Annotated in this window: 31 protein-coding genes and 1 pseudogene; 14 read left to right on the top strand and 18 right to left on the bottom strand. The window is 42.8% G+C overall.

Features of this window, described 5'->3' with window-relative positions; genetic code table 11:
* Positions 1-510: 510 nt before the first annotated feature.
* Complete coding sequence (locus F7734_RS27005; protein WP_155747703.1) at positions 511-1,449, bottom strand: Sll0314/Alr1548 family TPR repeat-containing protein; 939 nt, start codon at positions 1,447-1,449, stop codon at positions 511-513.
* Positions 1,450-1,827: 378 nt separating this feature from the next.
* Between F7734_RS27005 and F7734_RS27000 the strand changes: the two genes are divergently transcribed.
* Positions 1,828-2,496: an energy-coupling factor ABC transporter ATP-binding protein gene (locus tag F7734_RS27000; protein ID WP_155747702.1), complete on the top strand. Its 669-nt coding sequence runs from the start codon at positions 1,828-1,830 to the stop codon at positions 2,494-2,496.
* A gap of 266 nt (positions 2,497-2,762) precedes the next feature.
* Here F7734_RS27000 and F7734_RS26995 read toward each other — a convergent pair whose 3' ends face one another.
* A complete protein-coding gene (locus F7734_RS26995; RefSeq protein ID WP_155747701.1) occupies positions 2,763-3,032 on the bottom strand; it encodes a hypothetical protein in 270 nt (89 codons plus the stop codon).
* 407 nt (positions 3,033-3,439) lie between these two features.
* Between F7734_RS26995 and F7734_RS26990 the strand changes: the two genes are divergently transcribed.
* The 4 genes from F7734_RS26990 (at position 3,440) to F7734_RS26975 (ending at position 8,509) form a co-directional block, all read left to right on the top strand.
* Positions 3,440-4,177: a phycocyanobilin:ferredoxin oxidoreductase gene (locus tag F7734_RS26990; RefSeq protein WP_155747700.1), complete on the top strand. Its 738-nt coding sequence runs from the start codon at positions 3,440-3,442 to the stop codon at positions 4,175-4,177.
* Between the two features lie 787 nt (positions 4,178-4,964).
* Positions 4,965-6,389 (top strand): HlyD family efflux transporter periplasmic adaptor subunit, encoded by a 1,425-nt coding sequence (locus F7734_RS26985; RefSeq protein WP_166482174.1) that lies wholly within the window; start codon positions 4,965-4,967, stop codon positions 6,387-6,389.
* Between the two features lie 116 nt (positions 6,390-6,505).
* Positions 6,506-7,660, top strand: a complete 1,155-nt coding sequence (devC, locus tag F7734_RS26980) for an ABC transporter permease DevC (RefSeq protein ID WP_155747708.1) — start codon at positions 6,506-6,508, stop codon at positions 7,658-7,660.
* 138 nt (positions 7,661-7,798) lie between these two features.
* The gene (locus F7734_RS26975; protein ID WP_155747707.1) at positions 7,799-8,509 is read left to right on the top strand and encodes a DevA family ABC transporter ATP-binding protein; all 711 of its coding nucleotides are present in this window, start codon (positions 7,799-7,801) and stop codon (positions 8,507-8,509) included.
* Between the two features lie 81 nt (positions 8,510-8,590).
* Here F7734_RS26975 and F7734_RS26970 read toward each other — a convergent pair whose 3' ends face one another.
* Entirely contained in the window at positions 8,591-9,484 is an 894-nt protein-coding gene (locus F7734_RS26970; RefSeq protein WP_155747698.1) for a hypothetical protein, read from the bottom strand.
* A 104-nt stretch (positions 9,485-9,588) separates the two neighbouring features.
* Here F7734_RS26970 and F7734_RS26965 point away from each other — a divergent pair, with 104 nt between their 5' ends.
* Positions 9,589-10,368 (top strand): HAD family hydrolase, encoded by a 780-nt coding sequence (locus tag F7734_RS26965; RefSeq protein ID WP_155747697.1) that lies wholly within the window; start codon positions 9,589-9,591, stop codon positions 10,366-10,368.
* 236 nt (positions 10,369-10,604) lie between these two features.
* On the opposite strand, the gene F7734_RS26960 is transcribed toward F7734_RS26965, so the two are convergent.
* Positions 10,605-11,933, bottom strand: coding sequence for a hemolysin family protein (locus F7734_RS26960; RefSeq protein WP_155747696.1), 1,329 nt, complete (start codon positions 11,931-11,933; stop codon positions 10,605-10,607).
* Positions 11,934-12,285: 352 nt separating this feature from the next.
* Here F7734_RS26960 and mfd point away from each other — a divergent pair, with 352 nt between their 5' ends.
* From mfd to F7734_RS26940, 4 genes are all read left to right on the top strand, one after another.
* Positions 12,286-15,912 carry a transcription-repair coupling factor gene (mfd, locus tag F7734_RS26955; RefSeq protein WP_155747695.1) on the top strand — a complete coding sequence of 1,209 codons (3,627 nt, stop codon included), beginning with the start codon at positions 12,286-12,288 and terminating at the stop codon, positions 15,910-15,912.
* A 409-nt stretch (positions 15,913-16,321) separates the two neighbouring features.
* On the top strand, positions 16,322-16,555 hold the full coding sequence (locus tag F7734_RS26950; RefSeq protein WP_347566290.1) for an ATP-binding protein: 234 nt from the start codon (positions 16,322-16,324) through the stop codon (positions 16,553-16,555).
* 206 nt (positions 16,556-16,761) lie between these two features.
* On the top strand, positions 16,762-17,871 hold the full coding sequence (locus F7734_RS66280; protein ID WP_166482172.1) for an ATP-binding protein: 1,110 nt from the start codon (positions 16,762-16,764) through the stop codon (positions 17,869-17,871).
* Complete coding sequence (locus F7734_RS26940) at positions 17,862-18,713, top strand: hypothetical protein (RefSeq protein WP_166482171.1); 852 nt, start codon at positions 17,862-17,864, stop codon at positions 18,711-18,713. The genes F7734_RS66280 and F7734_RS26940 overlap by 10 nt, the downstream gene beginning before the upstream one ends.
* A gap of 169 nt (positions 18,714-18,882) precedes the next feature.
* On the opposite strand, the gene F7734_RS26935 is transcribed toward F7734_RS26940, so the two are convergent.
* The 9 genes from F7734_RS26935 to F7734_RS26895 form a co-directional block, all read right to left on the bottom strand.
* On the bottom strand, positions 18,883-19,365 hold the full coding sequence (locus F7734_RS26935) for a DUF2997 domain-containing protein (RefSeq protein WP_155747694.1): 483 nt from the start codon (positions 19,363-19,365) through the stop codon (positions 18,883-18,885).
* A gap of 141 nt (positions 19,366-19,506) precedes the next feature.
* Positions 19,507-20,526, bottom strand: coding sequence for a hypothetical protein (locus F7734_RS26930; protein ID WP_155747693.1), 1,020 nt, complete (start codon positions 20,524-20,526; stop codon positions 19,507-19,509).
* Positions 20,527-20,538: 12 nt separating this feature from the next.
* The gene (locus tag F7734_RS26925; protein ID WP_155747692.1) at positions 20,539-22,467 is read right to left on the bottom strand and encodes a hypothetical protein; all 1,929 of its coding nucleotides are present in this window, start codon (positions 22,465-22,467) and stop codon (positions 20,539-20,541) included.
* Between the two features lie 17 nt (positions 22,468-22,484).
* The gene (locus F7734_RS26920; RefSeq protein WP_155747691.1) at positions 22,485-24,056 is read right to left on the bottom strand and encodes an AAA family ATPase; all 1,572 of its coding nucleotides are present in this window, start codon (positions 24,054-24,056) and stop codon (positions 22,485-22,487) included.
* A gap of 115 nt (positions 24,057-24,171) precedes the next feature.
* Complete coding sequence (locus F7734_RS26915; protein ID WP_155747690.1) at positions 24,172-24,792, bottom strand: 4Fe-4S single cluster domain-containing protein; 621 nt, start codon at positions 24,790-24,792, stop codon at positions 24,172-24,174.
* A gap of 93 nt (positions 24,793-24,885) precedes the next feature.
* Positions 24,886-25,869 (bottom strand): hypothetical protein, encoded by a 984-nt coding sequence (locus tag F7734_RS26910; RefSeq protein WP_155747689.1) that lies wholly within the window; start codon positions 25,867-25,869, stop codon positions 24,886-24,888.
* A gap of 197 nt (positions 25,870-26,066) precedes the next feature.
* Positions 26,067-26,909 (bottom strand): hypothetical protein, encoded by an 843-nt coding sequence (locus F7734_RS26905; RefSeq protein WP_155747688.1) that lies wholly within the window; start codon positions 26,907-26,909, stop codon positions 26,067-26,069.
* 32 nt (positions 26,910-26,941) lie between these two features.
* The gene (locus F7734_RS26900) at positions 26,942-27,616 is read right to left on the bottom strand and encodes a hypothetical protein (protein WP_155747687.1); all 675 of its coding nucleotides are present in this window, start codon (positions 27,614-27,616) and stop codon (positions 26,942-26,944) included.
* 218 nt (positions 27,617-27,834) lie between these two features.
* Complete coding sequence (locus tag F7734_RS26895) at positions 27,835-28,239, bottom strand: hypothetical protein (protein WP_155747686.1); 405 nt, start codon at positions 28,237-28,239, stop codon at positions 27,835-27,837.
* Positions 28,240-28,323: 84 nt separating this feature from the next.
* Here F7734_RS26895 and F7734_RS65510 point away from each other — a divergent pair, with 84 nt between their 5' ends.
* Complete coding sequence (locus F7734_RS65510; RefSeq protein WP_279239766.1) at positions 28,324-28,449, top strand: hypothetical protein; 126 nt, start codon at positions 28,324-28,326, stop codon at positions 28,447-28,449.
* Positions 28,450-28,702: 253 nt separating this feature from the next.
* Here F7734_RS65510 and F7734_RS26890 read toward each other — a convergent pair whose 3' ends face one another.
* From F7734_RS26890 to F7734_RS26880, 3 genes are all read right to left on the bottom strand, one after another.
* A complete protein-coding gene (locus F7734_RS26890) occupies positions 28,703-29,410 on the bottom strand; it encodes a hypothetical protein (protein WP_155747685.1) in 708 nt (235 codons plus the stop codon).
* 29 nt (positions 29,411-29,439) lie between these two features.
* Positions 29,440-29,583 carry a hypothetical protein gene (locus F7734_RS26885; protein WP_155747684.1) on the bottom strand — a complete coding sequence of 48 codons (144 nt, stop codon included), beginning with the start codon at positions 29,581-29,583 and terminating at the stop codon, positions 29,440-29,442.
* Between the two features lie 394 nt (positions 29,584-29,977).
* Entirely contained in the window at positions 29,978-31,639 is a 1,662-nt protein-coding gene (locus tag F7734_RS26880; protein WP_155747683.1) for an FAD-dependent oxidoreductase, read from the bottom strand.
* Positions 31,640-32,423: 784 nt separating this feature from the next.
* On the opposite strand from F7734_RS26880, the gene F7734_RS26875 reads away from it, so the two are divergent.
* Positions 32,424-33,164 carry a Uma2 family endonuclease gene (locus F7734_RS26875; protein WP_155747682.1) on the top strand — a complete coding sequence of 247 codons (741 nt, stop codon included), beginning with the start codon at positions 32,424-32,426 and terminating at the stop codon, positions 33,162-33,164.
* Positions 33,165-33,309: 145 nt separating this feature from the next.
* Here F7734_RS26875 and F7734_RS26870 read toward each other — a convergent pair whose 3' ends face one another.
* Positions 33,310-47,502, bottom strand: coding sequence for a tandem-95 repeat protein (locus F7734_RS26870; RefSeq protein WP_155747681.1), 14,193 nt, complete (start codon positions 47,500-47,502; stop codon positions 33,310-33,312).
* A 381-nt stretch (positions 47,503-47,883) separates the two neighbouring features.
* Here F7734_RS26870 and F7734_RS26865 point away from each other — a divergent pair.
* Together F7734_RS26865 and F7734_RS26860 are read left to right on the top strand one after the other, a co-directional pair.
* Positions 47,884-47,955 (top strand): annotated as a pseudogene (locus tag F7734_RS26865) (hypothetical protein); the annotation flags it as partial.
* Positions 47,956-48,014: 59 nt separating this feature from the next.
* The gene (locus tag F7734_RS26860) at positions 48,015-48,377 is read left to right on the top strand and encodes a hypothetical protein (protein WP_155747680.1); all 363 of its coding nucleotides are present in this window, start codon (positions 48,015-48,017) and stop codon (positions 48,375-48,377) included.
* Between the two features lie 152 nt (positions 48,378-48,529).
* Here F7734_RS26860 and F7734_RS26855 read toward each other — a convergent pair whose 3' ends face one another.
* Complete coding sequence (locus F7734_RS26855; RefSeq protein ID WP_155747679.1) at positions 48,530-57,400, bottom strand: cadherin domain-containing protein; 8,871 nt, start codon at positions 57,398-57,400, stop codon at positions 48,530-48,532.
* Positions 57,401-57,671: the final 271 nt, after the last annotated feature.

The following is a 57,671-nucleotide window of genomic DNA, read 5'->3' as shown; positions in this document are numbered from 1 at the left end:
CTATTTTTGGAAAATTCGTATAATGCTTTTATCGTATTTCAGCCCGGAGCACTGTTGATTAAACTGTTAGCAGCACACCCTTGGTAGAAGTGGTAATTAACAGTCATCGGATTGAAATTGGTCTACAGTACATTAAACCTATTCATCAGTCTGATGGCTACGAATAGAGTTTTACTACGATTCACTCCGATTTACTACAATAATTTAGGGCTATTTGATAATATGACGAGAGGCGGAGCCTCCACTTAGGCATTCCCAGGCGGAGCCACCGGATCGAGGTGGGGTCAGATCCAATACTGCGTAGGTTTTGCATAAAAACACGCAATTACGTAGGTTGGGGAGCCAGCCCTGAACCGTGTGCGTGGCGCGAATGCGCCATAGCCGGGTTTACCGGCGTAGGGGACTGGCGTTTGAGGAACGAAACCCAACATTTATCGGCATTTGTTGGGTAACGCTTGTGCTCAACCCAACCTACAATTTCTCTCAGCCCTTGCAGTATTGGGGTCAGATCTATCTACTGGCTGAAGTTAGTTCTTTTGCAGCTTTACCTCGTTCGCGTTCAATTTGCTTAACCACGCTTGCAGGAAGAAACTCTTTTTTACTCAAGGCTTTGTCAAAGTTATCAACAGCTTCCTGAATCAGTTTTGTATTTTTATCTTTCTTGCCTTGTTCTCTAAGAATTTGAGCTTTAAGATAATACAATTCGGGATTTTCTGAGGTCACTTTTAGAGCACGATTAGTATAATCTAAGGCTTGCGAGTACTGTTTCATATCCCGATAAGCAAGAGCAATTCCGCGATCGACTAAATACTGAGGGGCAGCATTTTTTTCAAATTTTTCGATCGCTTGTTCTGGATTGGAAAAAGGCAAATTAACCGCTAGCATTAAATCCATGTAGCCTTTAACCAAATTCAATTCAGGATCGGTTGCAGAAATAGCTTCAGCTTGATCTAAAAACTTATATACTTCTCGCAATCGGCTTAGGGCTTTGGGCGCACCACTGAGTGTCCCTTCACGCTGCAGAATCACAGCCCCTTCTAAAAAATGTCCGACAGCACTATATAAATTGCCACGTAGCGGGTCGCTAGAAACAAGTTTTTGTGATGTTTCTAAGGTTTTTTTGCTATATGTCTCTAGTGTATTCCAATCTTGATTCGTATATGCTAAGGATGCTTTTATAGCATACGCTAAAGGTTCATCGGACTCTTTGGTGAGTGCTTCTTGCACTTGATTCTCGGCTGCTTGATAATTCCCCTGCTCGAAAATTGCTTTGAAAGCTGCTTCAGTTTTGTCACCAATCTTGCGAGGTTCTTTAGCTCGAAACGGATCTGCGGCTAGAGAGGAATTGACACAGATACTCAATATTAGAGTTGCGGCAAAAGCGACTTTAGCTAGGGTAGAAAGTCTAGCCGTTACAATTTTTGGCAGCATGGGCAATTGTTCAGTCATGGGTAACCTCAGGAAAATTACTGTTGTAAATGTTGTCTATATTACTTATAATTCCAAAGAGAACTTGTTCTAATCCGTGTCTGTTTTTGTCAAAAGTTTCTGTAAAGGTTGACTTGGGTAATTTTTTCGAGTTCCCATAATTGCTGTAACTATTTTTTCAACAAGAATTTGCCAAAATGGAAATAAAAGCGCGAAAACAACGGTCGGCGCAACTCTCTCAGGGAGAGACTTGTAACTTCAATCAGGAAGCAAGATAGCTTTTGCTGCTAGAAGTCACAGTTAGCGAGGCAGATAATGCGCTATAAATTTTCCAGGGAACTAGTGTTCGTTGCCGTGTAATTAATAAGTAAGTTGCTGACTCTTTATTACTCTTAACAAATGCTCTATCTCAGAAGTATAATTTATCATCCGACTGCCTGCCCAACTGCAATCCTCAAATCAATTAATCTAGAATTAGCACCCCAACAACTTGGTCTTATCATTGGACCGAGCGGTTCTGGTAAAACTACTTTACTTGAAATTCTGTCTGGATTAGCCGAACCGACCTCAGGATCTATCTTTTGGCGAGAACAAGAACTGCTTGCGGAACAGATGCAACAATTGGCTGGTTTAGTTTTTCAGTTTCCCGAACGACATTTTTGTGGCGGTACTATTTTAGAGGAATTGCGCTTGGGACATCCAGAGTTAGGAACAGAGCGAGTTAAGCAAGCACTGAGTGAAGTCGGATTGGAGCATTTATCTTTAAGTACACCGCCTCATGCTTTAAGTGGAGGTCAGCAAAGGCGTTTGGCTCTCGCTGTACAGTTGATTCGTCAGCCCCATTTACTACTGCTTGATGAACCAACCGCAGGATTGGATTGGTCAATGCGGCGACAATTGGTTAGTTTGCTGGCAAAGTTGAAAAAGGATTGGACTCTACTGATTGTCACACATGATGCGGGTGATTTGTTAGCGATCGCAGACCATTGTTGGACTCTCAAGCATGGTGAACTGCAAGAAGCTGACCCCATGACACTGGTATCAAAGGAGAGGTTGGTCGTTAGTTAGGGGTTGGTGGTTAGTTGTTAGTTGTTGGTGGTTGGTGGTTAGTAGGGGCGCAAGGCTCTGCGCCTTTTACAGCTATTGGTTTACCACATTAATTTATGACGGTCTGTCACCTCTTTCCCAGTCTCTGGCACAGAATGCCTCACGGGAGGCTCCGCCTCCTGTACTCTACCATAGAGTGCGAGGCGGAGCCTCGCTGTCTGCGTTCCCAGCCTGAGGCTGGGAACGAGAGTGGGGGATCTACCCATCAGAATTAATGTGGTGGACTACTAGTAACAAAATTGCTTGCTATTGAGGACGGCTTCCCCGTGGTCTGGAATCCACGCTGACCACTCATCTTCTGAAATTTGACACAACAGCAAAGCTTCATCACAACTGTAGAGACTAGGCAGTTCTACCAGTTTTACCCAATTATTGGAGTCAATAGAGTATGAAGGATAAAGGATCGAGGATAAAGGTATGAGTTCTTTATCCTTCGTAGCAGGTGTGTTGTCTGGAGAAGCTATAAGCAAGTTTTTACTTGAGAGTTCATATTTCATACTTCATACTTAGCTCGTGTTAGAGCTTCATCTCATGGGCTAATAAAAAATTATTTCTGTAACTAAGACTACAAAATAACTAAGAATTTTGAAAAGAAAATGTTTTATAACTTTACGCTTTTGCAAAGCATCCTTCATAGGTACTTGTAAAGACTTGCTTGCTACCCCCTACCCCTACCCTACCCCCCCCTAAGTGTTGAGTTGTGTTGCGAGTGAGTTCTGTTGGGTCTTGATGGCGCTAGGCTGAAAAATAGATAGGTCAGCACAAACAAAGCAAAAAGCTGTGAAGACCGTTCTTTGCTTTGTCACCAGTCATTAGTTAAGTAATGTGAACAAATGACAAATGACAAAGGACAAATGACAGTTAACATCATTAATCCCTGGTAGGGATGGGTATAAAATTAAACATGACAACCACTTCTTTCCCATCACTGCGCGAGCAACAGCATCCTTTAATTCGTCAATTAGCAGATTGTATAGAACAAACTTGGCACAAATACCTTGATTTGTCGCCTTATCATTTGCCTGCTGAGTTTGGTTATGTAGAAGGTCGGCTCGAAGGAGAAAAACTGACCATTGAAAACCGATGCTATCAAACACCCCAGTTCCGGAAAATGCATTTGGAACTGGCAAAGGTGGGAAATATGCTAGATATTTTGCACTGTGTTATGTTTCCCCGCCCAGAATACAACATACCGATGTTTGGGTGCGATTTAGTTGGAGGAAGAGGTCAAATTAGTGCAGCGATCGCAGACCTTTCTCCAGTTGACGTGGAATATAAATTACCTCAATCCTATACTTCTGCACTTGAGGTACTACCCAACCTGAACTTTTCTCAACCGCGTGAATTACCGGAGTGGGGACATATATTTTCAGAATTTTGTGTCTTTGTTCGTCCCAATTCATCTGAAGAAGAAAGTATGTTTCTCACTCGCGTACAAGAGTTTTTAGACATTCACTGTACGCAAGCTGTTGTATCTAAACCAGTTTCATCGGAACACAGGCTAAACATTCTTGCCGGACAAAGAAATTACTGCACTCAACAACAACAAAATGACAAAACTCGTCGCGTACTGGAAAAAGCTTTTGGTGCAGATTGGGCAGAATGTTATATGACTACAGTTTTATTTGATATGCCTGATTAGTTAGTGGTTAGTGGTTAGTGGTTAGTGGTTAGTGGTTAGTGGTTAGTTGTTAGTTGTTAGTAGCCATTAGCCATTAGCCATTAGCCATCAGCCATTCTGTAGAGTTGGTTACGTTTTCCAGTAACTTCTAAATGTAGAATTCAATTAACAAGAGAAGATGAAGCCATACAACTTATAGCTGTATGGCATTACCTTTATCAATAAATAGTTTGTCTATGAACTTATTGCTTAAGTCAAGATTTGCCAATATTAATATAAAGGCAAAGAATTTATCGTATTGAGCCATATTTATTGCATCTTAGAACCGTAATGATTTCAGTACCATATAGCAATCCTAATTCATTCATGGCAAGTTTTAAGTACTGTAGGTAGGGAAGACAGCCCACTAAAAGCATGATATGCCGAGCATTACCCACCCTACGTGGATGCCACAAATCAAATAGTGGTGAGCTTTAGCCGACCTACGTGGATGCCATAAATCAAATAGGATTGCTATAGATAATACCAATTGGAAAATAAATGAGACATATTGTTGGATAAAATTAAGCGCAAGTAAGGCTTTCTGAATCCAAAATCTAAAATCTAAAATCCAAAATGGTATAAGTTCTTGTTCGCAATAATATGCTTTCTAGAAAAGAGCTTTTTTAAAGCATTTATCGTAGGTTGGGTGGTAACAAAACCCAACATACTCGCATATTTGTTGGGTTGCGCCACGATTAACCCAACCTACGCCTAAGCGTGCTTTTTATCCAAAGAGGGGAAAATGCAATCTAACGAACAACCACCTATATCTAGGTTGAGTGAGAAATCAAATTTAAGGGAGCAGCTCTTTTTTGAGGATGAAAAATCAAAAGTTTGGTGGTTAATTGCTGTCTCCTTACCATTAGTGGTTTCCTTTGGTGCTCTTACTATAGCTAAAGTCGAGCAAATCAAACAAGCAAACACACCTGTACCCAGTGCGCCAGTTCCTACCACTATTAATGCTGTGGGTCGTTTGGAACCACGAGGGGAAGTGATTAAATTGTCTGCACCTGCGGGTTTGCAGGGTTCATCGCGGATTGAACAAGTTTATGTGAAAGAAGGAGAACGGGTTCAAAGAGATCAAGTCATTGCCATTTTGGATAACTTCACTAGTTCTCAAGCAACCGTGGAAGAAGCCAGAGCTAAACTGCAAGAAGCCCGTGCAAATTTAGCAAATGTCAAAGCTGGTTCGCCTAGAGATATTCAAGCGCAAAAGGCGGTTATTGGTCGTTTGCAAGCTCAGTTAGCTGGGGAAAGAGATGCTCAGCAAGCAACAATTGCTCGGATAACAGCACAGTTAAATGGGGAAAAAATTGCCCTGCAAGCAACAATCAATCGTATTCAAGCTGAAATAGAAGGGCAAAAAGATGCTTTGATAGCATCGGTTGCGCGTGTAAGAGCTGAACAACGCAATGCTCAAGTTGATGCCCAACGGTATGAAATGTTGTATAGAGAAGGTGCAATTTCCCAACAAGAACGAGACAGACGACGGTTAAGTTTGGAAACGAGTAATTCTTCACTTGCTGAAATTAAGGCTAACCAAAAGCAAGTTATCGCTACTTTAAGACAGCAACTTGCTGAAGCTAGAGCTAATCAGCTAAAAACTGTAGCAACTTTGCAACAGCAACTCATTGAAGCTAGAGTCACGCGGGACAAAACTGTAGCAACTTTGCAAAGGCAAATTGATGAAGAAAGAGCTAGATTTAATAGAATTCAGGAAGTTCGTCCCATTGATGTACAGATAGCACAGGCGCAAGTTGGTAATGCGATCGCATCTTTGAGGAAAGCAGAAGCACAATTAAGTTTGAGCTACATCAAAGCACCAATTGCTGGAGAAATTTTAAAAATCCATACCAAAGCAGGAGAAAGCATGAGCCAATACGGTATTGCTGAGATGGGACGAACCGATCAAATGGTTGTGGTTGCGGAAGTTCCAGAAGACGGTATTGGCAAAGTGCGTCTCGGACAACAAGTTATAGTCACTAGTGATAATGGAGCTTTTGATGGAGAATTACAAGGAACAGTCTCCGAAATTGGTAGAAAAATTGGCAAAAAAGACGTTTTGAATACCGATCCAGCAGCCGACATTGATGCCAGAGTCGTAGAAGTGAAAATCGCTCTCTCCCCACAAGATACCAAACGAGTTGCTAACCTGACTAATGCAAAAGTGGTTGTAGAAATAAATATATAGCTAATGGCTAATGGCTAATGGCTAATGGCTAATGGCTAATGGCTAATGGCTAATAACAACTAACAACTAACAACTAACAACTAACAACTAACAACTAACAACTAACAATGAACAAATTGTTTGACAAAATACCTTTAGCTTGGTTGCAGCTGAAGCGGGAAAAAACACGTCTTGCTGTGGCGCTTGCAGGAATTGCTTTTGCTGACATTCTTATGTTTATGCAGCTGGGCTTCCGGGATTCTTTGTATTACAGTAACGTTCGTCTCCATATGAGTTTGCAAGGAGATATTGTTTTAATTAACAATCAATCCAATGCTGTACTGTCATTAAAAACTTTTTCTCAACGGCGACTCTATAAAGCTTTAGATTTTCCAGCCGTTGAATCGGTTCATCCTATTTACCTGGATTATGCTCCTTGGAAAAATCCTGTGACGGGTCGATTTCGCAATCTTTTGATTGTTGGCATTAATCCTGAGTTTAACGTGCTGAACTTACCTGGAATTCAGGAAAACTTAGATAAACTTAAATTATCTGATGTTGTTTTATACGATCGCTCCTCCCGTCAAGAATATGGTCCAATTGTTGCTGAATTTGAACAAAATAAAACTGTGACAGCAGAAGTGAGAAATCGGAAGATTAGGGTAGGAGGATTATTTACATTAGGTGCATCTTTTGGAGCAGATGGTAATTTAGTCACAAGCGATCTGAATTTTCTACGCATTTTTCCCCATCGCCGTTCGGGATTGATTGATATAGGTTTGATAAAATTAAAGCCGGGAGCAGATGCAATTGCTGTTGCTCAAAATTTGAAAAATTATTTGCCTAAAGATATTCAGGTTTTCACCAAGCAAGAATTTGTTGACTTTGAGAGAAATTATTGGGCAAGCAGTACAGCAATTGGTTTCATTTTTTCCTTAGGAACAGTTATGGGTTTCATTGTGGGAACTGTGATTGTCTATCAAATTCTTTATACTGAAGTGACAGACCATTTATCTGAATATGCCACTCTGAAAGCAATAGGTTATACACAAAATTATTTATTATCTGTTATTTTACAAGAAGCTTTAATTTTAGCAATCTTAGGATATATGCCTGGAATAGCGATCGCTCTATTTTTATATGACAGAGCCAGGGCTGCTACTCTTCTCCCTGTTTTCATGAGTGGCGAAAGAGCAATTATAGTAATGATTTTGACAATCGTAATGTGCTTTATTTCTGGCGCGATCGCTGTTCGGAAATTACGCTCCGCAGATCCAGCAGACATTTTCTAAGTGAAGAGTTAGTTGGTGGATAGTGGTTAGTTGTTGATTGTTAGTTGTAAAAAATAGTTACTAACCACTAACCACCAACCACCAACCACCAACCACCAACCACTAACCACTAACCACTAACCACTAACATTTAATATGATGTATCCAGGACCAGTTATTTCTATCAAAAATCTGAACCATTATTATGGAAGAGGTTCTTTAAAAAGACAAATTTTATTTGATATAAATTTGGAAATTTTTCCAGGTGAAATTGTCATTATGACTGGACCATCAGGTTCTGGAAAAACAACATTGCTGAGTTTGATTGGTGGTTTGCGCTCGGTACAAGAAGGAAGTCTAAAATTTTTAGATGTAGAACTTTTTAGAGCCAGTCAAAAAAAATTAGTCAATATTCGGCGTAAGATTGGCTATATTTTTCAAGCTCATAATTTGCTAGAATTTTTAACGGCAAGGCAAAACGTGCAAATGGCAGTGGAGTTAAATCAGCGCGTTTCTCCCCAAAACGCCATTACTAAATCAGAAGCAATGTTGAGAGCAGTGGGTTTGGGGGAAAGAATTAATTACTATCCAGAACATCTTTCGGGAGGACAAAAACAAAGGATTGCGATCGCCCGCGCATTGGTTAATAATCCATCACTAGTGTTAGCCGACGAACCGACAGCAGCATTGGATAAACAATCAGGACGAGATGTCGTGGAGTTGATGCAGCGCCTAGCAAAAGAACAGGGAACGTCGATATTATTAGTAACCCACGACAATCGCATTTTAGACATAGCAGACCGTATTGTAGAAATGGAAGATGGTCTTTTAGCCCGTGATTCTCAGGGAAAAGTAGGGAGTAGGGAGTAGAGAGTAGGGGTTAGGGAAGAAAGAATTTCCTGTGGGCTGTTTTAACCTTATTAAGCTACACACGCTTTAAACAGGGTGCCTCTAAACTTTTTGACTTTTTGCTGATTTTTTCTTTCCTGAGGGACTTGGTGGGTTTGGTTCACTTGGGAGATCTGGCTGTCCGGGCTGCTGTCCTGGAGTATTAGCATTGGGCTGACGGCTGGTTCGGAAAGACACATTCACACCTTCATTTGATTGTTCTAAAACTAACATGGGAGTGGGTTTAGCTTTTTGATCCCAATGCATATAGGCAATGCGTCCTTGAATGGTTGGTTGCCAGGTATCATTGTCATCAGCTGGGCTGAGGAAATTTTCAACACAGTCAATGATTTGGCTGATAGTGGCAGAAGTTGGTTGAGTGGGTAACTTCATCATCCGGATTTGGATGCGGAACAGGACGCGTTTGACGACATTTGGTGGATTGCCAGTTTCATACTCTACATCAAACATTTCATCCACTTGCCGTCCGTTGCTACTTGCTATACCCACAACACCCTGATTGGCTTGCCCCGGACGGAGTGCTTGAGAAATTTTATCTTTAACTTGGATTTTAATTTGGTTAACGATCGCAAAATGGAACACTTCTTCTGACATCCGCATCCGCAGATAATCCAGGTTAAACTCCCGTGAGTTAATCAAATCGGGATTTGTTTCCATTTTACGAATAGTTTCTAAGGCAAGCTTAAACTTTTTGTCTAGTTCTCGCGAGCGGAACTGTTCAAACTTAATCTTTTTCTCCAGTTTTTTGATCTGGATTTTGCCATACACAACCAAAGCAACAACAACCAAAGTCAGTCCTAACGAGGCGATCCCCAAGATGGGGGTAAGTAATTGAGTCTCATTGGTTTGAACTTCTTGGGAAGTTTTGGTTGGTGCGGGCTTTGTTGTTGTTGGTTTTGGCTTTGCGGATTGGGCAACACTCACTAGGGTGGACATGATTCACAAACATAGAAATAGATTCCTTATGCTTAGGATGCCCAAATCGTCTATCCTAAATTGCGGTGTTGTTTATATTTTTTGTAGCTTTTCTTTTACCGCATATGCCAAGACTCCTCCCCCTACGCGATGCTTTATCGAATAAAGTCTTTACCAACATTCGCTTGGTTGCTACTGATATGGATGGTACTCTAACTAAGGGAGGAAAATTTACCAGTGCTTTGTTACAAGGGTTGCAGGATTTAGCGGCGGCTGGCATTCAAGTTGCGATCGTGACTGGAAGAAGTGCAGGCTGGGTGAGTGGTTTAGCTTACTACTTGCCAATTTTTGGTGCCATAGCAGAAAATGGCGGTTTGTTTTTCCCGAATGGAAGCGATCGACCAGTCCCGTTAATACCTATAGACGACCATTACATCCATCGTCAACAACTTGCTGCTGCTTTTCAGCAGTTAAAAACTCAATTCCCCCTACTTGAAGAATCCACAGATAATCGCTTTCGCATCACGGACTGGACTTTTGATGTCAAAGGTTTAAATACAACTGAACTGAAAACCCTAAGCCAACTTTGCCAGGAAATGGGTTGGGGATTTACTTACAGCAACGTGCAGTGCCATATCAAGCCAAAGCTGCAAGATAAAGCACCGGGATTGTTAAAAGTACTGCGAGAGTACTTTCCCGAGTACAGCCCAGAACAAGTTATCACCGTTGGTGACAGCCCCAACGATGAAAGTTTATTTGATGAGCGTTATTTTCCAATATCTGTAGGTGTAGCAAATGTGCTGGAGTATACAAATCAACTCAAGCACCATCCCACTTATATAACCTCAGCCACGGAGGGTGAAGGTTTTTGTGAATTGGTTTCTATCTTGACAATAAAAGCGTAGGTAGGGAAGACAGCCCACCATTTGATATTGGTAGGCATTGTCCCAATACTGCGTAGGTTTTGCTTAAAAATCCGAAAATATGTAGGTTGGGTTGAGGAACGAAACCCAACATTTACAGGCATTTGTTAGGGAAACCCAACCTACAAAAATTCTTATCCCTTCCAGTATTGGGCATTGTCCACCATTCGATGTTGTGCCACATAGCCCTACCTACTGGTTACTTCTGCCTTTTTCCTCTAGTTAGCTCGGCTGTTATTCTCATCCGCTCGATCTACAGGCGGTATCACTAGCACTTTGTCAACACGATTCCCATCCATGTCTACTACCTCAAGCCGCATACCTTGCCATTCAAAATGATCGGCTGCTGTGGGAATACGACCTAAATGGGACATCACAAAACCACCCAATGTTTGATAGCTACCCCGATCTTCAAGAGGTAAATGCTCGATTTCAAAAAGATCGAAAAATTCTTCTACAGATAACATTCCATCCAACAGCCACGACCCATCCTCCCGTTGTACGATTTGCGGGTCTTCTTGATCGTCAATGGAAGGAACATCGCCAACTATTTCTATCATAACGTCGTTAAGAGTTACAAGTCCTTGAATCACGCCGTATTCATCAACCACCAGTGCCATGTGAGTCACTGTTTGCTTGAATAATTCCAAAACTTTTAAACCGCGAGTGCTTTCTGGCACATATGTTGGCTGTAGCAAACCGACTGTCAAATCTAACTGTTCGCCGCAAAAACTCCGAGCTAACAAGTCAGTGACTCGAATAATACCGAGTACGTTGTCAAGCCCACCCTGACAAACTGGATACCGGGAATAACCACTGTCAATGATTTTTTTACGGTTTTCTTGGGGAGTGTCTTCCAAGTCCAACCAAACAATATCCGGACGGGGGGTCATGAAGGAACTCGCAGGGCGATCGCCCAAACGAAATACCCGTTCGACCATATCTTGCTCTGCTTCCTCAAAGGTTCCTTCCTCCGTTCCTTGCTCAATGAGAACTCTAATTTCTTCTTCTGTCACTTGCGGTTCTGTGGATGGTCTTATACCTAGGATTCTCAGTACTGTCTCAGTAGAAAGACTGAGCAAAGAGACAATGGGTGCGCCAAATGTAGCTAACATCCGCATGGGGATAGACACAGTCGAAGCTATGGATTCCGGATTGTTTAAAGCTAGCCGTTTTGGGACTAGTTCCCCAAGAATCAGTGTTAAATAGGTAATAATTAGAATTGCTATGCCTTGAGCTAGCTGTCCCTTGTAATTGTCTAAAAAAGGCATAAGACTTAAAATAGGCAACAGTCTTCTGGCAATGGTTTCTTCGCCAAAAGCACCAGACAAAATCGTGAGGAGTGTAATTCCAATCTGAACTGTTCCCAAGAATTGATTGGGAGAAGAAGCTAGTTCTAAGGCAAACCGCGCTTTAGCATCACCTTGGTTGGCAAGCTGTTGTAAGCGTGCCTTTCGGGATGAGACGATCGCCAGTTCAGACATGACAAACAAACCATTGGCGAGAATTAGAAGAAGAATGAATAGAATTTCGATTGTTGGGGACATTTGAATAATGCCGATACCATCGGCTACCTCTGCTTAACCTTAACCTCTTAGTATCTAGTATCCAAGGAGATATCATGAAACACTCTAAATACAGAAAAAGCAATTCATCGAGAACTATAGGTCAGTCATAAGTCAGTAAAAATAAGTCACACCGATCCGTATCTTAGCGATTGGTCAGTGGATATTGTACTAGTTTTTTATTGCTTCTACCTAAATATAAGCAAGATTGCGATCTCCATTATCATGTCACAAGGCGTACTACATTCACCTCTTCCCTTGTTGGGACTTTTAAAATGGTGAAGGTAGGTGTATTGTACTTACCTACCTTGAAAAATCATATATTTAAACACTTATGGCATTTTCTTCCATTGTGCGTGCTTTAGGGCGATCTTCGCTCACCACTGAACTTTTATCCAAGCTCAATCGGCAACAAGAATTGCTGTTAAGTGGCATTCCGCGCTTGCCTAAAGGCTTGGTAGCATCGGCATTGGCTCAAACTGAGGGACGGAATTTGTTCGTGGTTTGTGCGACTCTGGAGGAAGCCGGACGCTGGACAACACAACTCGAAGCAATGGGGTGGCAAACAGTACACTTCTACCCCACTTCTGAAGCATCCCCATATGAACCCTTCGATCCGGAAACGGAAATGACTTGGGGACAGATGCAGGTATTGGCGGATTTAGTCAATTTTGGATTGCCGATTTTAGATTTTGGATTAGAGAATGCTCTTAAAGCACAAGAGAGTGTGGTTTCCGAAGACCAAGCAAACAATCAAAATCCAAAATCCAAAATCCAAAATCCAAAATCCCAATGGGCAATTGTCGCCACTGTCGCAGCACTACAACCGCATTTGCCACCAGCATCCGCCTTTATACCCTTCTGTATCACCCTAAAACGTGGTATGGAATTTGACTTAGATAATTTCAGTGAAGAAATCACAAAGCTGGGATATGAACGAGTTCCAATGGTGGAAACAGAGGGTCAATGGAGCAGGCGAGGTGATATTGTTGACGTATTTCCCGTGTCTTCTGAGTTACCAGTACGACTGGAATGGTTCGGAGATGAAATTGAGCAACTACGAGAATTTGACCCAGCCACTCAACGTTCGGCAGCCCTTGACAAAATAGACCAGATTGTGCTGACACCCACTAGCTTTGCTCCCATTGTGACGGAAGCACTAAAAGATAGTGCTGAATTTCAAACGCTAAGCGCTCAGTTAGAAGAGAATTCAGAATTCACAACTGAGGATTCACAACTGTTGGAAGGTAGCCGTCGCTTTTTGGGCTTAGCTTTTGACAAACCAGCTTCCCTGCTAGATTATTTGCCGTTCAATACTTTAATTACTATTGATGAACCAGAACAGTGCCATGCTCATAGCGATCGCTGGGTAGAAAATGCGGAAGAACAATGGGGTATGGGGCATGGGGAATCCTCAGATCCCAGTCCCCAATCGCCAGTCCCCAATCCCCCAATCCCCAAAATTCATCGTTGGTTTGATGAATGTCTGGCTGATTTGGCAAGATTTCATAAATTAGTTTTATCGGAACTGGTAGAAGAAGGCTCTGGGATTATCAATCTTGCCAGTCGCAGAGTACCGGTCACGCCACACCAATTTGCTAAAATCGCGGAGACACTGCGACAAGAACGCGAGCGCAAGTTCTCTATTTGGCTGCTTTCCGCCCAGCCTTCCCGTTCGGTCTCCCTATTACAAGAACACGACTGTCCCGCACAGTTTATTCCCAACCCCCGCGACTACCAAGCCATTGACAAGTTACAGATCAATCACACACCTGTTGCTCTTAAGTATTCGGGGCTGGCTGAATTAGAAGGATTTATTCTTCCGACTTTTCGCATAGTTGTTGTCACTGACCGCGAATTCTACGGTCAACACACTCTTGCGACTCCCAGTTATGTTCGCAAGCGGCGAAAAGCTGCTTCAAAACAAGTCGATCCCAACAAACTACGTCCGGGAGATTTTGTTGTTCATAAAAACCATGGGGTCGGTAAATTCCTCAAATTAGAGAGTTTGACACTGAATGAGGAAACACGCGAATATTTGGTAGTGCAGTACGCTGACGGTTTGTTAAGAGTCGCAGCCGACCAAGTTGGTGTTTTGTCACGGTTGCGTACAACAAGCGATAAGCCACCAGAACTGAATAAAATGACTGGTAAGGCTTGGGAAAATACGAAGAACAAAGTCCGCAAAGCTATCAAAAAATTGGCAGTGGACTTGTTGAAATTGTACGCAGCGCGATCGCAACAGACAGGATATGCTTATCCATTAGATACGCCTTGGCAGGAGGAAATGGAAGACTCTTTCCCCTACCAACCCACTACCGACCAGCTGAAAGCGACACAAGATGTCAAACGGGATATGGAAAGCGAACGACCAATGGATCGATTGGTCTGTGGAGATGTTGGTTTTGGTAAAACAGAAGTGGCAATTCGGGCAATTTTCAAAGCCGTTACCGCTGCAGGAAAACAAGTAGCATTGCTTGCACCGACGACCATCCTGACTCAGCAACACTACCATACTCTCAAAGAACGGTTTGCACCTTATCCTATTAACGTAGGTTTACTGAACCGTTTCCGCACTGCTGAAGAACGTCGCGATATTTTGAAACGATTGGCAACTGGTGAATTAGACGTGGTTGTTGGAACACACCAACTTTTAGGAAAGGGCGTTGCTTTCCGCGACTTGGGACTGTTAGTGGTCGATGAAGAACAGCGCTTTGGGGTAAACCAAAAGGAGAAAATCAAATCACTCAAAACCCAAGTTGACGTGTTAACCCTCTCTGCAACACCTATTCCCCGCACTCTGTATATGTCCCTATCGGGAATTCGGGAAATGAGTTTGATTACAACGCCTCCCCCATCCCGGCGACCGATTCAAACTCACCTTTCTCCCATGAACCCAGAAAGTGTCCGCAGTGCTATTCGTCAAGAACTTGACCGAGGCGGACAGGTGTTTTACGTAGTTCCACGAGTTGAGGGAATTGAGGAAATAGCAGGAAGTTTGCGCGAAATGATACCGGGAGCGAGAGTTGCTATTGCCCACGGTCAAATGGAAGAAAGTGACTTAGAATCAACCATGCTTTCTTTTAGCAATGCCGAAGCAGATATTCTGGTTTGTACAACCATTATTGAATCGGGTTTGGATATCCCGCGAGTCAATACTATTTTGATTGAAGATGCTCATCGCTTCGGGTTATCACAGCTTTACCAATTACGGGGTCGTGTTGGTCGTGCGGGAATTCAGGCTCATGCATGGTTATTTTATCCCAGGCAGAAAACATTATCTGATGCCGCTCGTCAAAGGTTGCGAGCCATACAGGAATTTGCTCAATTGGGTTCTGGTTATCAGTTAGCAATGCGCGACATGGAAATTCGCGGTGTAGGTAACTTGCTAGGTGCAGAACAATCGGGACAAATGGAAGCAATTGGTTTTGATTTGTATATGGAAATGCTAGAAGAAGCAATCCGTGAAATCAGAGGTCAAGAAATTCCTAAAGTTGACGATACGCAAATTGACCTCAACCTCACTGCGTTTATTCCTGCAGATTACATAACCGATCTAGACCAAAAGATGAGTGCTTACCGTGCAGTTGCATCGGCAAAAAATCAAGAAGAGTTGATGCAAATTGCTGCTGAATGGAGCGATCGATTTGGAGCAGTTCCTACTCCAGCAACTCAGTTATTGCGAGTGATGGAATTGAAACAATTAGCGAAAAACTTAGGGTTTAGCCGTATTAAACCAGAAAATAAACAGCATATTGTTTTAGAAACACAAATGGAAGAACCCGGTTGGAATTTATTAGCCGATAATTTGCCAGAAAACCTAAGAACGAGATTTGTCTATTCTCCTGGAAAAGTCACAGTACGCGGACTGGCAGTTGTTAAGGCAGATCAACAATTGCAAATGTTGATTGATTCTTTAAATAAGATGCAGGGTGCAGTTCCAGAAGTGGCTATTGTGTAAAAATCCGTTGGTACGTAGGTTGGGTTGAGGAACGAAACCCAACATTTACGCGTAAAAATCCGTTATATCATGTCCGCTTATATACCCTAAATAAAACTCACGCAAAGACGCAAAGGCGCTAAGAAATGAAGAAATTTTTATTATGGTTATGCTAACGGACATTATATTAGTAGGTAGGTTGGGTTGAGGAACGAAACCCAACATTTACGCGTAAAAAGCCATTGGTAGGTAGGTTGGGTTGAGGAACGAAACCCAACATTTACAGGCATTTATTAAGTTCCTCCAGGGCGATCCCAACCCACAAAAATTTTTATCCGAGTAGTATTGAGAAGGGAGTAATTGCGTCTTTACTCTGGCAAATTTCTAATATCAAATAAACACAGATTAGCAAAATGGTAGAATTAATTAAGTGAAAGTAGATCCCATCTGTATTCAAAACTTCAAGCAATTTGATAGGCTAAAAGTCTCATTTAAAAACAAAACCTTAGAAGAGGTAAGCGATCGCTTCCTGATTTTAGGCGACAATGGTAGTGGTAAAACAACTCTCTTACAAGCAGTTGCCCTACCTCTAGCTCTTGCAACTGGACGTAGTCGGAATATAGCTGATTTTGATTGGACGGGATTTTTGCTGGGACTCACCTAAGGATTACCTAATTAAATGAACCGCATTTTGGAGCCAGTGCGTTGCTCTGGTTCCCAGAGTTATAGCAACTGACGTCGCAAAGGACACGAAGAAAGAGAAAAAGAAGATAGGTAATATTATAGTGGGAAGGGAGTAATTGCGTCTTTACTCTTGAAAATTTCTAACATCAAATAAAGACAGGCATACAAAATGGGAGAATTAGTCAGGTGAAAGTTGAGTCCATCTGTATTCAAAACTTCAAGCAGTTTGATAGGCTAGAAGTCTCATTTAAAAACAAAACCTTAGAAGAGGTAAGCGATCGCTTCCTGATTTTAGGCGACAATGGTAGTGGTAAAACAACTCTCTTACAAGCAGTTGCCCTACCTTTAGCTCTTGCAACTGGACGTATTCGGAATATTGCTGATTTTGATTGGACGGGGTTTTTGCCGGGACGATACTGGCGATGGGGGACACCACGGATTGAGTTAGAGGTTTCTTTTGAAGAAAAAGAATTGCTTGCTACCCGTGAAATAGCAAGGAAATGGTACGAAGCTCAGCCGCTTGAACGCAAGTCAGACTCAAAAGAATTTGTTGAACCAGGTAACAGCCCTCTTGTTCGAGTCATTCTTGATGGAGATTTTTGTAAAATTGGAAACTCTAAGGCTGAATCAGAGCAGTTTCGGGGTCGATACTATGCTCAGTGGTTTATTAATAAAGGGGATCAATCTGTCCGTTCTTTGTTTTCTCAATTGCCAGGAGTTTTCTGGTTCGATCAATTTCGCAATCTTGGTTCAAATTCTAATCAGGAATCTGTAGGAGATAGTATAAAAGAGCGTAGTACTGGTATTTCTTTTGAATTTGGTGTAGGTCGTTTGCGTCAGTTTTTAGTTGATTGGAGACGCCGACAAGAATCTGGCAGAAATTATTCAGTAGATTATTTGGGTCAATTAGAAACTCTTTACCAAAAAATCTTTCCCAATCGTTCCTTTTGGGGACTAGAAAATCTCCCTAGTCCTGATTCGCCTACAGAAGAAACTACATATTTTCTCATAGATGATGGACATCGAAGATACGACATTGTAGAAATGTCAGCAGGAGAGCAAACTGTTTTTCTTTTCCTCTATGAATTTGTTAGGCAGCAAATTGCTTATTCGGTTGTACTTATTGATGAAATCGAATTCAATTTACATCCATCAGCAGCACAATTTCTAGTTAGTCAGCTTAACAAAATTGCTCCCACCTGTCAATTTATCTTCACCACTCACTCTAAAGCAGTTAGTGATGTAGTGAGTGAAAGCGACACTTATCGTCTGTTAGGAGGGGCATTGTGCCTGTAAATGTTCTGTATTGTGAGGGAAATTATAAAAGTATTGATATACAGATAATTCGGGAAATATTACCAAAAAATTGTGAGATTCGACCGATTGGTGGAAAACAGCTTTTCGTATCAAGTATTCTAGGAGATCGTGCAATTAATCCAAATTTGGCTGGTCTTTTAGATCGTGATTTTGACTGTCAAAATATGACTCTTAAACGAAGCCCTTGTCCAATCTTTACAAGCAATAATATACAAGTAGGTTGGTCTTGGGAAAGAAAAGAAATTGAGAACTATTTGCTCGACCCAGAAGTGGTTCAACGAGCTTTGGAACGTAAAGCACCACCAATTAATGAGTATCAATCTGCTCTTATGGAAGCAGCAAAATCTATTTCAAACTATACAGCAGCTAGAACTGCTTTGTCATGTTACGGCTTCAAGAATTTTTGGGGAGAGAAAGTTAGTAATACATCACATTGTTTTCCCCGAAGACTGGGTAGAGAAGCTTGCGAGCAGAACATACAGACAATTGTTCAACAATTAAGAGGCGATCGTATAGTTACACCAGAAAATGTTTTAGATAAATTTAGACGATTAGTTCCACTTTTTCAACCTGGGGGCAATAGATTTGAAAACTTTCTAACTTTCTTTGCAGGCAAAGATTTGCTATGTATTATGACTGAAAAGCTTAGGGTATTTGGATTTGAATCTAGTAATTCTCAAATTAGTCCAAGAGATGTGTTTTTAGAACGAATCATCAAAGGTATGGAAAGGAAACAAGAAGTTTGGATTTGGCTGGAAGAGTGGCGGATGTTACGTGAACTGATTATTAACACAGATTTTTCAACTACCTCACCCACCTAAGGACTTCCAAATAAAAAATCTCCTAAAATTTCTTGTGGTGCGGTGCTCACAGCCCGCCACCAGTCTTAGGACGGGCGGGAACGTCCGTCCCACAAGATGGATAATTTATTTCTTGGAAATCCCTAAGATTAAAGTTAATGCGACCACAATTCTTTAATATCTAGAACACTTACCCCCAATTCTGCTGTTGGTCTATCAGACGCACCTTCCCATCGTGATATTCGGGCTTGTAATGTACGGAAATAGGTGTACCTAGAGCCATTTCTAGTGGTTGTGTTAATTCTTTACACGCTTGACCGGGAGCATTACTGACATCAACACTGAGGGTATTGTCTGCTTTAATTAAAATTTCCACATCTCCTGTTTTTCCAGGAGCAGCAACGGAATTGACTGTCAGCAGCAGCCGCAGGTTGCCTGCGGCATCTTCTTGTCGTTGAGCCAATTCCATAAAGTTGCGGTGTAACTCAGACAGGACAATCTCTTCAACCCGTTGACGGGCTGCTGCCCATTCTTGGGCGTTCGCTTGCAGCTGTGCCTGAAAGTGAACTGCATTGGCTTGCATCTGTAACGCATTGGCTTGCATCTGTGCTGCTAAGCGATCGCGCATCATGGGACGGAGATGGGCAATGCTGTAAGTAGAAACGTGAGACATATTATTGACTCCAAAAAAAGCTCTTGATGAGAAATTTTGCCAAAGAGTTTTTAGTTGAAGGTCAGGGAAAAAATCAGGAAGTAAAAGTTTTTTTGATAATCTTGATCCTTTTCCCCTTCTCCCCAACAACTGCTCCAAAAGCTAACGTTGTCTGACTTGTGCGGAAACCATAGGTGGTTGGTTTCGCAATGCTTGAATTAAGTATTTGTAGTATTCTTGGCTGAAATAATTCTGCTCGAGCAGCTGCTTTAAATTGCTTTCCATCATGCTGACTTCTTCTGGAGTCATGGCTCGCCATTGTATGTGTTTGTCAGCGTTGGTAAAGTCAGAGCGCAAGGTGCGGAACATATCGTTCTCTTGTAGCTGGTACTTCACCATCTCACCTGAAGACTTAACAACTTCATGCCCTGCCAAGATCGTAGCTTTAGAAGCATCCTGACGTTTTAGGATAACCATTGGTAGAGCAACTTTACCAGTGACTGGCAGGTTTTGTGTCTTAATCGATTCAACGGATTCAGCAAACTGCTGGCGCTTTTTTAGAAACTCAGTCAACTGGGTAGATGCCGTTTCCAGTAATTTGGCTAATTGTTGCTCGCGTGTCTGTCGAATTTGCTCAATGGTATCAAGTACTGAAGTAAGAAATCCGGTGTGCTGTTTAGAAATACGGCTCTCAACAGTTTTGTGGAAATGGGTTTCCAGGATTTCAAAAATATATTGTCCTAATCGACGAATATCTGTCTGATAACTTTGTCTCACGGTTTGATTCAGATTGTCGTACCGACGCACCACTCGCTGTGTATCTTGCACCGACTTAGAATATCGCTCGTGGAGTCGTTGGGATGCGGTACTAATGGTATCGTTTTCTTCAGCAATAGCCGCGTACTGTTCAAACAGCTTAGTTTGCGCCTCAGCTTCAATCCCTCGATTGACTTCTTGCTGTACTAGGTTAACTGCTAGCTGTACTGCCTGCATCTGTTCTACAGTTACAGCTAAACTATCCTGCATTTGGGCTACAGCCGCGTTAAACCCTTCCGCCATTTCTCGTTGGAGAACGCGGCTATCGTTATGAAACTGATCCCCCAAGCGGTCAATATCTCTGGAGAGTCTTGCCACTTCATGAGCAACTGCACTTGTGTCAACTACGATCGTTCCTTCTGACATCTTTGATTCTCCTTATAATTTGTCAATGAATTTTTGTTCGATGGAATTAGGAGTAAAGAAATATTTAGTGGCATTACGCACTTCATCTGCATAATCGCCTAATTGGCTGCGGCGAATCTGTGCTGTCTCTGCTTCTTCAGACAGTTGGTTTTCTAGCTGGCGTGTGATATTAATAATTTCGTTGGTAGTTAGTCCCTGTCCCCTACTAATGTACTGGCGCATTGCATCAGCAGTTTCCTCAGAGAGAATGCCACGTGCAATGTAGAAGTTGAGCATCATTTCAATTTGCTGCTGGGCAACTCTGGAACTACTACCCATCTTCTCCAGTTGGTCGCGCACCGGGCGAAATTCTTCAGTAAAAAGCTTTGCTTCGTCTCGCAGTAGGGTTACTTCTTGCTCTACATTGGCACGCAGTTCTGCTTCCTTCTCGCGGATAATGCGGTTGCGCTCATCGTGTTTTTCCAACCAGAGGGCATCCCAAATTGGCAGAATTAATTCATCTTTGACTTTGAGCATCCTTGCCCACTGTGCTTGTTCATCATTAAAGCTTTCGCTGCACAGTTGACAAACCCACTCTTGGCGGATTGTGTTGTATTTCAACACCGCGTTGCGCTTGTGTAAATCAATCTTAGGGTCATATTCAGGAATTTCTACAGCCATTCCCCGCATCAGTTCTTCATAAGTTTTTAGCCTGTCTTGCAGAATCGTAAAATGTTCGGCATTGAGGTCTTCCCCCTGCCGTTTTGCCTGCTTGAGGTAGCGCCGAATACTGTCTATAATGCCGCGCAGTCGCCGCAGGTCGTCGCCGCGATGAAGTGTATCAAGTCTATCGGGTGGTACTTGTGTGAGATGTTCTACGGCAACAGGCAACTGAGAGGCGCGGTATTGTTCCACCTGATGGCATTTGGGGCAGTAAAACCGTGTCAGGGGATAGTCGTAAATGCCACGAATGCTATCGAGTCCGTCACTCAAAATATTCATTAGAGAGCGATCGCGTGCTGCTTTAGCTTGAGTAACGCAGGAGTCCATTCGCTCTACAGCGTGATTCATCATTGACTCCACGTTGGTTGCTCCCACTGCCTGCGCTTGTGCTGCCTCTGCGTTTGTCTGTGTTAAACTTTGCACGGCTAGGGAAATAGTGGGGTCATCTTGTGCCAAATGCAGTTCCGGCTGACCATCTTGCAAGTAGCGGGCAAGCATCCGCAAGCTGTGTACCACATCATTATTGGCAGTAAAAGCGGGTAGCTCTGTTTGTATATCAACTGTATCGGTGAAGATTTGATTGGTGATGGATAGCACTTCGCCCATATCTGCCTCAATCCCTGTCAGTCGCGATCTCTCTTGAAGATCCGCTGCCCCAGTTCCAGGTAACAAAATGGGTAGTTCTTCTGGAATTTCCGCCAGCTTGTCGCTCAAAGCTTGCAACCGATTGATGCTATTGGGTATTTCTGGATACACCAGTGGTTGCTTGAGTCGAGTACCAGTAGCATCAACTACCAATTTCCCATCCTCGAACGGCATGACCTCAACAACATAGTGCAACTTCCCTAAATGTGACACGACTTGGGGAATTTGTCGTCGGGGAATATCCTGTTGTTCGGCTTCTAACTCCAAAATTTCTTGCTGCTGTTTTTTACGGGCGGTATATGCCCAAACACCACCACCTGCTAAACCACTCAATCCCAACGGCAAGAAAATGGAGTTTTGAAAGGAGAAGGGTAAAAGAATGGCAGAAATACCTGCCACGATCGCTCCTGATAGATATGCTTTTTTCGCCCGTAGTGCTTGCAAGTCGGATTCAACCTGCTGCGTATCTGCTTTTTGTTTAGCTATAAAGCTTTCCATTGATTGTTGATTTGCCTGGGCAAACGCCAGAGCCAAATCCATGCCATCGTTAACAGGTTTATCGTTCTGAATGATACTAGAAGGAAGTATTTTCATAAGTTGTATTTATATGTTTAGATATTTTCAAAGGTTTGACTAGCAGGAACTGCTCGCTGTTTTGCCCATGTCCGAATAGATTGCAAGTAATCTGCTTGCATATCAGCAAATCGGGGTGTGTTTATAATGATGCGTTTTAGGTCATCAAGGCGAAAAGCACGGGAGTCAAAAAAAGCTTCGTACAGTGCATTGGTGATGGCATCTTCAATTTCTGCACCAATAAATTTGTCAGACAGGTTTGCCAGTTCGTCCAAAATCTGTTCAGTTTCCTGAAAGTCCCCCCTGGCTTCAGGAGAGGTTAAACGTCGCCGCAGATGCACCTTAAAGATTTGTTTGCGCTCTTCTTTACTGGGCAAATCGACAAAGAAAATCTCGTCAAATCGACCTTTACGCAACAATTCCGGTGGTAGGCGGTCTATTTGGTTAGCAGTAGCAAAGACAAATACCAGAGCTTGTTTTTCTTGCATCCAAGTCAGAAAATTACCAAACACACGCCTGGTTGTACCACTGTCGCCTTCACCACCAGAAGCACCGCCTAACCCTTTTTCAATCTCATCCACCCAAAGAATGCACGGCGCTATGGCTTCCGCCGTTTGTAGCGCTCGCCGCATATTGGCCTCACTTTGTCCTACATAAACACCAAAAACGCTACTAATATCAAAGCGCAGTAGTGGTAACTTCCACAAGCTAGAAATTGCTTTAGCAATCAAGCTTTTACCGCAACCAGGCACACCCGTCACCATCACGCCTTTCAGTGCTGGTAAGTTGTAGCGTTTTGCCTCATCCATCCAAGTCCGGTTGCGCTTCTCCAGCCATTTTTTCAAGTTCTCTAACCCTCCCACATCTTCCAGCTTGAAGTCCGAACCGACGTATTCTAAAGCACCACTTTTCTTGAGAATTTGCTGTTTCTGTGCCAGGATAAAATCTACATCAGAAGCTTCCAAAACACCATTACTTGCCATTGCCCTTGCAAAGGTTCCTTCAGCTTCTTGCTGTGTTAAACCTAAAGCAGCTTTACATAGCTGTTGTTTGTCTTCTTCTGTTAAAAATACTTGGACTCCACCAGCACCTTTTTGCTTGAGAATCAACCTATCCAAAGCTGTGCGAATTTCCATCTGTGTAGGTGGCGGAAAATCCATCACCATCACGTCCTTTTGTAAGGACTGTGGTAGGTTAACAATAGGTGAGGTAATGACAAGTGTACGTGCTAAATTAGCATTTCGCAGCGACATACCTACTTCCCGTAGTCGTCGCACAATCCTGTCGTTGTCTGGGGTACGGTGTTGGTCATCTAGATAGATGTGGAAATCTAACAGGACGTAGAGGGAACTATTGGCAGATTTTTCAATATGGTCAAGTAGCTGATAAGGTGATAGCAATGAGGAGTCAATTTGCCCATCAGGATATTTTTTTAATCCTTGGGTGTGCGACCAAACATATAAAGGGCGATTTAGACCATTTTTCCCACTGTCAGCACAAAGGTCTTTCAACATCACCAATGCTCGTTCTTCTTCAAATGTTTGCAGGTAAATTAGTGGAAATCGGGCGCGGATAATTTCTGATAATTCTTTAGGAAAATGACACTTCATAGCAGCATATTTAATTGAATTAAGTTAGGCACGAGGAAGTAGAAAATTAGGAGGACAAGCAGCTATGTTGAGAGAAGGCAAAGAAAAAGCTGAATCTGACTTTCGGACTGACACTTCATCTCATTTGCCATTCTCCCTGTGGCAAGAGTCCTTGTAACATTTGCAAGACGGCTGCGGGTGGATCTCCAGTAAGAATAAGTTGTTCATCCTGAATCAGGATTTCAAAGTCCCGATGATAATTGTTAACTTGCGATCGCCACTGTGCATATCGTTCAGTCAAAAAGTGAATCTGCTGGTTGTATGAACCTCGCCACAGCAACGAAGCCTCTGACTCCGCCACAAATTCCCCGTCTACTAGCAAATCGCAGCAAGCAAGCAAATCTGTTTGGGGAGAACCCATGCGGGTTAACTCTGTTAAAGTCCAACCGCTGTATGCCATCACGCTTAATCCATGTTGGCGGATTTCGGCACATAAATTAGATAAAGGTTCGGCTTGGGAAAACGGTTCTCCCCCTAAAAGAGTTATCCCTTCGATAGCATCGGACTGGGTTAACTTCTCTAAAGCCTGCGCCACAGTCCACACTGTTCCGCCTTTAAACGAGAGAAAATCAGGGTTCCAACAGCCTGAACAACGCTTTGGACATCCCTGCACCCACAGTACAGCCCGACAGCCAGGACCGTTGCTGTAGCTTTCAGGGAGATAGGTTGCTACTTGAATTTGAAATGATGTACTCATCGCTAACTCATTGAGTGTTATGCCGATTTTGGATTTTAGGTGCTAGATTGTGAAAGTCAGTCATGATGAAGTTTAGTATCAAAGCTCTCCAAGTCACAGCATCTCAACGGTCATTTCCAGTAACTCTTTTTCTTCCGGTCGGAGTTTTTCTGGCCATGCTTCTCGCGCTTGTTGCTGTGAGGATTTATCTAGGTGTTCATACATCAGGAGTTCTTTCAAAAACAATTCCACTTGTCTAATTTCTCGTTCAATGGGTGCTAGGTTAAGGGCACGCTGAGCCAGGTTAAGTGCATACAAAATTCGGCCATCTTCCGTATGGTGGGGATGGATATCGGCTGGTCCCAAACACACCTGATGATAACCACACTGACCAGTAACAAAAGGTTCACAGGCAATCCCCCCTTCCTGAAAAGCACATCCCAACTGAGTTGAGCGGCATAGGGCAAGGTAACGCAGTTCGGCTGGTATTGTTTCACCATTGGGCAGCATCAGGTCTGCAAATTGAATTGGTTCTAACGAAGTGGCATAAGGTAACCAGCAACCATTGCGCCCTTTCAAAATCACTCGTCCCCCAGAGAGTGCCACAAAGTTACTGTTTTCCAGTCGTAGGGTTTCTTCTGCAAAAATGGAACCAACAATGATGGAGTTCACCAAAGACACTTCTCGCGCTCGTACATTACCAAAAATTAGTGCATTGTCCAATTTGACACTATCGCTCACTACATCACCTCGCACTACAACACTGGCTTTACTGGTGTGGCTGACGACAGTTTCTTGAATTGCTTTACCAGATTCGGTAATGGCAATTGATAGCGTTGCATTCATCCCAGAAAGAAACTTCAACGGTGGGCTTCCTGGCTGGGGATGAGAAAGGGTAATTTCTGCTGTCGCCAGCACCGGACCGATAACGGTTCCACCTCCAATATTGGTTATGTTCTGGGCAAATAATCCACCGTTGAGGTACAAAGGAGTATGTAAGACTACATTTCGTACTATCTCCGCTTGGCTAGAAGGATAAAAAGAGCCTTCCATATCTCCACTTAGTTGAACGTTATTTTTATCAATTTGTTGTCTCACTTGTCTCTCCAGCTATGTCTTAACAATGTATGAATGGTGTGCAATTAACCTATTACTCTGATGTATTCGCTACTATCGTCTTTGCCATCACCTGATGACTGCAATTCTGACTAATATAAAATGTTTGATGCTATACATATACTGATAAATCAGTCCTAAATAAAACCAATCTTATCAAAGTACATAAAGTTTCCCTTTTATGCTCCAAAACGAAATATGTGACCAACAAGAAGGAAGAGATAAAAATGCAGGCGGAATACAGTTATGAATGGAGAAAAAGACCAAATTAACCACCTATCCATTAGACCTGTAAAACTTATATGAAATCTTCCGGCTAACAAATTTCCTAAATAGGCTAAAACTGCATAAGCTATAAACACTATCAGCACCAAATTGATAAAATTTGCAGTAGCGAATATACGTCCTGAAATCAGAATATATTCAACTAAAGTACAATAAGTGTTTAAGAGTAACCAAACAATGACAGGAAATATTAATAAAAATACAAATTTCGATCTAATGTGGTAGTTGAACATTAACACACATCCTATAATTGGATAATATAGCTGCATTCCATATCCCAAAAAAACTAAAAATGTTTTTAAAATAATTACAGTGGAGTTAGGCTGATATTTAGAAATTAGAATTGAAATAATTAAGCTAATTATTAACCAGCTAGCTAAAACCAAAATTGGTAAATAAAATCTCCCTCTACCAAGCTCTAAAGAAGGATATTTACGTCGTAAAATACTTAAAATTTCTCCATTAGAAACTAAAGGTTTTTGTTTCTGTATGTCTCGTAGCGATCGCAATATTTCTCTAATTGTTTCAGCATCTACACCCTGATAAGTAATGTTATCACCAAGGTTAATTGAGCCTGTAGAATTTCCAATATTTACGGCATATTTATTACCTATTTGGATAACATCTTGATTCGTGTTACTATCAATTGCATCTCTCAAAATATGAACATCTTTTTTTGTTAATCTACCTTTAATAAGGCGTTCAAAAATTGATTTGATATTATCGGAATTTATCATCCTTTACCTCTGTTACATATGGAGTTAATTCACTACCAAAATCTAAAAAATCTAGGAAATATTCTATCTCCATATCTAAGTCCATAAAAAACCATCCACAAAGCAATAAAAAAGGGAGCGATAATTGGGTATAAGAACCAAACTATCCAATAGTTGCGAACTTCGGAAAATCGCCAACGATATTGAAATACACCTTGCAAAAATATTCCTAAAAAACCATAAATCGTGGCAGCCAAAAATAAAATAACCCAATAGTATATAAAATCAGCTAAATTTTTAATGATTAATGAGTTAGATGTTTGTGTAAATAATAAGATAATTAAGCCAAGCAAGCTGAGAATTAACCAACTTACTAAAACTTGCCATTGAAAAGGAACTCCGGGTCGATTACGAACTAAGGATTGTTGCTGTAAGTAGCGTAATGCTTCTGTATTAGATACAAAAGGTTGCTGTCGCTGCATATCTCGTAGCGATCGCAATATTTCTCTAATTGTTTCAGCATCTACACCTTGATAAGTGATATTATCCCCAAGGTTGATAGGACCTGTAGCATGACCAATACTGACAGCATATTTATTGCCTATCTGAACAACATCTGGATTAGTGTTTCTAGCAATCGAATTTCGTAAAATTTGAATGTCCGTTTCTGTGAAACTTCCTGTAGTCAAACGTTCCAAAATACCTTCTATGTCATAAGGATTTGTCATGCTAGTTTAATTGAAATGCCTATTTAACGAATGCAGACCTATTTATATATCACGATATTAATACCATAAACACAGTTGTTTTAGGGACACAAGATGATTGTGTCCCTAACAAAATATGTTTAGCCGCACAACAGTGAAATAGTATTACATACAGCTGATAAACACCCAAGTGTGATTGCTAATTTCTAGATGCTATACAAAATTCATCTAGGAAATGATTAATGATTTTTACCATAATTGTATGTATCTCCTATATTTGAAGTATCAACTTGGCCCTGATTGACAGCATACTTATTATCTTTTTGGATTACTCTTCGATCTATTTTTGTGTTTTCAGGATTAGTTTGGCGAACAGCATGAGCAATAGCATTGATGATATTTGCTACTTCTGGATTGATACTTGCCACAGTTTCTAAATCTTTGCTAACATCCACGGCTTGCTGTGTATCTTGTACTCTCTGGAGAGCACTTGCGATGTGCGGATGTTTGTCCAAAAGCAGTCGCATCAATTGACCACCTTTTTCCACTACTAACTTGTCTACAATGACTTCGCCTGTTCTTTCAAAGCCTTTGGTGATGACCAGAGTAGCAATTGCTGCTGCTGTCAGTGATGCCAGTTCCATAAAATGTACATCCTCTCTATTATTTTTGTATCATTTGATGCCATAAACAATCACAATTTTTGATGCGCCCTGGGATCGACGTTTATGGCTACGATCAAACGCTCATTGATGCTGCTTTATATGACGACGAGTTTGTCAATTACCTCAAAGTCTGAAAAAATTCCAAGAACAGTAACTGGAAACATCGCTTTTAGGTTAGCGATCGCTTAATCTTACAATTATCATTCTCTTGTCCACTGGAACCTCCAATTTAATCTTTTTTTTATACTTTATTATTCTTTGATTCCAGCAATATTTCGATTGACAAAATTAATATTATCCTATATTATGCTGAGGTGTCAACCGCTGAATAGTGTAAGTGTTAATTTTCTCACTTTTATTTATATATGCTACTCAAAGTCTGACTTAACGATCTGTTGCTATTTAACCGAAATGTGTATAGCCTATAACGATCAACCCCTGCTTACGCCCTTATTTGCTTTTGTCTTCTAGCGTCACTACAGGCAGCAAGACTAGTCAGTAAGAGCGCAAATACTGTACTTGGTTCAGGTATTTTTTCTGGGGAAGGTGTCGGTATCGGAGTTGGTTGCACTACTGAATTATTTTCGGAAAGCCTATCGGCAAAAGTATACCCAAATTCCCTTTGAATTTGTTGAGCAAAAGCGTCGGAAAAGATTGTTGCTGTATTTAGGTAGGTTACTTCCGTCAATTCATTACTACCAACCTCCACCGACCAGGAAAAACCACCAAGAATGTCGTAAGTCTTATCCCCAAAGTCAGCAACGAGAAATGTTGCGAAATCGACTTTAGTGCCTGCAGAATCGCTGGGAAAGTCTTCAAATACGAGGGTTGATCCCTCATAGCTGGTGCTTAGCAGAAAACCAGAACCCCAATCCCTAGTATTGGTAGGTGGAGGAGATACTTCATCCCAGTGCCAAGGTATATCATCTGACCAGTGGGTGCTATACCCATTTTTGGGAAAATCGATGTATGGTGCAGCGAGTAGGTTGCCATTAGCATCCGACAGGGGATTGTTATCACTTGTGATGATTTGAAACCAGTTGAAGTGATCCACCCCAAGGAATGTCTCTAGTTCTTCTAGGGTCGCTGTCTTATCATTGTTGTTCGGTTGAGTGACCTCGAAACCTCCTGTAAGCCCCTCATTATTCACCTGCTCGCTAAATTTGTCAACCTCAACTCCTATCTTACCGATGTTTCGTTATTGACTCGATTAATAGGGGCGATCGCTGCAAAAGCTGCCGTATTCAATAAGGCGTCTAGTAAAATAGCCAGACTAAAGGTCGAGAAAGGCTTGGTGCTAAATTTCCGCAGATTGTTTTTCATTGAATTCCTATTTTTTCTAGATATGCATAATAAACACCAAAGTTATTTCGCTTATTTTCTTCTGAAGAAGTTAACTTTAGTATTGCTTTTTACTCGTTATTTAAAAATAAAAAAAAGCTAATATATAAACAGTGTTTTTCAGCCATTTGAGGGATAAATTAACATATTTGTCTGGCGCTGTAAATTTATTTACTAACAATAATTATAGCGGTTTTCACTTGAATGCAGTACAGATTTACCCGCGTTTGTCTGCTACAGGCTGCGGTTCATAACTTTTTTATGTATTGCACCCAATTGAAAACTGCTATATTCGTTTTGCTATCTCTAGAGAGTAAACGCAAGCTTTCGGATATATCTGCTATTTAAAATTCCGACTTGATGTGGGGTGTCAATCTCATTGAGCGGCAATCAAAATTTCTTTGACACAGGTTAGCGCTGATTCCAAAGCACCTTGTATCCAAGCATGATCTGTTGAAGCGTGTTCTCCAGCAAAATAAATGCGACCTTCAGGTGCAATGACATCTTTGTATAAACTTGTCTGCTGATAAGGCGACAAGAATGTGAATGCTCCACCACTCCAAGGGTGGTTGTCCCAAGACCAACTTACCATTTTGTCTAACACTCCATTCTGATTAATCTGAGGATGGATTTTGCTCAGCCACTGCTGAGTTTGGGAGTGTCGTTCCTGAGGAGGTAAATCCCCCAAACGGCGTGCCTGACTTCCCCAAGTATAAGAAGCCAACATCACGGCTGGACTAGCTGAAATGTTGGGGTCTTTAGCCTGTGCATTGTCTGAAGGATAGTAGGTAGTAGAAATTGGCAAATCACTAAACGAACCACCGCCATAGATGCCATCGTCTGTTTCCCAGAAACGACGGTTTGCGATCGCGAGCACTTTTGTCGAAGAATCATACGTCAAATCGCGAATAGCTCTTTTCTTAGCTCCAGAAAAAGGAGTCTCAAGCCGCGCTAGCACGGGAAAGGGAATCGTACAGATTACAAAATCTCCCTCTTCCGATTTGGTTTGACCATCTTCGACATAAATTGCTGTTGCTTTGTTTCCTGCGTCATCCCGTTCTATGGCGATGACTTCGCAGCCCAATTTTGGTTGAGACTTGAGTTTAGCTGCTAGTGCTTTGGGTAAAACGTCTGAACCGCCAACAATCTCTTCTAAGTTGGAATAATTTCCTGCATCACGTATGTGACCAAGGGCAGAGAAGTACATTTCCGAACCTAGTAAGCCGTAAGCTGCTGACAACATCTCAATAGCATCAGTTGAGAGTCCTGCGGCACGGCATAATTGCATCAATGATTTTTCATCCAACTCGCGCACAGCAGCGCTTTGAATTGACGTAGCAAATATCTCTTCTTTTTCTTTTTCGCTGAGGTTGTTGACATAACTATCAACAGCTGTAGCCCAAACATCATCAGGGGTCAACTGCTTCTCATTACCCTTGAGTTCATAGATGGAACTAAGCCGTGTCACCTCTGCGACTCGCAAGCGCTCACCTCGCATATAGTAATATCCATTGGGATTGCCACTCACAAAGTTACGCAGTTGCAAACCACATTCTTTGATGTAATGATGCGTTAAATCATGGCTTTTTGGAATTCGCATTGCGCCCGCTTCCCCATACAAACCATCTTCAAATCGTAAAGTGCGAACGCGACCCCCAATATGACTGCGATCGGCTTCCAGAATGACGCAGGTATGCCCGCGTTTTTCTAATTCACAAGCAGCACAAAGTCCAGCCATCCCTGCTCCCAAAATCACAACCTTTAATGGTCTGCCTGACTGGGGAAGGTTATCTAGGTCACTTAAAATTCCCTTGGACTTGCTCGCTGCCTTACTCTTGGCTTTAGTTAAACTTTTTAATTCTGGGTAAATATTAAATTCATTTAAGATTTTTTGATATTTAAATTTTTCTGAAGCTGTTGCTCTACTTAAATCTCTTACTTGACTTAATCCTGAAGTTAATGTAACTCCTCCTGCTAAACCAAGACTGCGTAAAAACCAACGACGGTTGAAGGAAAAAAATTTGTTTGGTTGACTCATAATTAATAGTAAAAGGACTTGATATTTGACTCAATTAATCCATGACTCTCTTTCCGCTCTAAAATTACCGAATTTTGTAGGCGGGGCTATGCCACACATTTGCTGTTGTGCGGCACAGTCCTACCTACGTGTTTAGGGAATCCTTATAGAGCCACAATCAATACTGGGCGATTATTTCCTCAAGAGTTTGTGGTAGAGCAAAGATACAAGCTTAAACTAAAAATGGAAATTATCATCAGTTGCTCTACAGTAAATATACAGAGGTTTGATTGCGATCGCAAGTTTTTTTTGCTTTATATTTTAAGTAATAAATACATAATCTGAAACAATGGCTGTAACCTGCTGTACAACTTAATTTAAACCTGGTAATTACTGAGTACAGGATTGAAAGTTAACTAATTCGTTACTGACTTATGACTGAGTTGCTGGTAGAATCTTACGAATGTATAGTGATGTGAGAGCAAAATACTGGTGACGATATCATAACTTTGCACTTTCAAGCAATGTCATGATTAGACTTTAGTGAGAATGGACATGAGAGTGATTGGAACGCTCATAATGTTGGCTTCAGTTTTTGTATCTGTTCTATCAATATCCTATTTGATAGGTAAAAATTTACCGTGTCCAGTTTCCCGATTTCTTTGAGAAGTCAGGGATCTGACTTTTCATAAATAATTTAGGCTGGCTATAGCAACTTTTATTTATTAGATAGAGGATATATTGTTTATGTAAAGTTAAATTAGATGATAAATCTAGAACAGTTCGGTAACGCGAACTGAGAGACATGACAGCTATTCTACCTATTGCTCAACAAACAGAGCCATTTTATCCCAGTGCTGATGGAGAACCCGTGGCAGAGACCTACGACCACCTATATTCTTTATTAACAACCCTAGAAGTACTCCGACAGTATTTAGCGCCACGTCAAGCAACTGTACTGGGAAATCAATTTCTCTACTACGCTCAAGGTTTTCCCAAGCTACGAATCGCACCAGATGTGATGGTGATTTTTGATGTGCCACCCGGTGGTCGCGATAATTATAAGATATGGGTAGAGGGTCAGGTACCGAGTGTAATTTTTGAAATGACCTCACCAGGAACAAAAGACACTGACAAAATTTTGAAAAAAACATTATACGAACAGCTTGGTGTGAAGGAGTACTGGTTATTCGATCCCAAAGGCGAGTGGATAGAAGAAAAACTACGGGGATATCGCCTGCGAGGGGAAATTTACGAATTGATTGAGGATAGCCGTAGCGAACCATTACAGTTACGCTTGCTTGTAGAAGAAAAGCTTATCGGTTTTTATCGTGAGGATACAGGGGAAAAGTTACTGTTACCTGATGAGCTGGCTTCTGCGTTACATGAGGAAGTCATAGCAAGACAGCAAGCGGAGGAACGCGCCGAACAGGAACGTCAACGCGCCGAACAGGAACGTCAACGCGCCGAACAGGCAGAATTACAGGTACAACAGTTAAAGGAGCAATTGCGCTCTTTAGGTGTCGATCCCAATACTTTGCCGTAGGAGCAAATTTTCATAAGAAAATGAATACCTTAGGAGAGGCTCCGCCCTAGTGTGCGACTAGCGATCGCTCGGCGGAGCAGAGCGATCTGCATTCCCAGCTAAAAGCTGGGAACGAGAGGGAGAGGACGGTGGGGGGTGTTAACCCTCATTCGCGACTCATGGTAATAAAATCGCTCTCTCCAATCCAGCCGGAATTGACACCACTTAAAGTAACCAAGACCTCATTTGTAGAGGTTATGCGAATGGAAGTACCAACACTGCTGTTAGTCACAGTCAAAGCCCCATAAGTTAATCCCTTGGATAAACCGAGTTTATCAACACCATCTTCATAGCCGTAGATAATATCAGTACCCTGACCAGAGGCGAGAACATAAGTATCTGCACCGCCACCACCATTGAGGTTGTCGTTACCCGCACCGCCATTGAGAACGTCATTACCCATACCACTGTAGAGCCGATCGCTACCACTACCTCCTTTCAGGATATCGTTACCTGTACCGCCACTGAGGGATACAGTACCGAGGGTGAAACTTGAAGCGTCTATGGTGTAACCGCTATTACCAGTGTATAAATTGACCTGTTCAATGCTTTTGAGAGTATCATTCCCAGGGCCAACAAGCTGTGTATTTGTGAGCAGGATATTACCATCAACAACTTCACTTAGAGTATCAACACCATCACCACCATCTAGGAAATCGTTGCCTTTACCACCAATAAAAAGGTCGTTACCAGCTCCACCGATAAGCATATCGTTGCCATTGTTTACAGATGTGTGGTCATTGCCAGTCCCGCCGGATAAAATATCATCGCCTTCGCCACCATAGAGAGTATCATCTCCATCTTGCCCTGATAAAACGTCATTGCGACTTCCACCAGTCAGGATATCATTACCTGCACCGCCGTTTAAATAAACTGTGCCTGAGGTAAAACCTGAAGCATCTATAGTATTGTTACTATTTCCACCAGTCAGTTTTGCCCCTTCAATATTAATCAAAGTATCAGTACCTAGACCAGTCAATCGTGTGTTCGTTAGAGAGAAGTTGACATCTGCTGATTCATTAACATCATCGTTGCCATCACCACCGTCAAGGATATCATTCCCTTCACCACCGTATAGGTTATCGAAGTCTGCACCGCCGTAGAGAGTATCATCTCCTCCAGCGCCGTACAGGGTATCGTATCCTTCGTAGCCAAAAATTATGTCATTGTCTGCAGTTCCCGTAATATTATTATGACTTGATGTGCCATTTAGGATATTGGCGGGGGTACTGCGTTTAATTGTGACAGATTGTGTGGCACTGTTAATGATGCCGTCACTCACAGCAATTTGCAATTGGAAGTTAGAGTTGTTATCAAAGTTAAGGTCGTTGCTGTCGTTGACTGCGATTTCTCCAGTAGTTGGTTTGATAGTAAAAGCGGCTTTCCCATTACCGTTCTTGTCCAAATTGCCACTGATGATTCTCCAGTTGGATAAGCTGGTATTATCCAAGTCAGTGGCTACTACAGTACCGACAACTGTTCCGATTGCTGCGTTTTTATTGACACTAAATGTTTGATTGGGTGCGATCGCAGGCGTATCGTTGACGGCTGTTACATAAACAGTCTTGCTTACAGTAGCACTCGTTCCACCATCACCATCAGTCAGAACAAAGCTGACAGTGCGTGGAGTTGTAGTGGGGCTGTCTGAGACATTGGCGAAGGTGATATTGGCAAGGAGTGCTTGTACAGCAATTGGAGTAGCCTTGTCATTCAATGCGATCGCAAGGGGTTCCGTACCTATCCCACCCGTGAAACTACCAATTTCAACCGTATTGTAAATGACTGTATTTCCAGAAATCCCAATTTGATTTGCGCCTGTCCCTTGGTGACGGATAGCAAGACGGTCATTTGTTGTGCCATTATGACTGAAACCAACTGTGAGCTTACCATTGGCAAAGTTTAAAGAGTCAGGATCTGTGACAGTCGCAGTGGGGGCTATAAGTATTGCTGGAGCATTTTCCGTGTAGTAATAGTAAGTTCCTGGCAAACTCATAACCGGAGCATCGCTGACACCAACTTTTAAGGTGACTGTGGCAATATTGCTAGAATCAGCAATACTGTCGTTGGCTTTGTATTTAAAGGTATCAATCCCTTTAAAGCCAAGATTGGGTGTGTAACTAAAAGAACCATCCGAATCAAAGACAAGCTTACCATTAGCAGGACCGGAAACTAAAGTTGCTTTAAGATTGGTCTTTTCGCTATCAGTGTCATTAGTCAAAACCCCAGGAAGCAAATGAGAAGATGTGGCACGGTATTGTATGCGACCGCGCAAACTTTCTGAGGCGGGATCGCTGTCGCCATTTGCACGGAAACTGGCATCAAAGCTCACAATTTCGCTACCAAAACCGTAAACAACTTGGTTGACAGTAAACTCTCCGGTTAATTGGCTGTATGCTCGCCCCATACCTGAGACGTTAAGACTCGGTATTGTAGGTTGGGAAGGATAACGCATTGCACCCGTATAAGTACCAGGTGATAGCATCTGTTTATTTGGGGCGGTAAAGTCGAGAGACCAAGACTCACCATAATTTAGACCGTTAAAGCTAATGCTGACACCATTGTTAGAATTGCGTGCAGCGTTAAAAGTTCCATCAGCAAAAGCATAGTTGAAGTAATCGCTTTGACCAATATAGTTACCGCGATCGCTATCTATAATCAGAGATGTTGTCGCCGCCGCCGTCACCAAGGAGGTATTCTCCGACACCATATAAGTGTCATTCATCACGACTGGTAACACATTTGAACTCACAGCTTTACTTGTTACCCTAATATCATCAATGCCAATCCATTCATCATCACCAACAGCATCCGTTGTGATGAAGCGAACTTGTACTTGCGATCGATTGTTCGCTTCAGTTGGCAATACAACACTCATGCGGAGATCGCGAGTATCAGAGGAAGACAAAGTGGCGGCAGAATTGGATGCATCCGCTACAAAAGTTGTTGGCAAGTTTGTAAAGTTACCTGTATCGCCAATACGGTATTGCACAATCACAGGTTGGATCGCATTGCGAATTGAGCTATCGATATCCCGAAGCGTGTAATTGAGTCGGATATTCTGACGATTTGTGGCGTCTAAATAAAGTACCAAGTGTGGAGCATTGGCTGTTGATGAAGCCCTTAAAGCAACGGTGGGATTGCTTAACGCAAATTCTGCAATACCACTAGCAAGAAAAGTACTTGGATTGGTCTGATTTGCATGAACATTGATAGTTGTCGCCGCGCCATGACTGAGAACAGATTGGGGATCGATACCTGAGTGACTCACCAACCCATCACCTTGGAAACCTCTGATGCTAGGAATACGACTCCAATCATCATGAGTGGTGATGAGAGTGCTATTCGACCAATCTTGGCTGAGGTCGCTTGTTGCTAATTTATGGTAAACCACGTTTAACGGTGTTGCACCGCTATTGCTAGGTCCGAAGAAGCGTGCGACTGCAAAGTCATTGTTGGTAGCTCCTGTAGCATCAATCTTGCGAGAAGTTCCTACAACAACAATCTTGCGATCCGATTGAGCAGCAAGACTAAAAGCTGTATCACTCGTACTGGTGAGAGATGCGATCGCTTTACCACCATTGCCAAAACTGGTATCCAAGCTGCCATCAGGGTTGTAGGCAGCTAAGGCAAAGTCACCTGTATATAGTTCGCTACCATTAAAGAAAGAACCTCCCACCACAATCTTATCATCCGACAGAATCGCCATACTCTTGATACTGCTGACAGTACCACCCATATCTGTAATAACTTTGCCCCCATTGCCAAAGCTAGTGTCCAAACTCCCATTGGAGTTGTAACGTGTCAGGGCAAACTTAGAGTTAGATTGTCCTGCGACAACAATCTTGCCATTGGACTGCATAGCAACGTCGTAAGCCAACTCATTACTGCTGCCCAAGTCAGTAATGACCTTACCACCAACGCCAAAACTTGTATCTAAGCTACCATTAGGATTGTAGCGAACTAAGGCAAAGTCGGAGTTAGTGTCATTATCAACACCTCCAGCAACAAGAATCCTCCCGTCTGGTTGAATCACAACACTGTGGGATACTTCAGAGCCATTGCTAATAGCAGTGATGACTTTGCCACCATTCCCAAAACCAGTATCTAAGCTGCCATTGATGTTGTAACGTGTGAGAGCAATATCATAGTTGCTGCCATTATAAGTAGCTCCTGCAACCACAATTTTGCCATCTGGCTGTAACGCAACAGTGTAGCCCTCATCAGTACTATAGTCTGTGCGCGTGATGGGCGTCATCACTTTGCCGCCACTACCAAAACTAGTATCTGGCGTGCCATTGGCATTGTAACGTGCTACAACAAAGTCATCGATCGTCAAAGAATTGTTACTGTAGGCAGCACCTGCAACCACAATTTTGCCATCGGGTTGAATAATAACGCTACTTTCTTTCGTGTTGCTGCGGTTGATAGGAGTTATGACTTTACCGAGGTTCCCAAAACTGGTATCCAGATTGCCGTCAGCGTTGTAGCGTGTTAGGGCAAATTCCCAGCCAAAGGTACTACTGTTGTCAGTATACCCAAGTACCACAATCTTGCCATCTGGTTGAATTGCTACGCTTCTTGCACCATCGGAGTTGCTACCCAAATCGGTCAAGACTTTCCCGCCATTACCAAAGCTAGGATCGAAGTCGCCGGGTTTTAAAGCAAGCTTCACAGTCACAGTTTCACTAGCACTGGTGTTAGTACCATCGCTAACGTTAATTTGTAAATTTATACTGGGGTTAGTTTGGGGGTTGAGGTCGTCAATGTCATTAATAACAATCTCTCCAGTACTGTTATTTATGCTAAAGGCACCTTTGCTGTCATTATCGCGGTCAATGTTACCCCCTGCGATCGCCCAATTGGAGAAGGTGGTTCCATCCAAGTCAGTGGCTACCACAGCGCCGATAGCTGTTCCTTGAAAAAGGTTTTCTTTGACATAGAAACTTTGATTGGGCGTAATGACAGGCGTATCATTGACAGCAGTGATGTTAACAGTTGTAGTCACAGTGTTACTGGTTGCACCTTTATCATCCGTTAGAACAAAGCTGATAGTCCGTGGAGTCGTGGAGGGATTGTCTGAGACATTGGCAAAAGTAATGTTGTTAAGCAATCCATGTACTGCTACTTGGGAGGCGTTGGCGTTGAAGGTAACTTCCAAGGGAACAACACTATTACCTGTACTAAAAGTACCAATTTCCTGTGCATTATAAAAAACAGTATTTCCAGAGATGCCAATTAAACCCGTTCCTGTACCTTGGTGTTTGATGCTAAGGCGATCGCTAGTCGTACCGCCACTACTGATGCTGACAATCAGTTTGCCCATGTTAAAGTTGGGTGAATCTGGATCTGCCACCTTTGAATTGGGAGCTATGAATACGGGTGGTGCATTTTCAACGTAAGTGGAATTGCCTGACAAAGTTATAACAGGAGCATCGTTGATGGCGGTGATGTTAACCGTCTTGCTGACAGTAGCACTCGTTGCGCCGTCACCGTCAGTCAGGACAAAGCTGACAGTCCGTGGAGTCGTGGAAGGATTCTCTGAGATATTGGCAAAGGTAATGTTGCGAATCAATGCTTGAACGGCTGCTAGAGTTGCGTTGCTGTTAAAGGCGATCGCCAGAGGAATATTGCTAGTTCCTCCTGTAAAAGTACCAATTGCTGTTGTGCTATAGAAAACAGTATTTCCAGAGACACCAATCAAACCCGTACCTGTACCTTGGTGTTTGATGGCAAGGCGATCGTCAACGGTTCCGCCACTACTGATACTAACAGTCAGTTTGCCTGTATCAAAGTCAGAAGAGCCGTTGTCTGTGACAGTAGCATCATCAGCAATGTTGATAGGAGAAATGTTTTCTATGTATGAGGCGGGGCTTGTTCCCACCTTTAAGCTCGGTGCTAAATTGCCAACTTTTAAGGTGACTGTTGCAATATCAGAACTAGCAATGCCATCGCTAGCGCGGTAGGTAAAGGTATCAATACCATTGAACCCAGAATTGGGAGTGTAATGAAAGGAACCGTCAGGGTTGAAAATTAAGCTACCTTTGCTTGGACCAGAAACTAAAGTGGCTCTCAGTGTGCTTTTCTCACTGTCGGTGTCATTTGTTAAAACACCAGGAAGACTATTATCGTTTGTAGCACGGTATTGTATGCGACCTTTGAACGCTTCGTTAGCAGGGTCACCATCACCATATTCTAAGAAATTGGCATCAAAGCTGATAATCTCACTGTCAGAACTGTAAACAATTTGGTTGACGGTAAATTGACCCGTGAGGGTGTTGTAGCCGCGCCCATCTCCACCGACATCTAAACCGGGCTGGTTGCTGCTTTGGAATGGAAAGCGTGTTGCACCAGTATAGGTTGTACCTGCTGTCAGTGGTGCGTTAAGTGCTGCAGCAAACTCCAAGTGCCACCACGTACCACTACTGTCTGTGTCAGAATAATTAATTCGGACAGCATTGTTGCTAGAAGTATTTGTTGGGTAAGCACGTGAAGCACTGAAAGTTCCTGTGGCTGGTGTGTAACTATAGTAATCGCTCTGTCCGACATAGTTACCGCGATCGCTATCCAAGGTAAGCGCTGTGATAGCAGCACCCGTGACGAAGGAAGTATTTGCTGCCAAAGTATAAGTATCATTTGCGATCGCGGGAGCAAGATTAGCACTGATTGCTTGACTTGTTACCTTAATATCATCTATGCCAATCCATTCATCTTCACCCTGAGCGTCAGTGGTTATAAAACGGATCTGTACTTGTGCTTGGTTGTGAACTTCATTGGGTAAAACCACTCTCAAGCGTGCTTCGCGCATATCATAGGAAGCATCAGTTGTTGCAGCATTAGAAGCGTCGGGAACAAAAGCAGCTGGCAAATTGATAAACGTCCCTGTGTTACCAATGCGATATTGTACGGCAACAGGTTGGATGCTGTTGCGGCTTGAGGTATCAATGTCCTTGAGTGTAAAATTCAATTGAATGCTCTGACGCCCTGTCGCATCAAGATAAAGCACCAGGTGAGGCGCATCTGCATCTGAGGAACCTCGCAGTGCGATCGCGCCGCCAAATTCAGCAATCCCACTACCCGTACTGGTATTTGGATAAGCTTGATTGGCAATAACGTTAATAGCAGTTCTAGAACCGTCAGCGTTGACTGATTGTGGATCGACACCAAGACTGTTGACTAAATTATCGCCTCGGAAGCCCCTAACACTTGGTAAACCGCTCCAATCATCATCAACTTTAATTAAATCGGAGTTAGACCAGTCTTGGCTAAAGTGGCTATCAACCAATTTATGATAAACAGGATTGATCGTGGGGTTGACTTTAATTGAAGCCGTGTCTGTTGCACGACTAAAGGCAGTTGTGCCACCGTTAGTTGTAGTATCAGCTATGTTACCGTTGCTACCACTAGTTCTATCCCAAGCGCGAAAAGCGATCGCGCTGTCGATGATACCGTTGAAATTAACATTAGGTTGAAAGTAAACACGGGTGTTGACATCTGCTGATAAGAGACGAGCACTACCATTAGAAACCTCACCCAAAGGATTCCAGTTCGCACCATTGTTTGTAGTGTAATACCAGTTGCCAAAGTTGGGATTGACAGAGGTGACAGCGATACCCGCAAGAGCACCTTTGTTGTTGTCAATGACGTTTTTGCCCGAGCTGACTAGAGAGGAAACTGGGGTACCTACCGCTCCAATAGGTATGCTAGCGTTTTCGTTAATTGAGTTAAGGGAAACAGTTGTGTCAATTAAAGAGGGAGCTATATTGTTGGATGTTCCTAAGTAGCGAACAACTGCAAAATTATTGTTGCTATTCCCCACCACGACTATATTGCCATCGGATTGAAGTGCAAGACCATATGCCATATCAGTTGTATGACTGATAGGTGTCATAACTTTGCCACCATTACCAAAGCTTGTGTCCGGGCTACCATCTGGGTTGTAGCGGACTAGGGCAAATTCAGTGAGTTCGGTGTTATTACCTGTGAAGAGATGCCCTGCTGCAACAATCTTACCATCAGACTGAATGGAAATACCTTCGATTTTACTGACGGAACTACCCATATCAGTGATTATCTTACCGCTATTTCCAAAGCTATTGTCCAAGCTACCATCTGGGTTGTAGCGGACTAGGGCAAATTCAGAGTTGCCTTGTCCTCCCAAGATAATTTTGCCATCTGGCTGAATGGCTATGCTAGAAACCCAATCAGAGGCACCACTGATGGGAGTAATAATCTTACCTCCATTGCCAAAGCTGCTATCCAAACTCCCGTTGGAATTGTAGCGTATTAAGGTAAAGTCGAAGTTACTACCATTACCATTATCAGCAGAACCTGTAACCACAATCTTGCCATCTGACTGAACGGCAATGCTCTTAAATACCTCGTAACCATTGGCGGCAATAGAAGTCATAACTTTACCACCATTGCCAAAGCTCGTATCTAAGCTGCCATTTACGTTGTAGCGTATCAAAGCAGAGTCATGACTGCTACCATTGTAGGTAGACCCCGCAACAACAATCTTACCGTCTGCTTGAATGGCAACACTGTACCCTTCATCATTATCAGTACCTATGGGAGTTGTGACCTTGCCATTACTGCCAAAACTACTGTCTGGTGTACCGTCGAGATTGTAACGTGCAACTAGAAAATCATTGCTATTATTTCCACTGTAGGAAGCACCTGCCACTAGGATTTTGCCATCAGGCTGAATGACTAGTTGATTAGTACTGTTGTTATTACGGCTAATGTTGGTAATAATTTTACCTCCAATGCCAAAACTATTGTCCAAACTGCCATCAATGTTGTAGCGTGCGAGTGCATATTCAAAGCCGAAGCTAGTGCTGTTTTCAGCATAGCCTAGCACCACTATCTTGCCATCAGATTGTATGGCAACACTGATGGCACGATCTCTATCGCCGCCAAAATCTGTAATGACCTTACCTCCAATGCCAAAGCTGGGGTCGAGGTCGCCTGCTTGAGGTAAAAGTTTTATAGAGACTATTTCATTAGCACTAGTAGCAGTACCATCACTGACATTAACTTGAAGATTTACGCTGGGGTAGGTTTGAAAATCTAGATCGTCAATATCGTTAATGGCAATGTCTCCACTGGTACTGTTAATGCTGAAAGCGTTCTGACTATCACCATCTTTGTTAAGATTACCAGATACGATCGCCCAGTTAGTGAATGTCGTATTTGCCGCATCTACATCTGTAGCAGTGACAACACCGATTATTGTTCCATGACTTGGGTTTTGAGGAACACTGAAGCTGTAACCGAGTGTAACAACAGGAGCATCGTTAACGGAATTCACAGCGATTGAGGCGGTGTCAGTGGTACTGCTAAAAGCGGTATTACCTCCATTTATACTTGTGTCAGCAGTACCACCATTGAAACCGCTCGTTTGGTTCCAAGCACGGAAAGTCAGAGCATCAGCGATCGCACCGTTGTAATTAGAATCGGGACGGAAATAAACCCTCGTGTTGGTATCTGCTGCTAAGAGGCGAGCATTGTTGGCAGACACCGAACTTAAAAAATTCCAGCTTACCCCATTGTTTGTACTGTAATACCAACTGCCACCATAGTTAAGATTAGTAGCAGTAACAGCAATACCGATCGTTGCTCCATTATTTTCGTCGGTAACATTTTTACCCAAACTGACCAGTGAGGAGACTAAGGTACCCACTGCTCCATAGGGTGTGCCAGCATCTTCGTTTATGGAATTCAGGGTGACCGTGGTATCGATTAAATTAGGGGCTTTAGGAGATGGGGTAGAAGTTATGCTGTCGGAAACCCCCTCATAACGAGCTACAACAAAATCTCCGCCACCGCTTCCTACCACAACAATTTTGTTATCAGATTGCAGGGTAAGACTGTGATGTCCGTCGCTACCACTGCCAACAGATGTAATGACTTTACCGCTATTACCAAAGGTAGTGTCTAATGTACCATTAGGATTGTAAGCTGCTAGAGCCAAGTCCATGTTATTGCTGTTTTGGGCAAACCCTGTCACTATAATCTTGCCGTTTGGGTGAATCGCAAGGCTAAAGCCAGCGTCTACACCACTGCCAATGGGAGTGGTAACCTTACCACTGCTGCCAAAGCTAGTATCTAATGTGCCATTGGTGTTGTAACGTGCCAGAACAAAGTCCCTGTTAGACCCTGCCATGACAATCTTTCCATCTGGCTGAAGGGCAATGCTATAGCCTGAGTACCGCTCGATACCGAAATCAGTAATAACCTTACCGCCCATGCCAAAGCTAGTGTCCAATGTGCCGTTCGGGTTATAGCGGCTGAGGGCAAAGTCGCCAGCCGCAGACCCTCCGACAACTATCTTGCTATCTGGCTGAATGACGATACTGTAGATAACATCTTGATCTGTGGTCATGGAGGTAACAACTTTGCCTCCATTCCCAAAGCTACTGTCCGGGGTACCATTGGGGTTATAACGTACCAGAGCAAAGTCAAGATCGCTGTGACTTGTTGAGATATTGCTAATATACCCGCCGACAACAATTTTGCCATCTGACTGAATGGTGACACAGTTAGCCCAGTCCCCCAAACTGCTAATGGGAGTGATAACTTTACCGCCATTCCCAAAGCTGGTGTCCAAGCTTCCATTGGTGTTGTAGCGTGCTAGAGCAAAGTCAGTTTGGCTGTTACTCCAAGCCACTCCCGCAACTACAATCTTGCCATCGGACTGAATTGCAACACTATTGCCGTGGTCGGTGCTACCATTGAAGTCAGTCACCACTTTACCACCAGAGCCAAAGCTAGAGTCTAAGGTACCGTTGGTGTTGTAACGTGCTAGAGCAAAGTCTCCGTTAGACCCCGCAACGACTATTTTGCCATCAGACTGAATGGCAACACTATTCGCTGAGTCAAAATTGCCAAGGTTGGTAAAAACTTTTCCACCCATACCAAAGCTAGGGTCGAGATCTCCAGGGTTAAGAAGTGAAACGCTGACAGTTTCATTTGCACTTGTGGTAAAACCATCACTCACATTCACTTGCAAATTGATTTTCGGGTAAATACTAGGTTTAAGATCGTTAACGTCGTTAATCACAATTTGACCGGTATTGGAATTAATGCCGAAAGCAGCAATACCATTACCATTGAGGTCAATGTTACCCCCTGTGATTTTCCATTGAGATAAGGTAGAGTTGTCATCCACGTCAGTCGCAGCCACAGTCCCAATGACTGTCCCAGAAGTGGCGTTTCTGGGAGGAATGTTGAAGCTTTGATTGGGTGCGATCGTCGGAGCATCATTGACAGGATCGACAGAGATCGCCGCCGTGCTCGTAGCATAACTTAATGCTGTAGAACCGCCAACAGAAACTGTGCTAGCAGTACCGCCATTGATTCCCGTAGTTCGATCCCAAGCATGAAAAGTCAGGGCGTTATTGATAATACCGTTGTAGTTAGAGTTGGGGCGGAAGTAAATGCGGGTGTTAGCATCTGCTGCTAACAAACGAGCGGTGCTTCCAGAAAGCTCACCCAAAGGATTCCAGTTAGTACCGTTGTTAGTGCTGTAATACCAACTACCGTAAGTTGTGTTTGCAGAGGCGATCGCAATCCCAGTAACCGCGCCAGTGTTGGAATCACTGACATTTTTGCCAAAGCTGACTAAAGAAGACACTAAAGTACCAACCGCTCCGGAAGGTGCGCCAGCATCTTCATTGACTGAGTTGAGGGTAACAAAAGTGTTAGTGAGAATAGGAGCCTTATTTTCTGAGGGAGTTGTACTTGAGGAATGAGTATCTAACGACCAAATTTCAGATCCATCGGAACCGTTATCCGCTACAAAGTACAATTTGCCATTAATATATGTGAGGTTAGATGGATTCGACGAGCCAAAACCGGAGTCTATGTCTGTCATCCGGACAGGAGTCTCATTGCTGTCAAGTTTCCAAAGTTCAGTGCCGTAAGTTGGATCGTTAATATTAAAGTAGAGAGTACCGTTAACATTGGTCAAGTCAGACAAACTTGAATATCCACCGCTAGCAGTAAAGTTACTGACACGCAGGGGAATACCTTGGTTGTCCAACTTCCACAATTGTGTGCCAAAGTTAGGACTAAAAGCAGTAAAGTAGAGAGTGTTATTAACAACAGTTAAGAAGTTGGGACTTGACGAATGTCCACCGGGGTAGATATCGCTGACGCGCACAGCGCTACCATTGGTGTTTATCTTCCAGAGTTCGTTACCGTAAGTTGGTTCATGAGCAGTAAAATACAGAGAGCCATTAAAATTCGTGAGGTTGGACGGATTTGAGCCATTGATACCAGGGTAAATATCTTGAACGCGTACCGGAGTATCATTACTGTTGAGTTTCCACAGTTCCCTACCAGTGGTTTGCTCGTAAGCCGTGAAGTAGAGGGTTCCATTCACATTTATTAAGTCAGATGGACCGTGGGAAATAGTGTTTCCTGGGAGAATGTCGCTTAGGCGTACAGGAATCCCCTGACTGTTTAGCTTCCAGAGTTCCCAACCATATGTTGGCTCGTAAGCAATGAAATAAAGAGTACCGTTGACATTTGTGAGGTAGTGGTTTTGACTGGATGAAATTGACGTTCCACTTCCAGGATTGATGTCACTCACACGCACTGGATGACCATTGCTATCTATCTTCCATAATTCAGAACCGTAAGTACTGTCGTAAGCACAAAAGTAGAGAGTCCCGTTGACATCTACGAGGTTCCCTGGATCTGACGGTTCATCGGTATTGATATCTTTGACAAGAGCGGGAAGACCGTTATTATTTATTTTCCATAATTTTAGACCGGATTGTCCATTTCTAGCAGTGAAATAAAGAGTGCCATTGACAACTTTTAAGTTGGACACAAAGGATGAAGCACTACCAGGGTAGAGATCGGCGACACGAACGGGAGTCCCGTTGCTATCTATTTTCCAGAGTTCTCTACCGGAAGATTTATCGTCAGCAGTAAAATATAAGGTGCCATTAACATTTGTCAGGTTAGCAGGAGGTTGAAGCCCTTTTTTGTTGATGTCGCCAACAAGAGTAGGAGTACCAGTAGTGTTGAGTTTCCAAAGTTCTGTACCCAAGATGCCATCATTAGCACTGAAATAAAGAGTGTCATTGATAACAGTCAGATTTGACGGGTTAGAGGAGCCACTACCAGAGAAAATATCACTCACGCGCACGGGAATGCCGTTGCTGTTTATTTTCCACAATTCCGAACCTGCTCCATCACTAGCTGTAAAGAAGAGGGTACCATTAACATTTGTCAGATTTGATATAGGTGGTACGCCGTAAGAGTAGATGTTAGTCAGACGAAGGGGAGCGCCATCTTTGTCTACTGTCCACAACTGCAAACCAAACACTGGATCTGTAGCAGTGAAGTAAAGAATACCATTAACATTTGTCAGGTTTGATGGGTGTGATGAACTACCGCCAGAGAAAATATCGCTGACGTGGGTAGGAACTCCGTTACTATCTAGCTTCCAGAGTTCTACGCCAGATGTGCCATCATTGGCAGTGAAGTAAAGAGTTCCATTAACATTTGTCAAGTTTGATGGATTCGAGGATTGATAGCCAGTATAAATGTCCTTAATGCAAACGGGAAGACCGTTACTGTCTATTTTCCACAGTTCTGTACCCAATCCATTCGTTGCGGCAAAATAAAGAGTGCCATTGATATTTGTGAGGTTTGGCGTGGGAGAGTTACTGTTAAAGTAGAAATCGTTACTGACAGGAACGGGAACACCTTTAATATTATCTAGCTTCCACAATTTTCTGTTAGAGCTAGAGGTTGAATCAGCAGCTATAAAGTAAAGAGTCCCGTTGACATTTATCAAATTTGACGGATTAGAGGAGCCAGAACCAGAGTAGATGTCGCTGATGCGAGCGATCGCACCCCCACTGTTCATTGCCCAGAGTTCGGTACCGTAATTTGGATCGATGGCAGTGAAGTAGAGAGTATTGTTAACAACAATCAAGTTGGCTGGATTAGAACCAAAGCTGTAAGCACTAGGATAAGAGCCACCTACACGGATAGGAGAGCCATTACTGTCTATTTTCCATAGTTGAGAACCGGAAATAGAATCGTTGGCTGTGAAATAAAGAGTCCCGTTAAAAACCGTGAGATTTGATGGTTTAGATGATGTCAAGCTAGGGAAAAGATCGGAAACACGGACGGGAATGCCATTACTATCTAGCTTCCACAATTCTGTACCGTGAGTGGAATCGCTAGCAGTAAAGTAAATGGTGCCGTTGACATTGATTATGTTTGAAGGATCGGAACTTTGATTGGAAGCGTCAAAATTAGTTAACTTTAGGGTCATAACTATTGGAAATTTTAGTGTAAAGACAATAGGACTTAAGCATAGCCCCTAATTTATCGGGTGTTAGGGAAGATTGTACTAACCAGAGATAAAAACAGTTTTAGGCAAAATCCCCCAAATAAAAAACTTATTGTTCCAAAATTATATTGACCGAGAGCGAGTCATCCTTACCTGAAGGAAAATGCTGAAATATTAACAACAATTTTTAAATGTTTCTTTATAAACATAACAGCAACGTAGTTAACTCAAAGTTTTCAATGCGATCGCGATCCCCAGGATTTACAGATAGGTTTGTAAAGCCAAGATAAAAATTAATTCTGCTAAGATAAAGAATATGTTTTTTCTGTAAAGTGAAAGAGTTCCGCAACACGGATCTATAGATATGGAGAAATAGTAGGATATTTTGAAAGAAAAACTACTAATGGGGTAGTAGAAGGAATTAATAATAAATTGAGACCCACTAGAAGCGCTCTAGTGGGTACAATTTAAAAATCGATTCAATTGATACTATTATGACAACCAATCAACCACCAACCATAGAGCAACGCTTAAGCCGCTTAGAAAATTTCTTTGTCAACGTAGGTGAGAAAGTTGTAGAGCATGACGGCAACATTGATGTACTGGTAGCCAACATCCAGCAACTAACTGAAAACGTAGCAGCTACAAACCAAAGAATAGACGCGCTTACCGCAAACGTCCAGCAATTAACTGAGAACGTAGCAGCTACCAATGCACGAGTAGACACTCTAGCAGCAGAAGCAGCACAAGACCGCCAGCAAGCAGCTATAGACCGTCAAGAGTTCCGCAACTCAATCAATCAAATACTAAATTACTTACGTGACCGTAACGGGGGAAGTCCACCACAACAACAATAAACTCATATCTAACAAGATGATTAAAAACTTCAAAAAATCAATAACTCTCTCACCTCTTACCTCTGCGTACTCTGCGCCTCTGCGGTTCAAAATAAAATTTATTTAACCACAGAGACGCAGAGTACGCAGAGGAGAAAGATGAGGTTATGATATTAGCTGTTTAAAACAGTAAAATCGTTTTCCGCGATCGCACTGGAATTGATCCCACTTAAAATCGCTAAGATTTCAGTTGTGGCGGTATTCCGAATGTAAGTACTACCACCAGTGTAAGAAATCGTCAAAGCACCATAAGTTAATCCGCCAGATAAGCCGAGTTTATCAATACCATCTTCAAAGCTATAGATGGTATCGGTACCTTTACCAGAGGTAAGAACAAAAGTATCTGCACCGAGTTCTCCATAAAGTCTGTCATTACCTGTGTCACCGTTTAGCAAGTCATTACCAGCACCACCATATAAGATGTCATTACCTGCGTTACCATTCACGATGTCATTACCGTCTTGTCCGTACAAGTAATCATTGCTTGTACTTCCGTTGATGGTATCGTTACCTGCACCACCGTAAAGATAAACGCTACTCAAACTGAATGCTGATGCATCGATCGTATTGTTCCCAACACCACCTGTTAGGCTAATGCGTTCAATACTGCTGAGGGTATCAGTACCAAGTCCTGTGAGTTGGGTATTGGTGAGGGTAAAGTTGACATCTGCTGATTCACTCAGCACATCAAAGCCATCTCCACCGTCAATGGTATCATCACCCAAGCCACCGGACATGGCGTCATTGCCTGTGCCACCGTTGATGATGTCATTACCATCTTGCCCGTAGAGATAATCGTTACCTATACCGCCATTGATGGTATCGTTACCTGCACCGCCGTAAAGATAAAGGCTACCCAAACTGAATGCTGATGCGTTAATAGTGTTGTTACCAACACCACCTGTTAACGTGATGCGTTCAATGTTGCTGAGGGTGTCAGTACCCAGCCCTGTGAGTTGGGTGTTGGTGAGGGTAAAGTTAACATCTGCTGATTCACTCAGGACATCAAAACCATCTCCACCATCAATTGTGTCATCACCCAACCCGCCGAACACGTTGTCATTGCCTATACCACCTTTGATAATGTCATTTCCGTCTTGCCCGTACAAGTAATCATTGCCAGCATCGCCATTTAGGGTGTCATCTCCTGTAGCACCGTACAGGTAGTCATTACTCGCATGACCGTTGAGGATGTCGTTACCATCTTGTCCGTAGAGGTAATCAATAGCTGTACTACCGTTAATGGTATCGTTACCCGCACCTCCGTAAAGATAAACGTTACCCAAACTAAATGCTGATGCATCAATTGTGTTATTCCCAACACCACCTGTTAGGCTAATGCGTTCAATATTGCTGAGGGTATCAGTACCCAGTCCTGTGAGTTGGGTGTTGGTAAGGGTAAAGTTGACATCTGCTGATTCATTCAGTACATCAAAACCATCTCCACCATCAATTGTGTCGTCGCCCAAACCACCAAACAGGGTGTCATTACCTGTGCCACCATTGATGATATCATTACCGTCTTGTCCGTACAGGTAATCGTTACCTATACCGCCGTTGATGGTATCGTTACCCGCACCGCCATACAGGTAATCGTTGCCTTCATAACCATTTATGTTATCATTGGCTGCACTTCCAGTGAGCTTGTCGTTTGCAGGCGTACCATTTAGGGTATTTTCTATGACATCTTTGAGGTTCACTGTCACAGTTTGTGCATTGCTTGCGATCGCACCATCGCTGACAGTGACTTGCAATTGGAAGCTAGGATTGCTCTCAAAGTCTAGCTCATCGCGATCGTTGACTGTAATTTGTCCGCTATTAGAGTTAATGGTAAAAGCCGCAATCCCATCGCCATCTTTGTCAAGATTTCCACTTGCGATCGCCCAGTTAGATAAGACTGTGCTATCTACATCAGTCGCAATTACAGTCCCAACAACTGTGCCAATAGGAGTATTTTCACTGACACTAAAACTTTGATTGGAAGTAATAACGGGAGCATCGTTAACAGAAATAACGCTAACGTTTTTAATAACAGTCTTACTCGTACCACCATCACCGTCGGTAAGAACAAAACTAATACTGCGTAAATTTGTAATGGGATGTTCTGAAACATTGGCAAAGGTAATATTGCTCATCAATGCCTGTATGGCTTCTGCATTTGCCTTCTCGCCAAAGGTAATAACTAGAGGAACCGTACCCATACCACCAGTAAAGGTACCAATTAAACTGGTGTTATAATTAACTTCATTTCCAGAGATACCAATCAGACCTTCACCGATACCTTGATGGCGAATGGTAAGATAGTCATCGGCAGTACCACCAGCGCTGATGCTAACTGTCAGCTTACCCATGTCAAAGTTTGCGGAATCAAAATCCGTGACAGTTGCACTGGAGGCGATCGCAATGGCAGGTGCATTTTCGGTGTAGCTGGGGTTAGTTCCTGATAGTGCGATCGAAGGAGCTATATTGCTGGCAAGTCCTTCATAGCGAACCACTGCAAAATTATTGTTGGAACTACCAACAACAACAACTTTCCCGTCGGATTGAAGAGCAAGACTATAAGCGATATCAGCATCGCTACCTATGGGTGTGATAATTACACCACCATTCCCAAAACTGTTATCTAAACTGCCGTCAGCATTGTAGCGTACAACGGCAAAGTCGTTGGAGGACAAGTAGTTGTTGTGAGCGAATTCACCGCTAGCAACAATTTTCCCGTCAGGTAAAACAGCAATGCTCTGAATGCTGCTGAAACCATCCAAAGCGGTGATAATTTTACCGCCACTACCAAAGCTAGTGTCTAAGCTACCATTACTGTTGTAACGTGCTAAAGCGAAGTCACTGTTAGCTTCTCCTGCTGCTATAATTTTGCCATCCGACTGAATCGCAAGACTGTAAATTCTGTCAGTGTGATTGCCAATAGGTGTAAGAATTACCCCGCCAGTGCCAAAGCTGGTATCTAAACTGCCATCAGAGTTGTAACGCACTAAGGCAAAATCTTCACTACTACCACTAAAAGCGTAACCACCAGCTACAATTTTACCGTCTGATTGAATGACAATATCGAAACACACATCGTAGCCATAACTATTGCCAACGGGAGTGATGACTTTACCGCCACTACCAAAACTAGTATCTAAGCTACCATCAGGGTTATAGCGGACTACAGCATAATCGCGACTATTACTATACTCAATATATCCTGCAGTCACAATTTTGCCATCCGACTGAAGAGCAATGCTGTAGCTCTTATCGCTGCTGCTACCAATGGGAGTCATAACTTGACCATTTGTACCAAAGCTGGTGTCTGTGGTACCATCTGCGTTGTAACGTGCTACTACAAAGTCAGTATTACTACCATTTAAAGCAGCCCCTGCTATCAAAATCTTTCCGTCTGCCTGTAGGACAACGCTATTGTCGTCATAATTGGAGCTATTGGTAATAGAAGTGATGACTTTACCGCTACTCCCAAAATTGTTGTCCAAACTTCCATTAGTGTTATAACGGGTGAGAGCAAATTTGTTATTAGAGGCATATCCCAGCACTACAATTTTGCCATCTGCTTGAATTGCAGCACTTTTTGCAACATCGGAAGAACCTCCAAGATCGGTAATGACTTTACCGCCATTCCCAAAACTGGGATCGAGGTCCCCAGCTTTCAGCGCCAGCTTGACAGCCACAGTTTGATTGGCACTTGTAGCAGTACCATCACTGACGTTGACTTGCAGGTTTATACTGGAATTGCTTTGAGGATCGAGATCGTCGATATCGTTAATGGCAATCTCTCCATTGGTGCTGTTAATGCTGAAAGCGTTCTGACCATCACCATCTTTGTCAAGATTACCAGCTGCGATCGCCCAGTTACTGAATTTCGTGTTGGCTGTATCTACATCTGTAGCAGTGACAGCACCAATTATTGTCCCATTGCTTGGGTTTTGAGGAATACTGAAGCTGTAACCGGGTGTAACGACAGGAGCATCGTTAACAGAAATTACGGTGATGGAGGCGGTGTCAGTGGTACTACTAAAAGCAGTATTACCTCCATTGATAGTTGTGTCAGCAGTACCACCGTTGAAACCATTGGTTTGATTCCAAGCACGGAAAGTCAGAGCATCAGCGATCGTACCGTTGTAATCAGAACCAGGGCGGAAATAAAGCCTTGTGTTAGCATCCGCTGCTAGGAGGCGAGCATTGTTGGCGGACACTGAATTTAAAAAACTCCAACTTGCTCCATTGTTTGTACTGTAATACCAACTGCCACTATAGTAGGGATTAGTCGCGGTAACAGCAATACCTGTCACTTTACTGTTTTGGTCGGTAACATTTTTACCCAAGCTCACCAGTGAGGAGAGTGGAGTACCGACTACTCCATAGGGTATGCCAGCATCTTCGTTTATGGAATTCAGAATGACGGTAGTATCAATTAAAGTAGGCGCTGTAGGAGATGGGGTAGAGATTATGCCGTCGGATACCCCCTCATAACGAGTTACAACAAAATCCCCGCCGCCACCTCCTACCACAACAATTTTGTTATCGGATTGTAGGGCAATACCTTTACCTCCGTCACTACCACTGCCAACAGGTGTAATGACTTTACCGTTACTACCAAAGCTTGTGTCTAATGTACCATTGGGATTGTAAGCTACTAGAGCAAGGTCTCTGTTAGTGCCGTTTTCAGCAAACCCTGTCACCACAATCTTGCCGTTTGCTTGAATTGCAAGGTTGAAGCCAGCGTCTACACCACTGCCAACGGGGGTGATGACCTTACCATTGCTGCCAAAGCTGGTATCTAATGTACCATTGGTGTTGTAACGTGCTAAGACAAAGTCATTGTTAGACCCTGCCATGACAATTTTGCCATCTGGCTGCAGGGCAATACTGTAGCCTGAGGAGAAGTTACCAAAATCGGTAATAATTTTACCACTTACGCCAAAACTGGTGTCTAATGTACCGTTAAGATTGTAGCGACTGAGGGCAAATTTACCAGCCGCAGACCCCCCGACAACTATCTTGTTGTCCGGCTGAATGACGATACTGCTGATAGAATCTTGACCGAGGGTTATGGATGTAACAACTTTGCCCCCATTTCCAAAGCTAGTGTCCAAACTACCATTGGGGTTATAACGTACCAAAGCAAAGTCAAGGTCACTGGAACTTGAGTTAAGGCTAGTATGTCCTCCCACAATAATCTTGCCATCTGCCTGAATGGTGACACAATTGCCCCAGTCCCCCAAGCTGCCTATGGGAGTGATGACTTTACCCCCATTTCCAAAACTGGTGTCTAAGGTACCATTGGTGTTGTAGCGTGCTAGAGCAAAGTCAGTTTGGCTGTTACTCCAAGCGACTCCCGCAACTATAATCTTGCCATCGGACTGAATGGCAACGCTATTGCCGTGGTCGGTGCTACCATTGAAGTCAGTCACCACTTTACCACCAGCACCAAAGCTAGAGTCTAAGGTACCGTTAGTGTTGTAACGTGCTAGAGCAAAGTCTCCGTTAGACCCCGCAACGACTATCTTGCCATCAGATTGAATGGCAACACTATTCGCTGAGTCAATATTACCAAGGTTGGTAAAAACTTTTCCACCCATACCAAAGCTGGGGTCTGGATCTCCAGGGTTCAGAAGTTTAACGGTGACAGTTTCATTAGCACTTGTGGTAAAACCATCACTCACATTAACTTGCAAATTTATTCTTGGGTATGTACTAGGTTTGAGATCGTTAATGTCGTTAATAACAATTTGTCCGGTATTGGAATTAATACTGAAAGCAGAAATACCATTACCATTGAGGTCAATGTTACCTCCTGCGATCTTCCATTGAGATAAGGTAGAATTGCCATCCACGTCAGTTGCAGCTACAGTCCCAATAACTGTCCCGGAGGTAGCGTTTTTAGGAATGTTAAAGCTTTGATTGGGTGCGATCGTCGGAGCATCATTGACAGAAGAAACAAAGATCGAAGCCGTGCTCGTAGCATAACTCAATGCTGTAGAACCGCCCACAGAGGTTGTACTAGCTGTACCACCGTTGATCCCCGTGGTTCGATCCCAAGCATGAAAAATCAGGGCGTTGTTGATAGTACCGTTGTAGTTGGAGTTGGGGCGGAAGTCAATGCGGGTGTTAGCATCAGCTGCTAACAAACGGGCGGTGCTTCCAGAGAGTTCACCCAAAGGATTCCAGTTGGTACCGTTGTTAGTAGTATAGTACCAACTACCGTAAGTCGTGTTTGCAGAGGCGATCGCAATCCCAGTAACCGCACCATTTTCAGAGTCACTATCAAGGTCATTGACATTTTTGCCAAAGCTGACTATAGAAGACACTAAAGTACCAACTGCACCAGAAGGCGCACCAGCATCTTCATTGACTGAGTTGAGAGTTACATAAGTGTTAGTTAGAGTGGGAGCCGTATTTTCTGAGGGAGTTGTACTTGAGGAATGAGTATCTAACGACCAAATTTCAGATCCATCGGAACCGTTATCCGCTACAAAGTACAATTTGCCATCAATATACGTGAGGTTGGATGGATTAGACGAGCCAAGACTGGGGTCTATGTCTGTCATCCGGACAGGAGTCTCATTGCTGTCGAGTTTCCAAAGTTCAGTGCCGTAAGTTGGATCGTTAATATTAAAGTAGAGAGTACCGTTAACATTGGTCAAGTTAGACAAACTTGAATATCTACTGTTAGCAGTAAAGTTACTTACACGCAAAGGAATATCGTTACTGTCTAATTTCCATAACTCTCTGTTTGAACCAGAACTAACAGCAGTGAAGTAGAGAGTATCATTAACAACAGTCAAATTGCCTGGGTACGATCCACTACTTCCAGAGTAAAGATCGCTAACCCGCATTGCTGTACCATCACTACCAATCTTCCAAAGTTCGTCACCGTAAGTTGGTTCGTAAGCAGTAAAATACAGAGAGCCGTTAAAATTTGTGAGGTTGGACGGATTTGAGCCGTTGATACCAGGGTAAATGTCTTGAACGCTTACTGGAGTGTCATTGCTATCTAGTTTCCACAGTTCCCTACCAGTGGTTTGATCGTAAGCTGTAAAGTAAAGGGTTCCATTCACATTTATTAAGTCGGATGGAGAGTTGGAAACAGTATTTCCTGGGACAATGTCGCTCAGGCGTACAGGAATCCCTTCACTATTTAGCTTCCAAAGTTCCCATCCATATGTTGGCTCGTAAGCAGTGAAATAAAGAGTACCGTTGACATTTGTGAGGTAGCGGTTTTGACTGGATGAAACTGAACTTCCACTACCAGGATTGATGTCACTCACACGCACTGGATGACCATTGCTGTCTAGCTTCCATAATTCGGAACCGTAAGTACTGTCGTAAGCACTAAAGTAGAGAGTACCATTAACATCAACAAGATTACCTGGATCTGACGATCCATTGGGATTGATATCTTTGACAAGAGCAGGAAAACCGTTACTATCTATTTTCCAAAGTTCTATACCGGATTGTCCATTTGTAGCAGTGAAATAAAGAGTGCCATTGACAACTTTCAGGTTGGACACAAAGGATGAAGCACTACCAGGGTAGAGATCGGCGACACGAACGGGAGTCCCATTGCTATCTATTTTCCAGAGTTCTCTACCGGAAGATTTATCGTCAGCAGTAAAATATAAGGTGCCATTAACATTTGTCAGGTTAGCAGGAGGTTGAAGCCCTTTTTTGTTGATGTCGCCAACAAGAGTAGGAGTACCAGTAGTGTTGAGTTTCCAAAGTTCTGTACCCAAGATGCCATCATTAGCACTGAAGTAAAGAGTGTCATTAATAACAGTTAGATTGGATGGGTTAGAAGAGCCGCTACCAGAGAAAATATCACTCACGCGCAGAGGAATGTTGTTACTATTGAGCTTCCACAATTCTGAGCCAGATCCATCATGGGCTGTAAAGAAGAGCGTGCCATTAACATTTGTTAGATTTGATATGGGTGGTGTGTTGTAGCTAGCATAGATATTAGTCAGACGAACAGGAGTGCCATTGCTGCCTATTGTCCACAACTGCGAGCCATAAGTTGAATCGGTAACAGTGAAGTAAAGAGTACCGTTTACATTTGTCAGGTTTGATGGGTTTGATGAAGCACCGCCGGGGAAAATATCGCTAACGAGAGTGGGAACTCCGTTACTATCTAGCTTCCAAAGTTCTACGCCAGATGCACCATCATTGGCAGTGAAGTAAAGAGTCCCATTGACATTGGTTAAGTTTGATGGGTTCGAGGATTGGAAGCCAGCATAAATGTCTTTAATGCAAATGGGAGTACCGTTGCTGTCTATTTTCCACAGTTCCGTACCCAATCCATTATTCGTTGCGGTGAAATAAAGAGTGCCATTGATATTTGTGAGGTTTGGCGTGGGAGAGTTATTGTTAAAGTAGAAATCATTACTGACAAGAACGGGAATACCTCTAATATTATCTAGCTTCCACAATTTTCTGTTGGAGGTAGAATCAGCTGCTATAAAGTAAAGAGTCCCGTTAACATTTATCAGATTTGACGGATTAGAGGAGCCAGTACCAAAGTAGATGTCGCTGATGCGAGCGATCGCACCCCCACTGTTCATTGCCCAGAGTTCCGTACCGTAATTTGGATCGCTAGCAGTAAAATAGAGAGTATTGTTAATAACAGTCAAGTTGGCTGGATTGGAACCAAAGTTGTAGGCACTAGGATGAGAGCCACCCACACGGATAGGAGAGCCATTGCTGTCTATTTTCCATAGTTGAGAACCAGAAGTTGAATCGCTAGCAGTAAAATAAAGAGTCCCGTTAAAAATTGTTAGATTTGATGGTTTGGATGGTGTCGAACCAGGGAAAAGATCGAATACACGGATGGGAATACCATTACTATATAGCTTCCACAATTCTGTACCGTAAGTTGAATCGCTAGCAGTAAAGTAGATAGTGCCATTGACGTTGATTATGTTTGAAGGATCGGAACTTTGATTGGGAGCGTCAAAATTAGTTAGTTTTAGGTTCATGAGTATTGGAAATTTTAGTGTGAAGACAGACAGTTGATAGGTAGGTAGTATGCGGAAATAAAAACAGTTTCGGGTAGAAGCCCTCAACTGATAAAAAAACTCTATTTTGCCAAGACTATATTGACCGATCTCAAGTCATTCTTGCCTGAAGGAAAACGCTGAAATCTTGTCAGGATTTTTTGAAGTTTTCTTTATAAACAGAACAGCAACCTAGTTAACTCAAAGTTATCGATGTGATTATGAATCTCAGCATTTACAGAGATATTTGTAA

The sequence above is a fragment of the Scytonema sp. UIC 10036 genome (genome assembly GCF_009725235.1).
The sequence above is the reverse complement of the archived record's forward strand: the minus strand, read 5'-3'. Positions and strand labels throughout refer to the sequence as shown.

What these genes read in the sequence shown, in the direction of transcription:
- F7734_RS27005 (WP_155747703.1), bottom strand. Translation starts at nt 1,449, where the DNA reads ATGACTGAACAATTGCCCATGCTGCCAAAAATTGTAACGGCTAGACTT.
- F7734_RS27000 (WP_155747702.1), top strand. Translation starts at nt 1,828, where the DNA reads ATGCTCTATCTCAGAAGTATAATTTATCATCCGACTGCCTGCCCAACT.
- F7734_RS26995 (WP_155747701.1), bottom strand. Translation starts at nt 3,032, where the DNA reads ATGAAATATGAACTCTCAAGTAAAAACTTGCTTATAGCTTCTCCAGAC.
- F7734_RS26990 (WP_155747700.1), top strand. Translation starts at nt 3,440, where the DNA reads ATGACAACCACTTCTTTCCCATCACTGCGCGAGCAACAGCATCCTTTA.
- F7734_RS26975 (WP_155747707.1), top strand. Translation starts at nt 7,799, where the DNA reads ATGTATCCAGGACCAGTTATTTCTATCAAAAATCTGAACCATTATTAT.
- F7734_RS26970 (WP_155747698.1), bottom strand. Translation starts at nt 9,484, where the DNA reads ATGTCCACCCTAGTGAGTGTTGCCCAATCCGCAAAGCCAAAACCAACA.
- F7734_RS26965 (WP_155747697.1), top strand. Translation starts at nt 9,589, where the DNA reads ATGCCAAGACTCCTCCCCCTACGCGATGCTTTATCGAATAAAGTCTTT.
- F7734_RS26960 (WP_155747696.1), bottom strand. Translation starts at nt 11,933, where the DNA reads ATGTCCCCAACAATCGAAATTCTATTCATTCTTCTTCTAATTCTCGCC.
- mfd (WP_155747695.1), top strand. Translation starts at nt 12,286, where the DNA reads ATGGCATTTTCTTCCATTGTGCGTGCTTTAGGGCGATCTTCGCTCACC.
- F7734_RS26935 (WP_155747694.1), bottom strand. Translation starts at nt 19,365, where the DNA reads ATGTCTCACGTTTCTACTTACAGCATTGCCCATCTCCGTCCCATGATG.
- F7734_RS26930 (WP_155747693.1), bottom strand. Translation starts at nt 20,526, where the DNA reads ATGTCAGAAGGAACGATCGTAGTTGACACAAGTGCAGTTGCTCATGAA.
- F7734_RS26925 (WP_155747692.1), bottom strand. Translation starts at nt 22,467, where the DNA reads ATGAAAATACTTCCTTCTAGTATCATTCAGAACGATAAACCTGTTAAC.
- F7734_RS26920 (WP_155747691.1), bottom strand. Translation starts at nt 24,056, where the DNA reads ATGAAGTGTCATTTTCCTAAAGAATTATCAGAAATTATCCGCGCCCGA.
- F7734_RS26915 (WP_155747690.1), bottom strand. Translation starts at nt 24,792, where the DNA reads ATGAGTACATCATTTCAAATTCAAGTAGCAACCTATCTCCCTGAAAGC.
- F7734_RS26905 (WP_155747688.1), bottom strand. Translation starts at nt 26,909, where the DNA reads ATGATAAATTCCGATAATATCAAATCAATTTTTGAACGCCTTATTAAA.
- F7734_RS26900 (WP_155747687.1), bottom strand. Translation starts at nt 27,616, where the DNA reads ATGACAAATCCTTATGACATAGAAGGTATTTTGGAACGTTTGACTACA.
- F7734_RS26895 (WP_155747686.1), bottom strand. Translation starts at nt 28,239, where the DNA reads ATGGAACTGGCATCACTGACAGCAGCAGCAATTGCTACTCTGGTCATC.
- F7734_RS65510 (WP_279239766.1), top strand. Translation starts at nt 28,324, where the DNA reads ATGGCTACGATCAAACGCTCATTGATGCTGCTTTATATGACGACGAGT.
- F7734_RS26885 (WP_155747684.1), bottom strand. Translation starts at nt 29,583, where the DNA reads ATGAAAAACAATCTGCGGAAATTTAGCACCAAGCCTTTCTCGACCTTT.
- F7734_RS26880 (WP_155747683.1), bottom strand. Translation starts at nt 31,639, where the DNA reads ATGAGTCAACCAAACAAATTTTTTTCCTTCAACCGTCGTTGGTTTTTA.
- F7734_RS26875 (WP_155747682.1), top strand. Translation starts at nt 32,424, where the DNA reads ATGACAGCTATTCTACCTATTGCTCAACAAACAGAGCCATTTTATCCC.
- F7734_RS26870 (WP_155747681.1), bottom strand. Translation starts at nt 47,502, where the DNA reads ATGACCCTAAAGTTAACTAATTTTGACGCTTCCAATCAAAGTTCCGAT.
- F7734_RS26860 (WP_155747680.1), top strand. Translation starts at nt 48,015, where the DNA reads ATGACAACCAATCAACCACCAACCATAGAGCAACGCTTAAGCCGCTTA.
- F7734_RS26855 (WP_155747679.1), bottom strand. Translation starts at nt 57,400, where the DNA reads ATGAACCTAAAACTAACTAATTTTGACGCTCCCAATCAAAGTTCCGAT.